Genomic DNA, 53045 nt, shown 5'->3' on the forward strand with positions numbered 1-53045 from the left:
GCCCCTGCCTCTTCAGTCACAAATGACTAATTTGGGATTATTTCTCCTGCTTTCACAAAAAGAATTTGGGAGGACTTTAACCACTGAGAATCAAAAGAACCCAAGTGAGTAGTAGTAATTAGGGTCTGAAAGCGGTCTTGAATGGCATCGAGCAATTGATTTTGGCGAGATAAATCTAGTTCGGCAAGAACATCATCAAGCAATAGCAATGGTGGCTCTTTAACGACTTCTTCAATTAATTGTAATTCTGCTAATTTTAAAGCTAGAACCAGTGTTCGTTGTTGACCTTGAGAACCGTATTGACGAGCGGGTGTCTGGTTAATAGTTAATTCTATTTCGTCTCGATGGGGGCCGACAAGAGTAGTGCCTTGGTGCATTTCGGCGATCGCTCGTTGCTGAATTTTTGCTAAAAAAGCTTGCTGCACTTCTTCTGGATGGTTATCCTCTAAAGGAATATTCGGCACGTACTTGATTTGTAGAGCTTCTGTACTGCCGCTAATACTGGCGTGCCAAGCGGTAGCAATGGGAGCTAATCGTTGTATGGCGCGATCGCGTCGTCTAATTACCCTGGTTCCTGTGGTAGCTAACTGTGCATCCCACAACACCAGTTCTGATTGTAGAGACGTTGCATCCAACGTCTCCAGATGGCGTTTTAAAAAGGCATTGCGCTGGCGTAACACATGGTTATACTGCTGCAAAATGTGAGCATAAACTGGTTCAAGTTGAATTAAGAGTGTATCTAACCAGTTGCGGCGGCCTTCCGGCCCGCCGCGTACTAGTTCTAAATCAAGGCTGGAAAATTGGACTGCATTGAGAACGCCAAGAAAATCCATTTGACGGCGGATAGATTCACCGTTGAGGGCAACGCTACGGCGACCATTGCGGCGGAGGGTTAAAGTAAGGTCACTGATGCCTGTTTGTCGCTCAAGGGTGGCATTAATTTGGGCTATGGCTTCTCCTTCTTGAACCAAATCGCGATCGCGGGTGATTCGGTGCGATCGCAATGTCGCCAGCAACTCCACCGCCTCCAACAAATTCGACTTTCCCTGAGCGTTATTACCTACCAAAATTGTTTTGGCAGCATTAAACTCAACGTTCTGGTCTTGATAATTGCGAAATTGTCGTAGATTTAGAGTTTTCAGATACATAGGGAAAAGTTAGGGGCGAGGAGTTAGGAGTTAGGAGTTAGGAGTTAGGAATTGAAAACTCATATCTTACAACTCATAACTGCTGTAAAGACGCGATTAATCGCGTCTCTACTCATAACTCCTCACTTTTTCAAACGGCCTTCTTGCCCATAATCCGCAAGAATATCTTCTCCGCTTCAATCCAGACAAACATTAAGGCACTGAAGCCAATACAAACCCCCAACTCTTGCATATTCAGGTAGTGAGTACCAAAGAAATCTCGCAGGGGTGGGACGTAAACTAGCATCAACTGCAAAATCGTGGTGACAACAACAGCCGCTAGTACAAATATATTAGAGAAGGGATTCATTTCGATGGTCAGTCGGTTGTTGGAGCGAATGGCGATCGCATGACCCATTTGGGCAATACACAAGGTAGTGAATACCATTGTCTTCCAAGCATCGCGATTTCCCTGATAACCAGGGGCATGGGTATGTTGATAAGCCCACCACATTAACGCGATGGTGATGATTGCAAAAATGATCCCAATGCGAATCATGTAAGAACCTAATCCCCTAGCGAAAATACTTTCGCGGGGACTAAAAGGCGGACGTTGCATCACATCCGGTTCTGGAGGTTCCACAGCTAATGCCAAAGCTGGTAAACCGTCTGTTACCAAGTTCATCCACAAAATTTGTAAGGGAGTAAGGGGAACGCCTCCCAAACCAATTAAAGGTGCAGCTGCAATTGTCAGAACTTCGCCAATGTTACTGCCCAGAATGTATTTAATAAAGCGGCGAATATTGGTGTAAACAACTCTACCTTCCTTGGTGGCGCTGACAATGGTGGCAAAGTTGTCATCAAGTAACACCATGTCACTAGCTTCTTTACTTACATCAGTGCCAGTAATGCCCATCGCAATACCGATGTCAGCTTGTTTGAGGGCTGGGGCATCGTTAACACCATCGCCTGTCATCGCCACAAATCGACCCCGGCGTTGCAATGCTTGGACAATTCGCAGTTTGTGTTCTGGGGAAACCCTAGCATAAATGCTTACCAAGTCAACATTTTGCTCTAGTTCCTCGTCACTCATCCGTTGTAATTCTTGACCAGTGAGGAGGCGTACACCGGAGGGGTTGCCGGAGGCATCGCCTTCTTGGGCAATTCCCAAATCGGTAGCGATCGCTCGTGCTGTTAATTGGTGGTCACCAGTAATCATCACTGGGCGAATGCCTGCATCTCGACACTCTTGCACAGCTGCCCTTACCTCTGGGCGTGGCGCATCTAACATTCCCACCAATCCCAACCATACCAAGCCTTGCTCGGATATTTCGTCTGAACCTTCCGGTGGAATTTCTGCGAGGGGTTTGTAGGCAAAACCTAGCACCCGCAAACCTTTACTCGCCATTTGGTCATTTTCTGCCAAAATTTTCTGGCGTTGTTCTTCAGTTAAGGGGGCTGAGTGATTGCCCAAATGAATCTGAGTGGAACGTGCCAAGATTAACTCTGGAGAACCTTTGGTAAACATTAAGTAAGGTTCAGATTGTACAAAACTAGCGATCGCAGGGTCAACGCCTCTCGAAGATGCGTCACCTGTGGCAACTCCCTCCACCTGAGAAATTACGCTCATCCGCTTCCGTTCTGAGGAGAAGGGGAACTCCGCAACGCGAGGTAATTTACTGTTCCACTGGTCTTTTTCGATTCCAGCTTTTCCCGCCAGTGTTAACAATGCCCCCTCTGTGGGATCTCCCAAAATTGCCCATTCACCTTTTTCTTTTTGCAACACCGAATCATTACAAACAGCACAGGCGACTGATAACGCTGAGATTTCTGGAGACGCCTCTAGGGAAATTTTTTGACCATCTAACTGAAAGTCCCCTGTGGGAGCGTAACCTTCGCCGATGACGCGAAAAGTTTTGTTATTGGTGGAAACCGATTGCACCACCATTTTATTTTGCGTCAGCGTACCGGTTTTATCAGAACAGATGGTAGTTACAGAACCCAATGTTTCCACTGCTGGGAGTTTGCGAATTAAGGCATTCTGGCGCACCATTCGCTGGGTTCCCAGCGCCAAGGTTACGGTAATTACAGCAGGTAAACCTTCTGGCACCACAGCAACCGCCATACTCAAGGAAACTTCTAAGAGTTCTTGGATGTTGCTAAAACCTCTGTCTTTGATGACACCACCGATAACGACGATCGCCACAAGAATCAAGGAACCCGTAACCAGGACGTTGCCTAGTTGAGTCATCCGTTGCTGTAACGGCGTTGGTTCACTTTCCACCGACTGCAACATGGTAGCAATTTTGCCGAGTTCTGTAGTCATTCCGGTGTTAGTCACCAGAACCTTAGCTCGTCCTTGAACTACTTCAGTTCCTTGAAATACGACATTTAGGCGATCGCCTAATGATGTTTCCTCCGGCAATTTTAATGATGCCTGTTTATTCACGGCTTCGGCTTCACCAGTCAATGCCGACTCACGCACTTGTAAATTCGACTGTTCTATCAAGCGTCCATCTGCGGCTATCTGCATCCCAGCTTCTAGCAGCATTACATCCCCTGGGACTAGTTCCTTGGCTGCTATCTCTACCAGTTTAGCGTCGCGGATGACCCGTACTAAGGGAGAGGTCATTTTTTTCAGGGCTGCCAAGGCTTTTTCGGCACGGCTTTCTTGGACGTAGCCGAGTATGCCATTGAGGATGACAATTGCTAAGATAGCGATCGTATCTTTAAATGGCACTTCACCAGGCTTCAAGCGACCCTCCCGCAAAGCCATCAGGTCTAAAAAGCCAGAAATCAGAGCTACGCCAATCAGCATCAACAACATAATGTTCTTGAACTGATCCAGCAGGATTTCCCAAGTACTACGGCCAGCAGTTTCTTCAAGTTCGTTAGGCCCGTACTTTTCCAATCTCTGTTGAATTTCTTGGGGTGTTAAGCCACTGTCTGCATTACTATCGAGCAGGTCTAGCGCTTTATCAACTTCTAAACTATGCCAAACGGCGGCACCTTCAGGCAGAGAATTAGCAGACATCGTGTAGGTCACAGCAAATGGTTACAAAATTTGATCATAATTTAGTGATGGCAGGAATTCCATCTTCTAAAGTTACATTAAGGCGATCGCCCAGTTGCATGAGTCTATCTGTAATTCTTAACATTTGTAAATTTATTTTTTTTAAGATAGTGTTATCTCTCACGAAAGAGTTTTTCGGAACACATTGTACCGATAATTATAAGTAATAGAGCTTTGAAAAAGAGGCAAGGTAGCAGGGAGCAGGGAGCAAGGGGGATGGAAAATAATGGGGATTCGACACTTCGGCTACGCTCAGTGACCACCCTACCAGAAAGAGAACCATACCCACTTTTGTGGAGGACTCAGACCCATGTTCCACTCTGCTCTACAGCAGTTCTTGATAGGGTCATTTCCCCCTGCCCCCAGTAAGAACTGCCTCTTCTTTGAAGCTTAGTTACAGAGCATCTGCGACAATGAATTTTAGACTGTATTGCTTTAATTTATATTTGGTCAATAGCCAGGATGCTTGCTACAAGTGCATTTATTCATTGTTAATTTTGAGAGAAGTTGCCAGTAAGGTTTCCCTACCTAGTAAATTTTTCAAGAATAATTTTGAATCGCTTAAATAGTCATGTTTCCTCCCCTACCTAAAGGTGAGGGTTTTTTATACTTTCGACAAGGTTTTATGAGTTTTGCACTCCCCACTTTGACCGTTAGCCAGATGTTTGGGCAAAAGACAATTCGACCGCTTACTGCTGCTACCCTATGTGGCATTACTTTCATAAAAGACAGACTGATTGCCATTGACAGTATTAAAGGGCATCTACTAGAAATTGATCCCACCTCTGACAACAGCAAAATTCTCAATCCCCATCAAGTTAAAGAATTTACCGATGTCACTGGTCTAGCTGCGTGGGAAGATACCCTGTGGGTGAGCCGAGAAAATAGTGTTTACTTGTGCAAGCTCAATGCTTTCGGTCTGGAACATTTTGTGACATTGCCTTATCCTGCTGACGGCGTTGCTGTTTGGGAAACAACAGTTTATGTCAGCTGCCAAAGGCTAGGCTACATTCTGATTTATGACCGTGAAACGCGAAAAGAGATTACTAGGTTTTATGCCCCAGGCGTTGGGATAGAGAATTTAGCAGTTACCCAGGAAATGCTGTGGATTTGCGATCGCACCGAACAATCAGTTTACGCAATGGATAGGGCCACAGGAGAACTTCAATTCAGTGTCCTGACACCCTTTGAATGTCCCACAGGCATAGCGATACATAAAAATGCCGAAACAGGCAAAGAAAGTATTTACGTCGCCTACGCTTCAGAGGAGCCTTATATCCGGGACAATCCAAATGCTGATCCTAGTCATGAGCTAACGTTCCGCGATCGCACATTTATTCACCCTCTGTATTATCATTACCAGCCAGATAAGCGTTACGCCCTCTCTAATGGCTATCTGATTGAAATGTCTTATGCTGAGGAAATTGCACCCTTAGACGAGGTTTATTTACCTGAGGTAGAATGGCGCATCGCCTTACCATCGGAAACTGAGCGTCAAAAGGTGAAACACATTGAAGCCATTGGTATACCTTTTACTGAAGAAGTGGTACAGGGGCAACGTGTAGCAGTCTTTAAATTTGATTCTCTTGCCCCAGGTGAACGGCATATATTTGGCTGGAAAGCCCTTTTGGAAGTTCGTGGGATTAAGTATCGCATCACACCCAGAGATGTAGAAGATATACCTAAACTGTCTTCAGAATTAGAAACACGTTACCTAGTGGATGACGACGATTTGGCAATGGATACTACCATTGTTCGCCGTGCCGCCAGAGAAGCGATCGGTTCTGAAACCAATGTATTGCGGAAAATGCACAGCATCCGTAATTACGTCTATGATGAGTTATCTTATGGTATTAAACCTTACATTGACACGCCAGATACAGTTTTAGAACGGGGCGTTGGTTCCTGTGGCGAATATGTCGGCGTTTTACTTGCCCTATCCCGTTTAAATGGCATCCCTTGCCGCACCGTAGGTAGGTACAAATGCCCTGCTCATAGTGACTTACAAGGTGTGCCTCTGCAACCCGACTTTAATCATGTTTGGTTGGAGTTCTACGTCCCGAATTTTGGCTGGTTGCCAATGGAATCAAATCCTGATGATGTGGGTGAAGGTGGCCCTTATCCGACGCGCTTTTTTATGGGCTTGTGCTGGTATCACATTGAAATTGGTAAAGGTATCACCTTTGAAACCGTGACAAGTCAAGGTGAACGGCTAACCAAAGAAGATATCCCCATTGGCGATTTGGCGATTAATCATATTCGGTTCACAATTCTTAAAGAATTACCGCCTTTTTAAATTAGAGCATTGAAGAAAGGCGCTAAGAAAGCGAGTAAGGTGTGTTATGCCGTAGGCTAACGCACCTTAATACTCTCTGCTTATTACCAATTTTTTTGAAGAACAAAACTGCCGTAAATTATAGATAGTTCAAAGATGTCTGTGGTAATTACAGTAGCTTTCTTATGGGATTCTGCACCGATAGAAAAGCCGATGAGATCAGCTTCTGATTCATGTACTTCCTCTGAGTCATGCACACTCCACCTTATGTCATGACAGTCCTAAAAAACTAGGACATAAGGCAAGCGATCCTCAGTAGGATCGTACACACATTCAAGTAATACTTCGTTTCCCCATAGAGACACATTTACACTTGTAATTAGCGACGTCAAGCCACCAAGTTTAAGTAAATGATAATCGTCCGGCATATTAATTACCCACCATTTCTCCAATACTGTGTTCCAGGTAAGGGAACATTAATAATTTCCTTCTGATAAGCAAAAGGACAATTAGGATAAGCTAATCGTCATTTAAATTGCACCATTTTCATGGTAATAAAAGCTGCAAACCCTCTCCCTTGCTCCCTGCCCCCTGCCCCCCTGCGATCTCAATGTGCAAATTAAATGCTTAACAGCTTAATTAGGGGCCATGTAATCTTAAACTGGGCATGGGATACGATTGATGCTGCTTAAAATTGGCAAACTCACAGATTGAGTTAAATGGACAAAAGCGGCAGTGAGAGCCAGGATTGGGAGGGAAAATTTTACTGAAATTAGTAGTTTCTTCCTGATATTTTTGCAAATCGTGCTGGTGCTTGTGGGCAATATTAGCTAACTCAAATTTTAAGTATTCTAATTCACTATTATTGATGCTAATTAACTCAGACTTTTTACATATTTCTAAATTATAAAATGATGCAACAGCTTCCCGTCCAGGGTAAAGATAACGAGCAGCTACCAAATAAACTAATGCCTGTCGTCGGTCAAAAGCCGACTTACCAGTTTTGAAATCTAAAATATGTAAAGTACTATCAGATTCAATGAAAACGCAATCCATAGCCGCATATAAGCGAAAGCAATAATCTTCTTGTTCCACTACTATCGGTTTAGGAAAGCCTTCATCACCCGGAGTTAATTGGATAATATCTTTATCCAAAAGCAACGGCGCATCGTGATATTTTTTCAGAATTTGCAGCACGCGTTGCTGGACTTGATCGCTTGAGTTGCCTAATTTAAGTAGCTGTGCAACTCTTTCTACACCATCGGCTTGCTTCAACAGATGCTTGTGATGATGAAACTCATAAATGCCTTTTTGGGCAAGTATGCCAATTCGCTGGGGCGCGGTGGCTTGTCTTAAAAGCGCTTTGACTTGTGGTTCGTGTTGCCGTGCTTTGATAAACCCCCGTCTCATCTGGCAATGCCAGCGTTCTTGCCCAGTCGCTGGGGCAACTAGAGACCAAAGGTGATAACTGGCAAAAGGTCGATCGGGGGTTGACATTGCTCAGAAACAGTGAGAGAAAATACGGTGGGGAGAAGTTTAAACTAAGGCTTGCTTAGTAAAGAACTTCGGAGGATAGTTGCTGCTACACGCGGTTTGCGGGAAGCTTTTATAGTACTGATAATGTACGGGAGCAAGTAGCAAAAATGTCCAGCAAGATAAAATTTGGTACTGATGGATGGCGAGGGATTATTGCTGATGACTTTACTTTCCCCAATGTGCGGAAAGTAACAAGAGCAATCGCCACTTACCTGGATACAGCCTACACAAAAGATAGACCAGTACTTATTGCCTACGATACTCGCTTTTTAGCTGACCAGTTTGCCCAAACATCGGCCCAAGTTTTGGCAGACTTAGGTTGGACTGTGAAAATTACTGATCGGGATTGTCCCACACCAGTAATTGCCTACAACGCCCGTCATCTAAATTCTGCTGGGGCATTAATGTTTACTGCTAGTCATAATCCAGCACCCTACTGTGGAATTAAATATATACCCGATTATGCTGGGCCTGCCACTCCAGAGATTACTGATACTATTGTGGCAAATATAGAAAGTGCATCGGATGAGTTGCCTGGGAGTAACCCATCAGGTTCAATTTCAATTTTCGATCCGAAACCAGATTACCTACAATTTATCTACACTCTACTTGATGTAAAAAAGATTAAAAGCGCAAATTTAAAAGTAAAGTACGATGCTCTGTATTCTACCTCTCGCGGCTATTTAGATGAAGTTTTGCAACATAGTGGCGTTCAGTTAGAAAGTTTCCACGATTGGAGGGATGTGTTATTTGGGGGTGGGATGCCAGAACCCAAAGGAGAACAATTAGTTGAGTTAGTAGAAGCAGTAGTTCGCGATCGCGCTGATTTGGGTTTGGCGACAGATGGAGATAGCGATCGCTTTGGTATCGTCGATGAACAAGGAACCGTCCTGACTCCTAATACTGTGCTGTTGGTTCTAGCACGTCATTTAATCAGAAATAAAGGTAAAACAGGTGCGATAGTCCGCACTGTGGCGACAACCCACCTGTTGGATAATTTCGCTGCTAAAAATGGGCTGCAAATTTACGAAACAGCAGTTGGGTTTAAATACATCGGCGAAAAAATGCGCGAAACTGCCGTGTTAATTGGTGGAGAGGAATCAGGTGGTTTGAGTATTATTGGGCATATTCCCGAAAAAGACGGGGTATTAGCCGATATGCTGGTGGCAGAAGCGATCGCTTATGAAGGTAAACCTCTGAGTCAACTTGTCAAAGAAGCGATCGCCCAAGCCGATGGCCCACTTTACAACAACCGCTTAGACTTGCACCTCACAGAGACGCACAAAATCGCCGTCATCGACTCCTTTACTAGAAATCCACCTACAGAGGTGGCAGGAATTAAAGTCAAGGAAGTGGGGCGTAAAGATGGTATTAAGCTCTATTTAGAAGAAGGTAGCTGGGTTTTATTGCGTCCTTCCGGTACAGAACCACTGGTGCGCGTCTATCTAGAAACTAATACTCCTGAAAAACTCACCCAAATCGCCCAAGAGTTAGAAAGTGTCATTGCTAAACTAGAGGCAGTAGCAGTTTAATCAGTCAGAATTAGGAGTTAGGAGTTATAAGTTAAGAATTATTAACTCCTAATTTTTAACTTTTATCAAACTATGAAAATCGCTCCTTTTTTGACATCTCTAGTTTTAACGGTTTGGGTAATAGCGATCGCAATTATTTCAGTCCAAAATGCCACACCCGTATCGTTAAAATTCTTAACATTCCAATCGATTCAGATACCAATGGGTTTAGTGCTGGCTTTTAGTGCTGGTGTAGGATTAATTGGCATGGCACTGCTGCAACCTCTCTGGGGACTTGCTGGTATTGGACAGGGTAATTCTCGATTGGAAGACGATGCGGAGTTTTTTGTCGATGATGAAGATTTTTGAGGTTTGATAGCTGTGCAGTACCAAAACATTATTACAATCAAACCAGGAAAACGAGGTGATAAGCCTTGTATTCGAGGAATGCGAATTACTGTATACGATGTTTTATCTTATCTGGCCTTTGGCATGACCTACGAGGAAGTGTTTGATGACTTTCCTTATTTGACACAAGAAGATATTTTAGCTTGCCTAAGCTATGGGGCTGATCGAGAACCGCTATGAGCGCAACTTATAAAGCAGATTTTAATTTGTGGATTGAACAGACAGCCCAACTATTGCGATCGCATCGCTGGCATGAAATTGATGTAGAACATCTGATTGAAGAGGTTGAAGGCTTGGGCAAAAGTGAACGGCGGGGTATTGCCAGTCAACTAACTCGCTTACTCTTGCATTTGCTCAAGTGGCAATATCAACCTCAGCGTCGCTCAGATAGTTGGCTCGATTCCATCACCGATTCTCGCACCCAAATTGAGTTAGCCATAGAAGATAGTCCTAGTCTTAAAAGCTATCCTACAGAGCAACTTGAGGAAAGTTATCAAAGGGCACGTCGGCAAGCAGCCAAGCAAACGGGGATACTTGTATCCGTGTTTCTAGAAGAGTGCCCATATTCTGTAGAGTTAGTGTTAGATGAAGATTGGCTACCAGAAGCAAGCAATATTTGATAACCTTATTTATTTGTGACTGCATGGAATGAAGCGCACTGCATAGCCACTTAATATACATTGGTAAGTCTTGCAAAAGTCGCTTTTACTTCTTCATGACTGGCCAAGTCTCCAGCATCCGCTTCAGCAATTCCCTTTTGAATCTCCTCGATTTGCCACTGATACATTTCTAGATAAGCGGCTACCGCCTCATTAAGGATGTAGCTGCGATCGCACTCGGCTTGACGCTAGAATATTAGTCGCAATCTTGTGGAGATGATTGGTAATGAAAATTAAAGCAGTTATCTGGCAAGAAGACGGTGTGTGGTGTGTTTCTGTACCTGCCCTACCAGGATGCCACACTTGGGGAGACAGCTATGAACATTTGTTAGAGATGCTGCAAGATGCAATTCAAGGTTGGTTGGAAGTTGCTAGCGAACGAGAAGAACTTGACCCGGAGAAACAGTTGGTTGAAATATCGCTATAAAAGCGGTTTCAGGTAAAGCACTTTGTAAAATTTTGAAACGGCAGGGTTAGGAATTGAAACGGATTACTCGCAGTCATCATATTTACGTAAAAGAAGGTGTTGATGTAATCCTCTCCGCTCCGGTTTATAGTAATCGAGATTTACCGATTGGAACTTTGAAAAGCATTATGAAAGATGCTGGATTTACCGAACAAGATTTGGACTAAAAGCGATCGCAATTATCCAAAGTTCACATAACAGCACCTAAGTTTAGCAACTTTGGGTTAGTTGTAGCTTAAGATAATCAATAAAGTCCAGAATTACTGTATCAGTGAGTTGTAGACGCGTAGGCGTAGCCCGTCGTAGACATCGCTTGCTATTACAAAATCTGCTGAATCTATAACAAACTTTCTGGATCGACACCAAGCGCATTCAACCTTTCCGCTAACATTTTCACCTGTTGTTCTGCTTCCACCCGTCGCTGTTCTTCAAAAGCTGTGCGTTCTTCCGCTTCCCTGATGCGTTCTTCTGGTGTCAGCAATTTTTGCCCTTCTTCGTCATACCAGTACAGCCACTCCCGCACTATACCTTGATAAATTCCCCGTTCTCGCCCAATTCCTAAACCAATCTCTGGCAGCCAAACGGGATTTCCTGACATTAAGATATATTCCCCATCAACTAGGTGATACACCTCCAAAGGTGTCTTTCTACGCCGAAGCGGACTATATACAACGTAATACAAAATTCCTAATTCTTTGCCATAGAATTCTTTCTTAGTGCTATATTCTTCCCGATATATTTGAGAAACAACTTCTAGTGCTAAAATTGGCTGCTTCTTTTCTTCCCACAGCACATAACTTAGGCGTAAATCCTCATCAATGAAGCGTTTAACTTCTAAGCTGAGAAACCCATCAGGGACAATCGCTGCTTTGTCTGGGTGATAATAAATACCCATGTCAACACCAAAGAACCAATCCCAGCGATCGCACCAAACCAAAGCCAGTGTCGTTTTCAGCAAGCCGGGAATTAAATTTTGAAGTTCATTATCCACAGCAGTATCATCTGAGTCGGGTAGTTCTTCGGAAGATGGCAAACAATGCAGTGGATTGTAGTTTAACATGAGCGGTTTTGCCAAATCTGATTTTAGATAGATTGTACGTAATCTATTGATGTGCGATCGCAGAGCAAGAATAAAGAACCATTTTTAGTGTAAACGTAGCCCGTCCTAAACATCGCCTGTGGATCTTTCTCAGTATTCACAGACTTATGATTGCAAAATTTTACATTAAATTCATGGTTTTTCGATACTGATTACCAGAGTCTCTAACTGACAATAGCAAAAAAGCGCGGAATATTTTTCGTTTGGTATGTCTGCTGCAAAAGCGTACCAAAAAGGACCGGTACAAACACGCCCTCAAAGCAATAAATATTTCAACTAAAATAGCGATCGCTATCTAATTAGCAATTTGGGGTGCATTCAAAAAAAACTTTGGCGCTTCTTTTTTGTTTTGCTAATGTCGGCACAATTTTTAACGCATGATTTATGAATGCTATAGTTGAGCAAAGCGAAACTCAATGTTAATAATTTTCCAAAACTATCATCTGCAATCAATTCATGACTAATGTTAGCGATGTCTACGACGGGCTACGCCTACGCGCTGATTTTGATAGCCCTTGGAAAGAAATTATAAAAGCTTATTTTCTCCAAGCAATGCATTTCTTTTTTACAGAAACTTCTGCATTAATTGGGAACGTCCATACGAATTTCTAGATAAAGAATTTCAACAAATAGCTCGTAAAGCTGAACAGGGTATAGATTTTACTGCTACGGAAGATTTACTTAACTGGTTGCAAATAAATCAGCTTAAAATCTATTTTTATGATAGTTGTAAAAAATACATCTCATTATTTACCAGTACAAAGTTTTTTTTAACTCAGTTCGATGGGTTATTTTTTACTTCACCGAATAGAAAATTTCGAGTGAATAACAAAAAGGGCAGGTACAAAACCCGCCCTCAAAGTAATCAATATTTAAACTAAATTAGCGATCGCAATTTAATTAGCGATTTGGGGCGCACTCAAAGAAACCTTTAGTGCATCGTCTTTTTGCTGTGCTAATGTCGGCACGGAATCACGCAATCTTGCTGTCAATTGTACAGTTGTGGCGTCATACATCTGAGTCAGCAATTTCGGATAGAAACCAATACCAATAATTGGAATTAACAAGCAAGCAATGATAAATACTTCACGGGGTTCAGCATCTATCAAAGCTTGGTGAGAAACTAATTCTTTGTTCTCTTCTCCGTAGAAAATTTCTCGCAACATCGACAGCAGATAAATCGGAGTTAAAATTACTCCCACTGCCATCAAGAATACAACAATGACTTTGAAGGTAGAGCTATAAGCATCGCTAGTAGCAAAACCCACAAATACCATTAATTCTGCCACGAAACCGCTCATCCCTGGCAGTGCCAAAGAAGCCATTGAACAAGTGGTGAACATGGCGAAAATCTTCGGCATTCTCTTCGCAACACCGCCCATTTCATCCAACATCAGGGTGTGTGTGCGATCGTAAGTTGCGCCAACCAGGAAGAACAAACTCGCCCCAATTAACCCGTGGGAAACCATTTGCAACACTGCCCCACTCAATCCCAAATCGGTGAAGGAGGCAATACCAATCATCACAAAGCCCATGTGGGAAATTGAGGAGTAGGCAATTTTTCGCTTCAGGTTGCGCTGGGCAAAGGATGTTAAGGCAGCATAGATGATGTTAACTACCCCCAAAACCACTAACACTGGTGCAAAAAGAGCGTGGGCATCGGGGAGCATTTGGGCATTCATCCGAATTAAGGCGTAACCGCCCATTTTCAAAAGAATACCTGCCAATAACATGTGTACAGGCGCTGTAGCTTCACCGTGGGCATCAGGTAGCCAGGTGTGCAAGGGAATAATCGGCAACTTGACGGCGTAGGCAATCAGGAAGCCAGCATAGACGGCAAGTTGGAAATTGAGGGCAAAGTCTTTTAAGCCGAGCGATCGCATGTCAAACGTCACCGTATCGCCGTAAAATCCCATTGTCAGGGCAGACAGCAAAATAAACAGCGAACCGCCAGCAGTGTATAAAATAAATTTGGTCGCTGCATATTGTCGTCTTTTGCCTCCCCAAATCGACAGCAGAAAGTATATCGGCACTAGTTCCAGTTCCCACACCAGGAAAAATAACAGCATATCCTGGACGGCGAACACGGCAATCTGACCGCCATACATCGCCAAAATCAAGAAATAAAATAGCTTTGGCTTGAAGGTAACAGGCCAAGCTGCTAATATCGCCAGCGTGGTAATGAATCCAGTCAAAATAATTAGAGGCATGGATAAGCCATCTGCCCCTACTGACCAATTCAAATCTAGTTGGGGTACCCAGGGGTAACTCTCGACCAACTGCAAATCTGGATTGGAGAAATCATACCCAGTATAAAAAGCATAAACAATTAGTGCAAAATCTATCAGCCCCACGATGAGGGAGTACCAGCGTACTGTTTTGCCTTCTTTATCCGGGATGATGGGAATCAGTAGTGAAGCGGCTATCGGCAACAGAATAATCGTCGTCAGCCACGGAAAATTAGCTGTATTCATCACAATTCGTCTGCTATCAAAATCATGTTTGGCAAAAAGTCACTAGTTATTAACTAACAGCTTTTTGAGGATTTCGTCTTCCTCGTTAGGTTGATTTAATTAAATTGGCAATCCCCTATTTTTTCTCTTGGGAGTCTTTTTTGACAGTTGGGGGTGCGGAATGTGCGTTGTGATACTCCCAGTCAAGTCAAAAATTCACCCTAAAAAAGCCGCTAAAATTATAGTTTAGGGGTGCGATCGCGTAGCCCAACCTATCGCTAAAAATACACGATGCTGTTTGGTGGTTGTTGAAAAAAGCAATCTGGTGCAAAAATGCATCAAAGGAGAAATAACCATAATGATAATGGCACAAATTAAAAGTCAAATTCGTTATGTCACTAACGTAGATGGAGAAACAACAGATGTACTCGTCCCTATAGAACTTTGGCAACAGCTTATAAGTTCCATAAATTCTAATAACACCAGCGGTTTAGCTTGGATTGATGAACAAGAGCCAAAAGCACAAACATTAGCTGATTTGCAAGAGTCTGTGCGACAAGCAGCAGCAGGACAAACTTTCCCAGTTTCAGAGCTTTGGGACGATATCGAAGCCTAGATTTATGGCAAAAGTTCGGTTTACACTCCTTTCAAAGTCCGTCTCAAAACTTTGACTAAACAATATTTGTCTTATCAGCTTTATGGATGGTAATAAAGAAGCAAATAATAACACTAAGCTGCATATCTAATAATCTCCAATTCTGCTCCATTATTAATAGCTGACTCTGCTTTTTTTAAAACCTGTTCGGTAACTGCATCACTTAAATAATATTCACCACAGCTATCACAAATTTCTGCTGGGACTTTTTTCAAGACAATAATACATTCATCTCTTTCTAATGTCACATTTGCGGAATGTGGGTTTAATTGCTAACTATCAGCCAAAAAAATGTAGAGACACGAAATTTCGCGTCTCTACTTAAGGGCGGACAGCCGCCCACCCCTATAGAAATCAGGTAACACCAAATACAATCACTAAGCCCAAAACCGCCCCAAACACAATCAAGGCATAGAATTGAGCGCGACCGTTTTCTAGGTACTTCAGACCTTCACCGCTAACAAGGGTGAAAAAGCCTGTGAGGTTAACAGCACCATCGACAACGCGGAAGTCAACTTCCATAACTTGTCTGGCTACGCGACGCAAGCCGAGGACAAAAACCCGATGGTAAATGTCATCAAAGTACCATTTATTGAGGGATAACTCGTAAAGTGGTTCGATTTTAGCAGCGATCACAGCCGGGTCAATTTTACGGCGCAAATACATCAGCGAAGCCAGGGTAATCGCAATCAAAGAAATTCCGACTGAGGCACCCGCCATAATGTAGAATTCCGTCGGATTGAACTCGGCAGCCTTTTCTATAACTTCGGAGAGGGTTTCACTAGGAGGAAAGATAAACTCTTCAAAATAATTGGCGTAGGGAGTTCCCACCAAACCAATCAAAATCGAAGGCACAGCCAACAGTGCCAACGGCAGCGTCATTGTCCACGGCGATTCGTGGGGGGAGTCGCTGTGATGCCCGTGGGAGTCATGGGAGTCATGATGCTGACTAGTTGCCGCCAATTCTCCTTTCTTCATCGCCCCAGGCCCAAAATTCGGGACTGGTTCTTCTGACTCTAATTCCAGGACAATTGTCGCCGCAGCTTTCTTAAGTTTTTCCTTGATTTTCTCGTCAGTACCCCGGAATTTGCCTTCAAATGTCGAAAAATACATTCTAAACATATAGAAAGCTGTAATCCCGGCAGTTAGCCAGCCGATAAACCAGAGAAATGGGTTAGCCTCAAAAGCCTTCCCTAAAATTTCATCTTTTGACCAGAAACCAGCAAAGGGTGGAATACCAGAAATTGCCAAGCAACCAATCAAAAAGGTAGTTGCCGTGACAGGCATATACTTTCGCAGTCCACCCATCAAGCGCATATCCTGCGCTAAGGCGGGGTCGTGTCCAACGACACCTTCCATACCATGAATTACTGAACCTGAACCCAAGAACAGCATCGCCTTGAAATAGGCATGGGTCATCAGGTGGAATAGTCCAGCACTATAGGAACCTATTCCCATTGCCATCACCATATAACCAAGTTGGGAAATGGTGGAGTAAGCCAAGCCCTTTTTGATGTCGTTTTGGGTAATGGCAATGGTTGCCCCCAAAAACGCTGTAAACGCCCCAGTAAAGGCAATGACATTCATTGCGGCTGGGACGTCTTCAAATACTGGGTACATCCGGGCAATCAGGAAAACACCCGCCGCCACCATCGTTGCTGCGTGAATCAAGGCAGAAATGGGGGTGGGGCCTTCCATCGCATCTGGTAGCCAGACGTGGAGGGGGAATTGGGCTGATTTCGCCACTGGCCCTAAGAAAACTAAAATCGCCAACAGGACAGCGAGAAAATTGCTGATAGAACCTGATTCTACGAGTTGGGCGAGGCGATCGCCCATGATATTAAAATCAAAGCTTCCTGTTGCCCAGAACAGTCCTAAAATGCCGAGTAACAAACCAAAGTCGCCCACGCGGTTGGTCACAAACGCTTTTTGAGCGGCATCTGCTGCTGACTTGCGATCGTACCAAAAACCGACCAGCAAGTAGGAACACATCCCGACCAGTTCCCAGAATATATAAATCTGTACTAGGTTGGGGCTGACCACCAGACCTAACATTGAAGAGCCAAACAAACTGAGATAGGCGTAAAACCTCACGTAACCGGGATCGTGAGCCATGTAGCCATCGGTGTAAACCATGACTAAGCAGGCTACCGTTGTGACAATCACCAGCATTAGGGCTGTCAGGTGGTCAATAGTGTAGCCCATGCTCAGGTGAAAATTACCTGCTGCCGCCCACTCAAAGGTGCGAATATAAGACGCATGTCCTTGAATTTGACTCCAGAGCAAGGCAAACGACATCCCCATAGCTGCTGCCATCATGGAGATAATCACCACAGCATTAAGCTGGCGGAGGCGGTTTGTCACCTGATTCAACGAGATTAACCCTAGACCGACCAGCATTGCCCCAACAAGAGGGAACACCGGAATCAGCCAGGCATACTGATAGATTACTTCCATGACTGACGCCTACTTTTAGAATTCTTAATTAGCGTGTCGAAACTGTTAATAATTGTGACACACACCCTTTAGGATAAAATAACCCACCCAAGACTGAGTTGGGTGGGGTGTTAAGCATGGTTTTAGATTTGGTCATTAGTCATTAGTCATTGGTCATTGGTCATTAGTCTTTAGCCCCATGCCCCATGCCCAATACCCAATATCCATCAGGCTAACCGACACTCTAAGTCCACTGTTTTTGAACTTTTGTAAATTTTAGAACTGCTGGTGTACCTAGTTTTAATGTCTTCTAAAGCTAGACGTAAATCTTCTCTACCGCGAAAGCATTCCAAGCGATGGCGAATAGTGCCATTTTCTATCAATAGTAAAGTGGGTAGTGATTTGAGCCTATAAGTAGTAGACAGTTTAAAATTTTGATCGGCATTAACCCCAACTAATTTAATTTCTTCCCCACATTGGGCTTGAAATTGCAATAACAGTGGGTGGATAATCCGACACAAGCCACACCAAGGTGCTTCAAAATTAACTAAAACAGGAATAGGTGATTCTAAAACTTCTTGAGTAAATGTCCGCTCACTAACCGACAACACCATGACGCCTCTTGGATTATAAGGTTTTTATATTAAACTACCTATCAGCATTGAAGTGAAAGATTGGCAAGTCAGTAACTGCCGATAGATGCTTTCAGGAACCAAATCTCAGGACACAGAGTAATTAGGCAAAAATTGAGCGTGTTGATGTGTCTCTGACAATAAAAGCCAGCGCTACTCTCACGGTGGCTTTTTTGGATGTTAGGCTCCTGATTGCCGTGGCCATCTGGCGATTTGACTAAATCTGCCATTTTTTCCCAAGGAAAGGCAACTGACCAACAACTACTAATTTAAAATCTTAACTCGACTCAGACCACCCCCATCGATAGATGTTTGAACTTATCGTACATTGATTTAGGGCAATTGATAAGCTGAAATCCTTATCTATTTTGGATTTTATGCTGACACTGGGGATCGCCTAAATTTCCCATCTTATCTTACTAGTTGCTTCCAGCAACAGAGGGTGCGATAACCAAAGCAAAGCTATGAAAATGGCAACTCCCAAATAAGAAGGGCGAAGAAATTCGTGCCATTTGATAGATTGACGGCCGTCGATAATTGCTTTAAAGGGAATAATTGAAGTCCGTTGCTTGGCAATTTCAAAGGCTTCCCCATAGCGATCGCTTAGACGGCGATCGCCATGCCAAACTCCAAACAAGTGATGCAACACCAATCCAATAGAAGTCACGAGTGTAAAGGTAGTACCCAGCCACAGCGTATGGGCAACACACCAAATTATTTGTCCTACCATCTGAGGATGACGGGTAATCCGAATAATTCCTGTTTCATAGAGATGAACTTGGGGCTTTTGAATGGCAGCAATTTCGAGTAGATTGAAGGTAGCAGGATATAAAAATAAAAACGAGATAGCTGACAGCAGCCAAACAAATTCTCGCACTCCTGGTACTCCTTGTACCTGCCAAAGTTGCAAACCATCATATCGATGCCCAAAAAAGTAAATAATTAATATTACAGCCAAAGGTAGGCTGACTAATGCAAAGAGAACGCGATAAAGCCTTGGCCCAATATATTTTTCTGCCCAAGGACGCAAAGCAGCGCCTCCACTGTGAGCGATCGCAAAAACTATTTGTAGCCCTAGCATGACAAAATGACTGGGTGTCAACCAAGAAATCAACAGCATATACACGGGTGAAATAATTTAAAGAAAATGGAACTCAGTACAACCAATACCACAAAGTATTCAAAGGGAGACTTTAGTCAAGATGTTGTGCTACTGTCTTTTTCGAGTCAAGTTTTCAAGTTTAATATGCAACAAATCATACCTGGCTGATTGTTGCCAAACCTGATTTGTTGTGTGCATCCGCTCCTTTCAAAGTTTGTGGTTTGAGCCTTATGTCTGACCTTCCTTTCACTTTAGATCAGTTACGTATTTTAAAAGCGATCGCCCAAGAAGGAAGCTTCAAGCGTGCCGCTGATAGTCTTTACGTTTCCCAACCTGCCGTCAGTTTGCAAGTGCAAAATCTCGAACGGCAGCTAGATGTCCCCCTATTTGATCGGGGAGGACGACGCGCCCAATTAACCGAAGCAGGGCATCTACTCCTAAGTTACGGTGAAAAAATCCTCAGTCTGTGTCAAGAAACCTGCCGCGCGATCGAGGATTTACAAAATCTCCAAGGCGGTACTTTAATTGTCGGTGCTTCTCAAACCACCGGCACTTATCTTTTGCCCAGGATGATCGGTATGTTCCGACAAAAATATCCAGATGTGGCAGTGCAATTACACGTCCACTCTACCCGACGGACTGCTTGGAGTGTCGCTAACGGACAGGTTGATTTGGCAATTATCGGCGGTGAAATTCCTGGTGAACTATCAGAATCCTTGGAAGTTCTTTCTTACGCTGAAGACGAACTAGCGCTAATTCTACCTGTCTTTCATCCCTTTAGCAAACTGGAAAAAATCCAAAAAGAAGACCTATACAAATTACAATTCATTGCCCTAGATTCCCAATCTACTATCCGCAAAGTAATTGACCAAGTGCTAGCACGCTGTGAAATTGATACCAGACGTTTTAAGATTGAAATGGAATTAAATTCCATTGAAGCAATTAAAAATGCTGTGCAATCTGGTTTGGGGGCTGCCTTTGTTTCAACTAGCGCGATCGCTAAAGAGTTACAAATGGGTGTTCTGCACCGTACCCCCATTGAAGGCGTTGTCGTCAAACGGACACTGTGGCTGATTTTTAATCCTAATCGCTATAGATCCAAGGCCGCAGAAGCTTTTAGTCGGGAAATTTTGCCCCAGTTTGCTAATCCTGGATGGAGTCAAGATGTGTTAACATTGGCACAAAAAAGCATAGTGATATCTACATTGGATATAGCGACGTCCACCTCTGCCGCCGAAGACTAAAATCTGGTGATTAGTCCTACCCCTAGAGTGTCTACGTCATTTGTCCGATGTATTTTGTAAATAACCAATGAGCAAATAATTCGTAATTCGTAATTGGCCACGCCCCGCTACGCTCAGGTAATTCGTAATTATTATTTCATAGCTTTTCGTCTAGCGTACCGTAGGCAAGCTAAGAATTTGACATCAGTAAAAAAGTTTCCTGTTCTTAATAAAGAAGTTGAGTTTTTATGTAACCTGAATGAATTCCTTTAGCGTAGCGGTAGCGAGTCCGCGTTCGCTTTTAGCGTCTCGTAGAGAGCGTCATTACGTATTATCAATTAGGAATTATTTTGACCAAAAAGAAAAAGGCACAGAGCAAGTAAATTTATTTATGGAAAATAAAAAATATGTATGTAGTGACACTTGGTGCAATAAATACTAAGTAAAACGGTGTGGAAAAACAAAACTATGTTAAGAAAAATTAAATAGGCTTAAACCCTCTTACCTCCTGCCTCCTGCCTCATCCTAACGATAAATATTCACGCCCACCTACTTACGTCAGTTGACTCAAACAAGCGCATTATGAATGGCTAAAGAAATTGCGAATTGCGAATTGCGAATTGGTTTGACTAATGACTAATCACGAAAATGGAAGTTTATTGTACTCGTCCACGTTGCCCACGCCCACAAAACTATTTTGCCGATTTAGATGATATTACGACGCTGAAAACAACGCAGCAAAAATACTGTACTAGCTGTGGTATGCCACTGCTGTTAGATGGTCGATATGTCACCGTAAAGCTTCTAGGAAGGGGGGGATTTGGAGCAGCCTTTTTGGCACGCGATCGCCGAATTCCAGGAATGCGTCAATGCGTAGTTAAGCAGTTTCAACCTGCGGGAAATTTAAGCTTAAATCAACTGCAACAAGCACAGTTGATGTTTGAGAGAGAGGCAGAAGTTTTATCACAACTGGGTAACGATCACGAGCAAATCCCTGACTTGTTTGCTTTCTTTCCAGTGATAGTTAATGGTTTACAACCAGGACAACAAGACCAGTTTTTTTACTTAGTACAAGAATACATCGATGGGCAAAACTTAGAGGAAGAATTAGTTCAACAAGGCAAATTTTCTGAGCAGGAAGTGTTGGAGGTGCTGCAAGAAATCCTGAAGGTGCTAAAGTTTGTCCATCATAGAGGCATTATTCACAGAGACATTAAACCCTCTAACATCATGCGCCGTCGTGATAATAGACTTTTTTTACTAGATTTCGGCGCAGTTAAGCAAGTAACAAATGTTGCACTTGGTTCTGCTGCTTCTTCCACAGGAATTTATTCTATGGGATTTGCACCGCCTGAGCAGATGGCTGGGGGTCAAGTATTCCCGTCTACGGATTTATACGCTTTGGCTGTAACTATTCTTATTTTATTGACAAATCAAGAAGCAGTTCAACTATTTGATGCCTATAGCAACCAATGGAAATGGCGAACACAAGTTAATGTCAGCCCTCGCCTTGCTGACGTTTTAGACAAGATGCTGCTACCTGCTGCTAATCAGCGTTTCCAGTCAGTTCAAGAGGTTTTAGATGCACTTAACTCACAGGCGGCTCAAGCTTCTACACAATTTAATTCGCCCTCTGTAACACTTCCGCCACAACCACCCAGTTCTAGTCCCGTTGTCCCCCGCCGTTCACCAACTCAATCAGCGTTTTCGACAGTGGAATTATTGGGCGGGGCGGCATTTAGTGGATTTGAAGGGGCATTAATTGCGATCGCTCTCTTCAGTCTAGTAAAATCACCAATAGTTAGTTTCACTGTTGCATGTGTAATTTTAGGCATACTGATATTTGCCCAAACCAGGCGGTGGATTGAAAAGTTCGATTTATTAATTATTCCAACAATCACTTTTGCTATTATTTTTTTTCTCCCTTTTTTACAGGGGGGACTTGGCATTCAGGCAGTAGTAATTTTATCAGTTGCAGCAGCCTTAGTAGCCATTTCTTTAACAGCCGTGTTTCGACTCATTTATAAATTATTATCTCTCTTACTTTAAAAAAGTTTTGGTGCTAACAGCTAACTATGTCTCAGAAAAACGAAACACTTAGCCTTTTCTTAGCTGCTATCATCACCATTGGCTTAATCTTTAGTGGCTTATGGTTTTTTATGGAACGGTGGGCACAACTAAATGGAACTGTTGCTAAACCTTCAAAGAGTAGCAACACAAATAATTCCACAAAGCAGTTTGTCAACAACAAATGTAACGTGCCAAATCTCCCGGAGGGAACATTCAACTATGGTGGTAGCACAACCTGGGCACCCATCCGTAAAGACGTAGACTCTGCACTAGAAAGCCTGTGCCCTCAATTTACTTTACGCTATACTCAACCTCCTTCAGGTCAAGCAGGATCTGGAACTGGTATTCGGATGTTGATAGATAATCAACTAGCTTTTTCTCAATCTTCTCGCTCAGTCAAGGCAGAAGAAAATGCCGAAGCTAAACAAAAAGGATTTAGTTTGAAAGAAATTCCAGTGGCGATTGATGGAATTGCGATCGCAGTTAACCACAATCTGAATATTCCTGGTTTAACTGTCGCCCAACTCAAAGATATCTACACTGGCAAGATTACTAATTGGCAACAGGTGGGTGGACCAAATTTACCAATTACAGTCTACTCTCGAAGTCAAGAAGCTGGCGGCACAGTGGAGTTCTTTGTCGAAAATGTTTTAAATAAAGAAAAATTTGGTGCCAACATTAGTTACATTGGTACGACCACAGAAGCAGTACGAAAAGTAGCTGCAAGTCCTGGTGGAATTTACTATGCTTCTGCCCCAGAGGTTGTACCCCAGTGTACAATTAAATCCCTACCACTAGGGCGGACAAACGGTCAATTTGTGCCACCCTACCAAGAACCCTTTGTACCTCTATCTGAATGTCCCAGTAAGCGTAATCAGTTGAATACTCAAGCCTTTCGTAGTGGAGATTATGCAATTACCCGCAATTTATTTGTAATTGTTAAACAGAATGGTCAAACAGATCAGCAAGCTGGGGAAGCTTATGCAAATTGGCTGCTGACACCTCAGAGTCAAGAACTGATCGAAAAGGCTGGATTTGTCAAAATTAAATGAGCCAAATTTTTAAATTTAACAAAATAATCAAATTAGGGCTTATACAAATTTATTAAATTCTTATTTATCGTAGATATGGAATAGTTCGTTTTTTACCTCCAGACGTAAGTTCTACAAATAATAAACATTTTTATTTTACTTTATTTAAATTTGTTCATGTCACAAAAAAATGAAACTAAAATTTTAGCTTTGACCCTGCTGTTGACCGTTGGAATAGTGGGCGGTAGTGTTTGGTGGTTTACTAACAATGGGGTCAAAATTAGTAATAGTATCACTCAAAATCCAGAAATAGGTAGCAATCCATCCTTACAAGACCGCATTAGTTTTGGGGAAAAATCCTTGACTCCGGGTGATATTTCTCCAGTTAAAAAAGAAGGATTACAGGCGCTCACAGCTAAAAGTTATGATAAAGCGATCGCTAATTTGACAGATGCCCTAAAACTCAACCGTAACGATCCAGAAACGCTAATTTTTCTGAACAATGCCCGCATTGGTTCTTCCAAGAGCTACACCATTATGGCTTCTGTACCATTCGGCACTGACCCCAATGCTGCTTTAGAAATTTTGCGTGGCATAGCCCAAGCCCAAAATGAAATTAATACCTCTGGAGGAGTCAAGGGAGTACCGTTAAGGGTAGGGATAGCTAACGACGATGACAATCCAGAAATAGCCAAGCAAATCGCTTCCAACCTAGTCAGTAATTCAGAAGTATTAGGTGTAGTTGGGCCTAATACTAGCGATTCCACCTTAGCCGCCGGTACTATTTATACTTCAGGACAACTTGTAGCAATTTCCCCTACCAGTACATCTGTAAAAATTTCTAACTTTAGCCGCTACGTTTTTCGCACGGTTCCTAGTGATTTTATGGCTGCTAGAAGTTTAGCCAACTATATGGTGAGAACCTTGCAGAAAAAAAATGCAGTGATTTTCTTTAATTCTCAGAGTAATTATAGCCAGTCTTTAAAGTCGGAGTTTGTTTCATCTGTTTCCCTAGAGGGTGGACAAGTATCCAGCGAATTTGATTTGTCTCAGGTGGGTTTTAGTGCGGCTAAAAGTGTAGAACAAGCAACTAAGCAAGGTACAGAAGTGTTGATGTTAGCTGCTAACACTGAAACTCTCGATAAAGCGCTGCAAGTAGTTCAGATTAACCAGAAAAAGTTAACTTTGCTGGCGGGAGATGATGTTTACACCGCTAAAACTTTAGAAATTGGCAGAGAACAAGCTGTGGGGATGGTATTGGCAGTTCCCTGGCATATTGATGGCGCTCCCAAGTCAAATTTTCCTCAGAAATCCCGACAGTTATGGGGCGGTGATGTGAGTTGGCGAAGTGCCCTTAGCTATGATGCCACTGTAGCTCTGATTGAGGCATTAAAACGCAACCCCATACGTTCTGGAGTCCAACAAGTACTTTTATCTTCTGACTTTTCTGCCACTGGTGCTTCTGGTACAATTCGGTTTTTAGCATCAGGCGATCGCAATGCGCCAGTCCAACTTGTAAAAATTGTTCCTGGTTCTCGCTCACGCACGGGTTATGACTTTGAACCAGTGCGATAATCAGCAATAAAAAATTAAAAATTAACCAATACTTAACCTGGAAAAACCCTCAAAATGAGAAATTGAACTTTATGAGGAAAAATTTTACTATCAATTTATTCTTACCAGCGCTCAAATTTTGAGAAAACAGACGAATAATCCAAGGGAGATTTATTATACCTTGGCATCTATTGTAGTAAAAAGTGAGGATTTGTCAGCATTTGTTAAGAAAACACCTGTCCTCCAAATACAATTTCAAATAGCAAGCACTTATCAAGTTAAGCATTTGTATTGAATGGACGCGTGAGTAATTATATTATGTCCCAAAAAAATGAAACAACTATTCTTGTATTATCCATCCTAATCACAGTCGGGCTAATAGCTGGCGGTTTTTGGTGGTTTACTAAAAAGTCTGGTGTCAACGTAAATACAATTAATTCTGGTAGCATCAAAACGCCCCAAGCTTCATCAGAACAGCCTAGTGGCAATACTTTTACTTCAGTACAGGATGTTCCTACAGGATTATTTAATTACGGAGGCAGTACATCTTGGGCGCCAATTCGGCTGGTAGTTGATCCAGCACTTCAAGCCGCGCGGCCAGAGTTTCGGCTGCGCTACGTAGAACCGAGTAATGCATCTCCTGGTTCTGGTACTGGCATTCAATCTCTGATAGACGGTCAACTAGCCTTTGCCCAGTCCTCCCGACCAGTTTTAGATCAGGAATTAAGCCGTGCCCAGCAGCGTGGGTTCACTTTCAAACAAGTTCCTGTGGCAATTGATGGTTTGGCAGTTGCAGTTAACCCCAACCTTAACATCCAAGGGCTAACGGTAGAGCAGTTAAAGTTAATTTACACAGGTAAAATCAATAATTGGAGCCAGGTGGGCGGCCCCAATATTCTGATTAAGCCTTATTCCCGCCGCATTGCTGATGGCGGTACGGTAGAGCTTTTTGTCCAAGATATCTTGGGTGGTCAACCTTTCAGTCCCAATGTGGAATTTATCTCCACAACCACCCAAGCCTTGCAAAAATTGGCTGGTAGTCCTGGTAGTATCTACTACGCTTCTGCCCCAGAGGTGATTCCTCAATGCTCAATCAAAGCCTTGCCGTTGGGGCGGACGCAAGGGCAATATATTGCTCCATACCAGGAACCATCTGTCCTCCCGTCCGAATGTCCTGGTAAACGAAACAAATTGAACATTGAGGCTTTCCAATCAGGAAAATACCCGATTACCCGCAATCTGTTTGTGGTGGTCAAACAGAATGGTCAGACTGAGCAGCAAGCAGGTGTCGCTTACGCCAACTTACTGCTGACTGAGCAGGGACAGGAACTGATTAGCCAAGCTGGGTTTGTCAAAATTCGCTGACTCTTGCGATCGTCTCCGGCGGGGCGTAGCCCATCGCGCTCAAGACAGAGTGGCGGAAATCGCCGCTCTGAACTGTGCTTTAACCAGCTCTATTAATCGATTCTGCTGGCAAGCAAATGAGATTATCGCCTTGAGTCAGGATTAAGCCACGTTGACGTAGCTTACCCATCAAACGGGTGACAGTAACACGAGTGGAACCAATCGCGCTCCCAATTTGGGCATGGGTGAGGGGGAAGGGCAGACAATAGCCGCGAATCACATCAGGATCAGTGTCGCTCATTGCTGGCTCTCCATATTCCTCAATTAACAATGTGAGAAATCCTAAGAGTCGGTCAATCGTGCGGCGTTGTCCCAAGGCACTCAGCCACAGTAGCTTACGCTGGTGCTGATACCTAAAGGCATCCATAACTTCACGACGGAAGTGAGGCCAGTTGTCTAAGTCATGCCAGTACATCCACAACACCGCAGTTTGGTCAACATGGGCGTAGGACTGGAGTGTGAATGGTGATTGGGCAACAATTTCAAATGGCTGTCCCGCTCCCACAAAACCCAAGAACGCTTCTTCTGGGGTTCTGTTAATTCGTCGAGACGTTAGCTGGCTGGCAGTCGCGCTAACTTGGGCGGTTCCTACCATACGGATCGCACCCCTTTGCACCAAATATAGCAATCCAGGCCGGGCTGGAATGCGCTCATCTTTGCTAAAGGTACGGCAGCGGTAGTGTTCTTGAGCCCAGTCAAGAATGCGTTGCCAAGTTAAAAAAGGCCGTGATGCCTCAGAAAAGGAGGATGGAGATTGCATAGGTAACAAAGAGCGTTCGGCTGAAGACAAAGACGTAAATAAAAGGGTGCAAGGAGTGTCTTTGTGTTGGCAAGGCAGGCATAACGCCTAACAGCGCCAGCCAATCCAAAGAATAGAAAGCAAATTACTCTCTACTCTTTTGTTATACTTCCTACTGTACAATGATGGTAGTAAAGTTTACTTACTATTCATCGATTATTCATCAAATTTTATCCTCTTCTCATTTTTCTTTATCTAAATTAAATTTATACCGCAAGATGGATGACAGAAAAGTAACAAATATATCTTACATAAGGATTTAAATAATATTACGTGCATCATAAAATACAAGTTAGCAAATATACGTCAATCAAACAGTTAGTGTACAGTTGTTTAAGAAAATTACTAAGCATTGATACTTATAAAACAGAAAATAGATGCATAAAAAGTGAAAAAATTACTCTATATAAAGGTAGAGATAATAATAGAATTTTATACACCTCAAGTGTGTCTCTGGGACTATCAAAATCTCAGAATCGAAAAGCGATGGAACTTGCCAGCGCGATCGCCTCAGAGATATCAGGGATTTGTGACGACGTTTTTACCATCCAAATAGTTCCCCCTGGTTTGATACATTTTGAATTAACTCACTCAACGTTAGCGACTTGGTTACAAAGTCTCGTAGTCGGGAGTTTGTGGGGAGTGGGGAATAGGGAAGAAGCAAGGGAGCTCTTAGCTGGGAGCAAGGGAGAAGAATTTTCTCCTCTGCCCCCTGCACCCCGCCCCTCTGCCTCTTGTGTATGCCCAATGCCCAATTTGTTTGCTGTTCAATATGCCCATGCACGCTGCTGTTCGCTAGTGCTTCTGGCGCATCGAGAAGGATTGATTAAACTTAGAGAACCAGTTCCAAATACTAGTCCAGCTTTTTGGAGTGTGATCTCTCCTAACCCTTTACCTTGGCTTAATTGTGACGGAACATTGCGGCTCAATCACCCAGATGAGCGTCGTCTAATTGGTGAGTTAATACAAGTGGTAGACAACATAGAGTGCCCTGATGTTAAGGGTTCTGTGAAATGGGAAAAAGTGGCGCTGAGTTTGAGCCAAGCTTTTGAAAAGTTTTGGTGTAGTTGCCGGATTTGGGGTGAGGTGAAAATTACTTTACCAGAGTTAGCCCAAGCCAGACTCGGATTGCTTATGGCTACTCAGTCAGTATTAAGATTTGTGCTAGAGGAAAACTTGGGTGTTTTTGCGCCCTTAGAGTTATAAATCGGTAATGTCGCTTAGGCCAAAATAAAAACTTTTATATATCTATTGACTCAATGCATCACCTCAGCTACATTAACAGGTGTGTGAGGAGCGAACCAGCTAGGACACCGAGACGAAACACGGCCAGTCGTCGGTGTCCTTTCTGATTTATATGGGTTAGGTTTGAAAAATTGCCCTCATTACAGCAAAAACTTTTCAATTGCTACTGCTGCTCCATCTTCCTCTACGCTAGGAGCTACCCACTGCGCGATCGCTTGCACTCCTGCTGGTGCGTTGCCCATAGCGACACCAAGTCCAACGTACTCCAGCATTTCCACATCATTGAAGTTATCGCCAATCGCCATAACATTGGCTAACTGTAATCCCAACAATTTTTCGGCTAGGTAACGTACAGCAGTTCCCTTATTCACAGAGGCGTTAGTTGCTTCAAAAAAGGTAGCAACAGATGTTGTCAGATAAAGTTCAGCAGGTGTGTATTGGCGGCGCAAATTTCCCAATAGCTTGTCGATCACATCAATGTCATCAGACAAAGCAAGAATTTTTGTTGGTTCATTCGTTAAGGTTTGACGCAAATCACCTACCGGAATCGGGGTAATCTCAGAACGTTCTGCATAAATTTGGGTTTCTCTAGTTAGTTCACGGACGTATAGTTGATCATTGATGTAGAAGTGAACAGATAGGAGCGATCGCAACTCAGGCTGTTCAAAATAGTCGAGTAACTGGTGGGCGATTTCCCTGGAAACAACCCAATGGCGATGAATTTTTTGGGTGAGCGGATCTTGAATCCAGGCTCCTTGATAGGCCATTAATGGTAGGGTAGAGCCGATATCTTGGTGAAAGCGCAAGGCTGAACGATACATCCTACCTGTCGCGATCGCTACTTGAATTCCTCGTGCTTGCGCTGCCACAATAGCTTGCTTTACAGGTTCGCTAATGGTGTTAGAGTGTCCGGCGATCGTGCCATCTATATCCAAAACTAGTAGTTTAATGTCTTTTGTAGCAGCCTGATTATCAGTAGATACTAAATGTGTGGCAGATACTTTCTGCATAATTTCCTAGATTTTAAGTTCCAGTAAGAGGTTAACAGGCTCTAGCTAGCAGTGGGGAGTAGTAGAAAAAATTGGGTTCTCTATTCAACCCTAGTTTCCTAACTTGAAGATGCTAAATCATATCATGTCCGGCTAAAGACTTATCATTTAGAGCGCAGGTCTTGCTGGGGACTCTTAGCTGGGGGAAAGAGGCATTTTCGATTTTTGCACAGATACGGTAATCATAAGTGATTCACCGGACTTGATATCAGACAATTTTAGATTTTAGATTGCTATGGTATTTTTTGAATATTGTTCACAATTCTGACTAATAGTCTCAAGAAAAAAACCCGATTCTCGAAAAAATCGGGGATTTTGATTTAAATTAGATAGCCTGACTAATAGATGGGATGGGAAAAACCTATCTCTTCAATAAAGTCTATGAATTTGCCAGTTAAGTTAGAAGGAGTGTCTCCAGATGTGCCACTATAATCAGTAATGTTGTCATATTTAGCAACTTGGTAACTGGAAGTATATTGTGGATTGAGTCTCAACAAAGACTGATTATTTAGTTGTAAGCTCAGTTGACTGCCAAGATTTACAGTGGCTTGACTTGGGGTTGGACTTATATTTTTAAAACATGTATTTTCGAGTATGTCTCCAGTAAATTCTATTGTTTGTCAGCGACGCTATATCCATCCCAGTTTGTAGATTGGGCAGGGGCTATATCAGGCAAGCTTGGGCAACGAACAGAGAACGGTTTTGTAGCCGAGTCAGGAGGATGACTTCCTAGCTTAGGCATCCACTTGAAATTAATGCCAACTGAGGTTGTGCATTAATAAAACCTCTTTACATATTCGGACACCCTGGCATGTTATCTCCAAGCAGCAACCGTGCCAGACTGGGTAAAGCTTCACCATAGGTAGGATGGATGTGAACCGATCGCTCTAACAACTGCCAGGTTGCTCCTGCTTCCATCAGGGATAAAAATACATGCACCAGTTCAGCAGTTTCGTACCCCACTAGGGTTGCTCCCAGGATTTTGTCTGTGTCGCTGTCGATCACCATGCGATAAAACCCGAGGTCATGCCCCCACTCGATCGCACGCGCAATTTGGCTCATGGGTAACGTGACAGCACACGCGTTGATGCCTTGTTTCTGAGCCTGTTCTAACGTCATACCGACTCGCCCAACCTGGGGTTCTGTGTAGACTGCATAGCCAAGGACGCGATCGCTCCGTGTCCGGTTTTCTCCACACAAAATTGCTTTTAAGCGGCGATAGTCCTCCCAGGACACATGCGTAAAGGCAGGCTGTTTGGCAGCATCCCCGATCGCATAGACTCCAGAACAGGTGGTATGGAACTGGTCATCAATTTTGACAAACCCTCGATCATCTAGCTCAATTCCGCTGGCGGCTGCATTTAATGCACTTGTATTGGGTTTCCGTCCAATCACAACCAGCAATGCTTCTCCCTGGAGTTGTTCGCCACTGCTCAGGGTCAGCCTAAACACATTACTCTCGTAGGCGACGTGATTCACATTGACTCCAAAGTGGAGTCCAATCCCATCCTGCTTTAATGCTTCTGCTAAGACCTTGCTGACATCAGCCTCTTCCTGTCCGAGGACGCGATCGCCTCGCACAATTAACTGGGTCTGACTGCCCAAACGCGCTAGTCCTTGTCCCAATTCCAAGCCAATATAGCCGGCTCCAATCACCAATAAACGGGCTGGTAAGGTGTACAAGTCAAAGAAGTTGCGGTTGGTCAGGTAGGGAGTTCCTGCAAGTCCGGGAATGTCAGGAATCAGCGATGACGTGCCCGTGTTAATGATTACCAGAGGAGCCTGAAGGGTAACATCCCCACCTTTGACAGTCCGTTCACCCACAAAAGAAGCTTCGGCACAAATGACTTTGACACCCGCAGTCTCCAATCGCTTGCGAATCCCCTGATTAAAGCTGCTGCGGATTCCCCGAACTCGCTCCATAACAGCAGGAAAATCCACTTCAACCTCCATATGGATGCCTAACTTCTTAGCCTGGCGCGCCCGCCCTGTTGCATGAGCCGCTGCTAAGAACGCTTTAGACGGAGTGCAGCCATAGTTGATGCAACTGCCACCTAAAGCATCCCGCTCAAACAAGACAACCTTACGTCCCTCATCGGCAAAATCAGCCGCCAGTGGAATGCCTCCTTGACCACTGCCGATCACAATGACATCTGCTGTTTCCATCACCGCTAAACTCCTTGGAGATAGTTTGCTTTCATAACACTCTCACACTCAAAGTTAAAAACTCTCCACCTATTCAGGTAGGGTTTGGATTTAGTTATGACATCTAAAGCTAGCGAAGCCCACCCGATATGTACAGCGTTTCGCCAGTGATCTAGGTTGAATCGGAGGAAGCAAGGAAGACAACGGCAGGGGCGATGTCCTGTGGCTGTCCAATGCGACCTAGTGGTGTTTGCGCTTCAGTCTGTTGACGACAATGCCTGCACCTTCGGCTGCCAGATGTTTGGCGATCGAGGCACCGATGCCTTTATACGCACCTGTGTGGTGATTGTGCTCACGTGGCTCCTATGTAATATTGTGAGGTTTCCCAATCTGTATCTGGTTCGGGTCGTAAAGATAACTGTATCCGCGATCGGTAACTGATCGATCAATTACTAGTTGATCAGTTGATACATAACTGATTTCAGCAGTCTTATTTTGATGACTTAATTCCTCGCGAAGGTGGCTTATCTAACTTTCAATCAGTTGTCTTGATTCTTCAATTTTGGTTCAATTTAGACCACTCAAGTTCTTTAATTTAAAATACCAGTTAACTTAGGACTTACATACTTCGTGACATCAACGGGTAACGATAAAGGCAGCCAGAGCGATCGCTACAACATCCTCAGCAAGTGCAGCAGGAACTGCACCAATCCGTTCAATGGCGGCTATCCGCACCGCCCGACCCCCATACGCACCCACCACACCAAAGAGCGCTCCAACCGGTGCAAAACTGCTGTTTGCTCCAGTGACTAGCCATCACACAATGCCACCACTGAGAATCCGAGCAATCAACGCAGGGGGACTGGTGCCAGAGGGGATTTGCGGCAGCATGTCGCCAATCAACTCAGCCACTGCCAGTACAGCCAGAACGATCCCTATAATGCCGCCCCGTGCCAGAAATAAAGCAACAGGAGCTGTCAACGCTCGCAGTCTTGCAACTAACCCAAGGAAAAATGCAGAAATCAATGTCATGAATATAAATAGCCCTTCTGGTAGATTTAGATGCCATCTTTAGTCATAATCGTGAGTAATAATCGTGCTTATGAGATTATTCTTCCTTACAATGGGTTGATAATAGTCTGATTGGTGATTCGAGGGTTTGCTTGGGTTCCAATTAGGTGTTCTTATTCTTCAACGCTGGTTCCAGTCAAACCACTCAAGTTATTTGAGTTAAAACTCAACTTATCAAGTTGTGCGTAGTATTCGTGATATTCTCTGTGAAAAACTGGAAGAGCGCCCTATCTGTAAGAGCTTGCAATTATAAATGCTTCAACCTGCCATCAAGACATTTTACGGTGCTATTGTCGCCAAAGCCAAAATGAATGAGCATTGAAATTGCTAACTATGTGACAAAGCTTCTGGCTAAAATAGGGCTATGTCTGAAATCACTTCTGTAACTGCAACACGCCCCACGTTCATCCTGGTAGATGGACACTCCCTGGCCTATCGTTCATACTTTGCTTTCGCCAAAGGGCGAGATGGAGGGCTACGTACCAAAACGGGGATTCCTACCAGTATATGTTTTGGTTTTGTGAAGTGCCTGCTGGAGGTAATGGCAACACAACAGCCTCAAGCAATGGCGATCGCTTTTGATTTGGGTGAGGCAACTTTTCGCCACGAAGCTGACGAGACTTATAAAGCCGATCGCAAAGAAACGCCAGAAGACTTTATTCCCGACTTAGCAAACCTGCATGAGTTGCTCAATGGCTTCAATCTACCAATTTTCACTGCCCCTGGTTATGAGGCAGATGATGTTTTGGGAACATTATCACAACGAGTAACTGCTGCTGGGTATAGGGTGAAGATTCTCACTGGCGATCGCGATTTATTTCAACTAATCGACTCTGACAAAGAAATCACCGTTCTGAATTTTAGTCCAGATGCCCTAAAGCGCTCTACAAATAGCATCACGGAATTTGAAGCAGAACAAGTCAAAGAAAAAATGGGGGTTTTACCTTCACAAATTGTTGATTTCAAAGCTCTTTGTGGTGATAAATCAGATAATATTCCTGGTGTGAAGGGAATTGGCGAAAAGACAGCAGTGCAACTGCTAAATACCTATGGTTCACTTGATCGTGTTTATGCTGCGTTAGATGAAATTAAAGGCGCAACTCAGAAAAAACTGGCAACGGGTAAAGAAGATGCCGAGAAGTCTCGTTATTTGGCAACCATAATTTTAGATGTTCCTATAGAATTTGATTTAGAAAATTGCAAGTTAAAAGGTTTTGATACAAACGTCTTATCACCAATTTTAGAAAAGTTAGAATTTAAGTCTTTTTTAAGTAAAATAAACGACCTACAGCAACGTTTTGGTGGCAAATTTGAAGAAAAGCAAGAAGCCAAAATAGATACAATTAACCCCAATACTAACTTAGAATTCAGCGCTGATGAAGATAATGATTTGTGGTTTTTCAGTGCTACTGATACAGCAGCAGTTACACAACAATCTACTTCCCCAATTACACCACGCATCATCAACACTGAAGCAAAATTAACTGAGTTAATAAAACTTTTGCAAAAATTCACTAATCCAGAAACACCCGTTGCTTGGGACACTGAAACCACCGATTTAGAACCGAGAGATGCTGAGTTAGTAGGAATTGGTTGCTGTTGGGGAACGAAACCAGATGAGGTAGCCTATATTCCTTTGGGGCATAAAACTGGGGAAAATTTGCATAAAGATTTGGCGCTAGAAGCATTACGCCCAATTCTCGAAAGTGCTGATTATCCCAAAGCTTTACAGAATGGAAAATTTGACCGCTTAGTTTTAAAGTGTCAAGGAATTAATTTGGCGGGAGTAGTGTTTGATCCTATGCTGGCAAGTTACATCCTAAATCCCGATTCAAGTCATAATTTGATGGATTTGTCACAGCGATATTTGGGATTAATAGCAAAAAGTTATTTGGATTTGGTTCCTAAAGGTAAAACCATTGCTGATATAGATATTCCTGCCGTAGCAGATTACTGTGGTATGGATGCCTATTCTACCTTTAGCTTAGTGTCGAAATTGCGTGAAGAACTAGATAAAATTCCAACTTTGTCTAAGCTATTAGTGGAAGTGGAACAGCCACTAGAAGCGGTTTTAGCCGAAATGGAATACACGGGTGTCCGCATTAATTCAGCTTATTTACAAGAACTTTCACAGCATTTAGAAACTGAGTTAGCCAGGTTAAAAGAGGAAGCAACTAAAATAGCTGGGGAAAATTTTAACTTGGGTTCGCCTAAGCAGTTGAGCCAAATTTTGTTTGAAAAGTTGGGGTTAAGTACTAGACATTCTCGTAAAATTCAAACGGGCTTCTCTACAGATGCAGCAACACTGGAAAAACTTCAAGAAGATGATAAAAGTGGATTTGTTGAGGCGATCATAGAGTATCGTACTCTATCTAAATTAAAGTCTACTTATGTTGATGCATTGCCTGCATTGGTGCGTCCAGATACCCAGCGAGTGCATACTGATTTTAACCAAGCAGCAACATCAACTGGTAGGTTATCTTCTTCTAATCCAAATTTGCAAAATATCCCCATTCGTACAGCTTTTAGTCGCCAAATTCGTAAGGCGTTTTTGCCAGAACTTGGTTGGTTAATGGTGGCTGCTGATTATTCACAAATTGAATTGCGGATTTTGGCTCATTTGAGTCAAGAGCCAATATTAGTGCAAGCATATCAGCAAAATGAAGATGTTCACACTGTTACGGCGCGGTTAGTGTTTGAAAAAGAAAATATAACCTCAGAAGAACGAGGGATAGCAAAAACTATCAATTTTGGCGTGATTTATGGAATGGGTTCTCTAAGGTTTTCGCGCTCAACTGGGATAGATAAAACCATTGCCAACGAGTTCATTAAGCGGTTTAATGAACGGTATCCGAAAGTATTTGCATATTTAGAACGAGTGAAAAAAGAAGCGATCGCTCTTGGTTATGTAGAAACTATTTTCGGTCGCCGTCGTTATTTTGACTTTACTAATAACAGTTTACGCAAATTAAAAGGGAGTAACCCAAAAGATATTGATCTGAGTAAATTGAAAAATTTGGGTGCTTATGATGCAGGTTTACTACGCTCTGCTGCTAATGCACCAATTCAAGGTTCCAATGCTGATATTATCAAAATTGCAATGGTGAGATTGCATGAGGTTTTGAAGAACTATCAGGCGCGTTTGTTGTTGCAAGTTCACGATGAATTAGTGTTTGAAATTCCTCCTGATGAATGGGAAGAATTACAACCGCAAATTAAGTCGGTGATGGAAAATGCAGTCCAGTTGAGTGTGCCGTTGCTAGTGGACGCGCGTGTCGGTGAAAATTGGATGGAGACGAAGTAAGTTGAACTGTGACAAGGCTTTTAGCTATAAAAGTGTCAATCAGTTTATTTGAAAATTTCAAACTCTGATTTATATCAAGTTGATAAAATAATCAAGAGCCAAAAATATTGACTCTTGATGATAGAGTAGGCAATAGTTAAGAATTAACCTCCACGCTTCAGCGCTACTTCTACCTGCTGTAACTCCTTCTCTAAACGATTTTTGAGTTTTTCGGGTACGGCACGATTTGGGTAAGAACTGTAGTGTCCAGCCAGGGAGTTGAGGGCTGTTCGCATGGTTGTAAAAGAGCCAAGACCAGAAACAGAGTTAACTCGCTGATAGCGAGCCGAAAAGTCATTAATTTTTTGACGCGCTTCTGCTTGAACTGCTGCTTTTTCTGGTGAATCTTGTGATATATCCAGAGCTTGTCTCATAACATTGACCACAGCTAAGGTGTCTTGGCGATAATCCCCAGTCAAACTATCTGGACTGCCAGAACAGCCCATTAAGCCGATAGATACAACCAAAACCAGCGCAAGCAAACGCGACCAATAGCGCTTCATATGCATTAAGTAAAAGAATACGTAAATCAACGTCCATCGTATCTTGGATTGGTAACTTGGGGATCAATCAATTTAGTTAGGAATTAGGAGTGATGAGTGAGGAGTTAGAAAACTTCGTTCATTCATCTCGGAACTCAGAACTCCGTTCAGCTAACTTAAATACTTGTCCGCAAGCCTTTGACTTGACTCTCTAACTCTTAATTTTTTGATAAAGAGTATTGCGTTGTTGGTAAGGTCTTCCTAAAGAAGCGATCGCAGCTTGTAAGGTTTCCACTTCCATACACGTACCACCCAAAGCACCTGCCATTGTGGTAATATGCTCCTCCATCAATGTGCCACCGATATCATTACAACCCCAAACTAAGGCTTCCGTTGCACCTGCAAGCCCCAGTTTTACCCAACTTTGCTGATGGTTAGGAATCCAATTACCTAAGTAAATCCGCGCCACAGCGCCTAGCAGCAGTGCATCACTCAAAACTGGTTGATCGCGTCCGACACGGCGACGTAAGGGTTTGGGTGCTTCTTGCCCAACGAAGGGTAATAAAATAAACTCTGTGATGCTTGCTGGATATCCCTGATTAATGGCGGTTTGTTGGAGCGATCGCAATTTTTCTAAATGCCCAATTTGCTGTTCGTGGGTTTCAATATGCCCAGATAACATGGTGCTAGTGGTATGCAAGCCTAATTTGTGAGCGGTGCTAACAATTTCTAGCCAAGTGGCTGTGTCAATCTTCTCTGGACACAGTATCCGCCTAACTTCATCGTTTAACACTTCAGCTGCTGTTCCTGGCATTGAGCCAACACCAGCATCGCGCAAAGCAGCAATTACATCAGCATACCCAAGTCCATCAAGTCTGGCGATAAATTCTACTTCTTGGGGAGAAAAAGCATGTAAATGTATCTGAGGAAATTCCTGTTTAATGGTTTCCACGACCTTGAGATAATAAGGCAAAGATTTACCATTTATCTGCGCTTGTGGATTTAATCCCCCCTGCATACAGATTTCCGTCGCACCCCGTTGCACTGCATCTGTCGCTTTTTCCAAAATTTGCGCCGAATCTAACCAGTATGCACCGGCATCACCATCATCTCGACGGAAAGCACAAAAACTACAGTGCTGCTCACAAATATTAGTAAAGTTGATATTACGATTAATTACATAAGTAACCGTATCGCCTGCTTGAGTGTGGCGGAGTGTGTCGGATGTAGCACGTATCGCTGCGATCGCCTCCTCATCTGTTTGTTGTAACAATACCACTCCCTCTTCGAGAGATAAGTCGTATCCCATCAAGGCACGCTCAAGAATTTTTTCAACAGTAATTTTTGTCAGCATTACTTTCTTAACTTCTGAGTAAATTTTAATTTTAAGCTCTTGTAAATAATAAAATTCTACTTAATAAATACACCAAGTTCTGGAGAATCCCAAGAGCGGACATAAGTTTTGTCTTTAAAATTAATTTCTTGAGATTTTTTTTGTTTACTTTTTTTAGTTTCCATTGAAATAATCCCGCAAGGCTCAAAATCTTGATAGGAATCCTCTTTTTCTAAACTTGCCGAAATATTATTAACATTAATATGTTGAATTTTAAGTAATTTTTGATTACTTTGCTGCAAAAGTACCCATAAAGGGTATTCCCAAGGGTCATTCCCCATTGATAGCCCAATATTCGAGCATTTTTTGGAATTTAAAAACTCAACTGCTCCTGTGTAAGTACCTTTGAGGAATGGTCTATTACTAAAATACTGCTCAATTCTGGGGGTTTGGAATATATTGTTGCTATCAATAATAGGTCTGTACCTATTAAAAAACACCCACGGTAATGATGAGATTAGCAAAAATGTTACTATAAAAATTGCTATTTTTTGGTGTTTCAGCTTAGATAACACCACACCTACAAATGGAGAAATTAGGACAAACAAAGGTAAATGCAGACGACTATTCCAGGCTTGCCATTTTAGTAAGTAGCAAAATATCAAAAATGTAGATATGGTAGCAATGAGATAAGTAAAAATATAACTTTTTTTACGAAGAGATTTTCGACCCATAAAAATAATCATACATATCATTATTAGCGCTAGATGTAATAAATTACCAGCACTGTTTTCATTACCAGTTATCCCAATTGTTGACCAACCTCCTGGTACAAAGAATGTCTGGGAAAAAGTTATCCGAGGATCGTTATAATCTACACCAATGAATATATGTATAAGTTGAATTAATCTGTTCGCTTTTCCATTCCAGAAACCAATCGGTGTTCCTATATGTAAAGCAAGATTTCTCAGGATATTAGAAATGAGTATATTAACACCGAGTATTTCATTACGATAACCACTCGCTTCACCAAGTGGCGAAGCAAATAAATTATAATTGCGTAAATAGTGACTAATATTAAGCAACAAAGAGATACTTCCTACTATCAAAGCAGGCTTCCATGCTTGCCAGCGTAAGCGTTTAACCAGGTAAAAACCAAACCAAATTAAAAAGGGAAATACATAAAAATAAGCAGTTCCCTTGCTCAAAATAGCTAATCCTGTACTACTACCAATATTAAATGAATTCGTCCAAATCTCGCTTTTTCCGGCTTGGATAGTTGATAGTAAGTAGTAAGCAAGACAAACTAACCAAAATGCAGCTACATAATCATTTTGAGTGCTTGAAGCTTGCAAGATTCCCATAGGAATTGTTGCAGTTACAACCGCAGAGAAAATTTGAACTCGTAAATCTGTTCCGAGTTTTTTTGCAATTAATGACACTCCAATAATACAGCCAATCATACTGAACCATTGAACTAAATTAGCGAAGTAGTCACCACCACTGAGAATTTGAAAATGCAAAATCACGAACTCTGACCAAGGGTTTTGATATAGCTGTGGGGTATAACTTGTTGGATAATGAACAACGGTATGATTTTGTATCCAATAAGCAACACGACTCATGTGATAGTCCATAGAATCCCAATTATTGGGTGGTGCTATGATGGCAATTAATCCAACTGTCGCTACAACGAAACCTATGCCACATAACAATAAATTTACGATGGGTTTAATTTTAATATTTGTCTTTATTTGAGAAGAATTTATTTGCTCTGAGTTTGGAATTATTTGGTGATTTAACCGAAAATATATATAAATTAATGTGATACATATTAATCCCCAAGTTCCTAATATCCAGCCAAAAGTAATTAATTTAAAAATACTCAAAAATTCTGTGATTGCAGTGAGTAAAATTCCCCAGTAAGTAATTGCTAGTATCAGCGAATCACGCCAATCGCTACGTTTTTTATTAATTAACAAAAAAATAGTAATTAAGGAAATAAGAGGCAAGAGTATAAACATCAATAATATTATCCACTTTCAATCTAATTTCTGCTGTGGTAATTGTAATATGGGCTGAAGCCGCTTACTACTAGCTAATTTAATTAATTTTACACTGCGTAAGATACTTTGATTTATTCTTGCCCACTTAAGAGACTTCCAGTTTAAAAACATCCTATCTCCGGGGCGCAAAAGCTTGCGTCCCTGGAAATATGGAAATAATTTTGGATAATTGATTTTTTGCCAGTCTAAAAGTTAAGTAGGTAGGCGTAATTAAACATAAGATCAAACCTCACCCTCAATCCCTTTCCTTGGTAAGGAGAGGGATTGAGGGTGAGATTTTGTATTTAATTTGAGCAACTTACTTAATGCACATTGTTATATTGGCTGGAATTCTCACTAAAAGACTGATATTACTAATTTTCCCTTGCTTGTGGTGTGCGTCGATGTTGTATTAGCAATCCAATCGCCATACCGATGCCGACAAAGGCTGTAAAGTAGAATAAACCAATCAATCGGATATAAATTGGTGGTGCGATCGCTTCAACTTCAACTTCTTGTGCTACCTTCACTGGTATAAATTGACGGCTAGATCCTGGTAGAGGAGTTGCTTCCACCTCGATTTTGTGGGGTGAACCATCAAAAAATTGCTCTAGCCATGTTAACTTCCCTTGTTCGTCAGGAATACCTTTGTAGTCAAAGACTGTTAAATTATGTTCTGTAGCGATCGCTTTCACCTGTAACGCTACATCTCTAATAGATTGTCCAGTTGCGCTATCTTTCACCTGTAATGATAAGTTCGCAAGTTTTCCTACAGTTGCGTTTTTATCTCCCTCAAGGTTAATTTCCAATCCCTGAGATTTTTGAGATGATGGTGCGATTGCCTCGGTACTACTTGAGTGGTGTTCGCTGCCATGAGCTTCGGCAACTTCTGCACTAATGTTGATAACTAATAGGGTTACTATAGCTACCACTGTCAATGCACTTAATAAAAGGCGGACTGACTGTGGTGCAATTTCTCCTTGTTGGAGTTCTTCTTGTCCGCCAATAATCCAACCACCCAACAATCCAAGTGATAGTAAAATAGCTGCAATAACAGCAAAGTATTTATATTTAATTGGATTTTCCCGAACATTCAGATTTAAAGTTTGCTGATATGGGGCAAAGGCATTTGCTACCAAAGGTGACACATTTACCAGCAGTTGGTAATTACCACGAATGGGTAACATCTGTTTAATTTCTAGCTTCCCATCAGGTGCAGTAGCATCCATTTGTAGCAATTTTGTTCCCTCAACAATGGGAAAATCTGTTGTTAACCAAGGATTCCGACTAGGCGTCAGAATTTGTAAGCCAATTTTGGCATTTTCTAATGGTTTACCCGCAGCATTAACAGCTTGTAACGTCAGGTTAACGGGAGATTGTGGTCTTTCTGCCTCTGCTTCAAAAGGGAGAATACGTTCTAAAGGCGGGTTAGTGGAGAGTAGCACTCTGGATGTAGGAATTTGGGAATTCCCTACAAAGGAATAAAGAATTGACAAAGTGATGCAAACAGCGCTGATAACTCCAAAAAACCGATATTTTTTCATAAAAACTTACGGGAAGTGTGAAACTAATGTATCTTTTGCAACTGAAACTTAAATAGCAGTAGATGAAAGTTAAAGCAAAAAAATCCAAGTCAAAGAATTAGTCATAAATCAAACACCATTTTAAATCCAGTTAAGGTGATGTAGAGATGGGAAATAAAGCATCTCTACAAAACCTAAAAGTTATATCCAAGCAAAAACACTGGCGCGAAATCTGCGCTGTTTTAGCGTCGTAACTTTGTTAGATGTCAAAGCATTGCTTCATGCACCTAAAAAATCTTGGGATTATGATAATTTAGTGACATGCAACGCCTAAGGTGTGGTGACGCGCTGAGTGTGCTGTGTTATGAACCGCAGGATAGGTGGAGAACAAAACAGTCCAGATAACTAAAGAAGATAGCAGCATATAGAGTGTTACCTGCACAGGCTTGGATAAGGTAATACCTGCGGTCTTCTGCAATACTGAAATATGAGAAAAATTAGTCATTTTTGACCTCCTATAATGAATTCGGGTAACTCATCAATCAAAGGGCATTATGCCCCTTGATTGCAAAAAGATATACGATCAACTTTGTCTTTGACAAGTGTGTATCAAATGTATTGAGTAATTGGGCTTTAGTGAATACTATACTATCCTTTGAAGCTCGACTGATCATGAAGCATAAATCTCCACATAAAGTCCATACAAATAACAAAAGAATGACACATGGATTTGAATGATGACATTTTCAAAGCTGATAACACGAAGGTAACAGATTAAAATTTAAAATTGGTCATATTGCCAAGCATCCAAAATTCCTTGAAATGCAATTGATATTATCTCTAAGCCAATTAAATACGCCACAGATTACCAAGAGGTTTTATATTAAAGGTGTTATTATACTCATTGCTTGTACCTAAAATAATGCTAAAGCAATAAGCATATCAGAAATAGGCATGAAAAGTTAGTTTTATTTCAATCTTATTTATACATAAAAGTATCGTATAAATACTGTAAAGTTTAAAAATAATTGGCTGTACTTTTCAGGGACTGATTCTAGCTTTATCTAGATTTAGCAACTTAACTAGCTATTTTGAAGCGCTATAAAATTATTGACAATAATTATTAATTCCTCTAATATTTAAAAGCAATTGCAAATCTTTTGCAATTCTTTTTTGGCGCTAACCGTAACTAAATGTCATGCCCAACAATTTCGTTCTAGGTAACAGAAAACCCTGGAGCCGCCGTCAATTATTGCAGCTGGGACTAGCAGGCGCTGGAGTGACTGGTGCAGTTGGACTTTGGCAAATGCTAAATCTGCCAAGTAAGTCAATGGTCAAAGTGCCACCATTCGATATTGAAGTACCAGACGACGTTACTAACCCGATGAGGATGTTAAGAGATTTTGATTATGGGACGGTAAAGCAAGAAAATGGGCGGACTATCAGAGAATTTCAGTTAACTGCCGGTACTTCCATAATAAAACTCAATAGTGCTGTCTCTTACAACATCTGGGATTTAAACGGTCGCATACCAGGGCCAACGCTACGGGCAAAACAGGGCGATCGCATCCGGGTACTATTTCTCAACAATGCGGGACATTCTCACTCTTTGCATTTTCATGGCGTTCATCCGGCAGAAATGGATGGTATTCGCCCAATCAGCAATGGTAGTGCCACAATTTATGAATTTGATGCTGAACCTTATGGCGTTCACTTATACCACTGCCATATTGAACCAGTCACCCGCCACATCGCCAAGGGATTGTATGGAATGTTCATCATCGATCCACCTACCCCCCGTCCCCCGGCTGATGAGATGGTACTAGTGATGGGTGGGTATGACGTGAATGATGATAGCCATAATGATTATTACGCCTTCAACGGTCTGCCCCACTATTACATGCATAACCCGATTCGCATTTACAAAGATCAGTTGATTCGGCTGTATGTTCTCAACATCATTGAATACGATCCGGCGGTGACGTTTCATCTCCACGCCAACTTCTTTGATGTCTATCGCTATGGCATGAGTATGACTCCTAGCGAGAAAGCTGATGTAATTACGATGGGTATGGCAGAAAGGCACATTTTGGAATTTGCTTTTCGCTACCCAGGTAAGTATATGTTCCATCCCCATCAAGATGCGATCGCAGAAAACGGTTGCATGGGTCAATTTGAAGTACTTGCTGAGAGTAGCTCTCAAAATCCTATTAAAAAGTCCTGACGATATTATTAGTAATTCGTAATTTATTAAAATTTTAGATAAATAGTTGATAAAAAATCTCATTATATGAGACAGTAAATATCTATGACAATGTGTCAAACAAACTACTTTCTAGTAGTAGTTTGAAATGTTTCAATTAATACCTTTTTTAGTTGTGCGAGGAGCAAAAATGATAAAACTTCGTTATATCTGTTTAACGGCAGCAGCAGCCTTAATAGTTACCTTGAGTTCCTGTAGTGGTACACCAACCGCAGAAAATCCATCAGCACCAGTTGCTAGCCCTCCAGCTACAGAGGCAGTAAGTAGTAACAGTCACAGTGGCCACGGTGGCAAAGAAAAAATTAACATTAACACTGCTATATTGTCAGAATTAGATAAGTTTGAAGCCAAACTAGGCGTTCCGGCTTTATCGAACAAAATCCAGGCAAGTCGTCCTTATGGTAGCCCAGAAGATTTAGTTACTAAAAAAGTAATTACTCAAGAGCAGTTCGACCAAATTAAAGACCAGGTTGGTGTTCAAGAAGTGGCACTCACGGGTGAGGCAAAAGATGTTGACTATATGTCTAAATTAGGCTTAATGAAAGGGCATCTTTTGGTAGCACGAGAACTGCTGGATCAGAATCAGCCCAAACAAGCAGAACCTCATATTGGACATCCAGTTGAAGAGATTTATGTTGACGTAGAAGATCAACTTAATGAGCGCAAAGTCAAAGAATTTAAGACAACATTGGTAAGTTTGCAAGACTTAGTAAAATCTAGTCCGAAGGATAGCAAAGTTAAAACCAATTTTACTTCTTCAGTGCAAGCAGTTGATGGAGCGATCGCAGCTTTGCCAGCAGATGAACGCTCAAAGCCAGGATTTGTGCTAAAGGTAATTAACGAATTGCTAGATTCAGCCAACTCAGAATATGGCGCTGCGATCGCAAATGGTAAAATAACCGCACCAATTGAGTATCAAGACTCCCGTGGTTTTGTATTTTACGCCAATGAATTATACAAAGGGATTTCTAGTCAAGTAGCTCAAGCAGATCCCGAAGCACACAAAGCGATCGATACTAGTTTCGCTGAACTCATAAAAGTTTGGCCTGCTGCCATCCCACCAGCAAAAGCAGTCAAAACTACTAATGATGTTACCAAGCTAGTGAAAACCATTGAGGAAAACTCTCAAAAAGTGGTTGACAAATCCAATACCCAAGCACAGCGATAACACTTTCTTTTAATGGGAAGCAGATGGTAAGGAGTTTAAAATAGTTAGGAGTTAGGAGTTATGAATTATGAGTTATGAGTTATGAGTTATGAATCCCGAACTCCTAACTTACAACTCCTAACTCCTCACTCCTAGCTCCTAACTCATGAAAATTCGTTACTTGAACTAACAACTGATGCAAGAACTTGACCAGAAAAAAACCATTGACCTGCTGAACGCCATCATGGAATTTGAACTAGCAGGAGTAGTGCGTTATACACATTATTCTTTGATGGTGACTGGCCCTAACCGTATTCCAATCGTGGCTTTTTTTAAAGCACAGGCAACTGAATCTTTACTTCATGCCGAACAAGTAGGAGAAATTCTCACCGGTTTAGATGGGCATCCCTCCCTGAAAATTGCCCCAATGGAAGAAACCTACCAGCATAAAGTCAAGGATATCTTGGAAGAAAGCTTATCCCACGAAAAAAAGGCATTGGATCTGTATAAAAATCTGCTCGATACTGTTACCAATGCCAGCATTTATCTTGAAGAATTCGCTCGCGGCATGATTGGGCAAGAAGAGATGCATAATCTCGAACTCAAAAAGATGCTACGCGATTTTAGTTAATAGTTATTAGTCCTTAGTCATTAGTCATTAGTTAAATTCAAATGACAAATGACTAATGACAAAGGACAAAAAACAAAGGATAAAAGATGGATTTTAGTACTGCTCTACCTACTTTTGTAATAACGCTCCGAGAAGGAGTAGAAGCTGCCCTTGTTGTTGGTATAGTGCTAGCTTTACTGAAAAAAGCTGAACAATCTCGGCTTAACTCTTGGGTATATGCTGGTGTCGGCGTTGGTATTGTCGTCAGTGCCTTAATAGGCGTGCTATTCAGTTCGATAATTCAAATACTGGGAGCAGCGAATCCTCAATACACCACCGTAGTTGAGCCAGCGTTGGAGGGTGTGTTTAGTGTGTTAGCGATCGCAATGCTCAGTTGGATGCTAATCTGGATGACTAAACAAGCCAGATTTATGAAAGCTACAGTTGAGGGAGCAGTAACAGAAGCACTGACACAAAATTCAAATGCTGGTTGGGGTGTTTTTACTTTAATTTTAATTGCCGTTGTCCGCGAAGGTTTTGAAACTGTTCTGTTCGTTGCTGCTAATTTTCAACAGGGATTAATGCCAGCATTGGGTGCTGTTGGTGGTTTGGTAGCGGCATCCGCCATTGGGGTGTTGTTATTTAAAGGGGGTGTCAAAATTAACATCCGCCAGTTTTTCCAGGTAATGGGCGTTTTATTAGTATTAATTGTCGCTGGGTTAGTAGTTTCAGCCTTGAAACATTTCGACGAAGCAGTGGCTAACCTTGCCCTTAGCAGTCGCGCCACAGAAGGACTTTGTTTCTATTACGAACGTTTTACAAAAGTCCACTCTTGTATTTTGGGGCCAATGGTTTCAAATACTTCTACAATCTTACCTGACGAACAGTTTCCTGGCATTATTCTCAAATCTTTATTTGGTTATAGAGACAATCTCTATCTTGTGCAAGCAGTAGGATATGTGGCATTTTTACTCACCATTGGAGGACTGTATTTCCGTAGCCTTGGAGGTGCTTTTCCTAAAGCTAAAAAAAATATCCCCTTTGGTCAAAAACCAATTAGTTCTGCAAAAGATTAAAAGCATAGTCAGTTGCCTTGTTCCCAGTCTATCTATGACTGGGAATCACCTTAGCGATCGCTTACCATCCAGCACTGGTTTAAAGATTGACTGTAAGACAAAGTACTATAAGTTGATAGTAATAGCAAATTTATTTAAGCAGGAACCTATTACAAATTATTTTTTCAATCCTAAATATGTTAGAGATTGCTGATTTCTGGGCTTCTAAGCTTTTGTCGTTATATTGCGATCGGCATTTGTCACCAACACGGAGTAACCAAAGCTGCCCTAGAGCGGATTAGGCAATGAGCAAAACTTTTATATTAAATTCCTTACTGTTGCTTTCTCAAATACCCAATCCGGAAGCAAAATTTTTAGATTTAAAAAATAAATTAGAAAAAAAAGGGTTTCAGGTAATCATTGCACTACCACCAAAGCGAGGAGCTTATGGGTTACTAAGAGAAACTGACAAAAAAATTTGGATTAATCCTATAGTGTTTGAGTTACATATTGGGACTCAAACATTAATCCATGAAACTGTTCATGCAGCGCAGGTATGTGCCGGAAAAGGAAAAATCAAAACTTTAGGCTTGGACATTCAACCAAGCAATTATGCTAGACCATTTTTTAAACGTTATACCGATGTCAAACGACAAGATTTAGAAAGAGAAGCCTATGCAGTACAAACTCAACCTAATAGTTTTGAATTAGCTGTATCTCTTCTTCAAAAACACTGTAAATAGCTAGTTTTTAGAGTTTTTGAGAAGGCAAAACCGTCATTATTTAACTGCTTTGCAATAACAAGTGTTGAGTGTTGCCGAATGAGAATCTTGAGTGCAAAGAATGCTTGAAAAAGTGAATTGATTAATGATTTTTTAGGTACAAAAGAACGACAAAGATGTTTTGCGGTAGTTTCAAACTGATTTTAATGTTGAAGTAATCATAGTAATTGTCGGATTCATCTTGTCTTACTATTGGATACAGGCATTTGTAAGACGACCTAAGTGCCCTGCGCTACAAACAAGGCTTGCTTAAGCTGCTGACAAGCCTTTTCAATTGCATCTATACTACCTGGATTCACCAGACCATAATAATCAAACACATAGACTCGGTTATTTTTAGTTGCTTGCAGTTGTTGCCAAAAAGCTTCCTTTTTCAACGAATCTAAAAGCGCTGCTTCCGAATTCCCTTGTGGGGGATTAACCAAAATTATCACCTCTGGATTTGCTTCTAAAACCTTCTCAGCCGAAAGCGTCACATAGCCACCAATAGGACTTTTACCTTGTAAATCTGCTGCTATATTTTTCGCCTGGAATTTCGCCAGCAAATCTCCTGCCCAACTATTTTTATTCGGGGCTAAAATTGGTTGACGACTAACCAGCGCTAGAGTAGAAAAACCCGGAGTTGGCTTCTTTGGCAAGAAAGTTTTGTAACGATTTAACAAAGGCTGAGGATCAGCGTCAATTGATTTAGCAAGTGTTTTAGTTAGTTCTTTTAGAGATTCCCAGTTATTCACCTTAGTGAGAAAGGTCGGAATTCCTAGCTGCTGAAGTTTTTGAATTGGGATGTTAGAAAAACCTTCTGCACCAATAACTAAATCTGGTTTTAGCGCTACCACTTTTTCTAAATTTGGCGGACTTTGCCCTTCACTAACACGGGGAATATCCTTGAATCTTGAGTCATTCTTAAATAGTTTACTACCAGTGATTCCGACAATTTTTGTTTGATTGAGTCGAGAAATAATATCAGCAGAAAGAGAAGAAAGAGCAACAACTCTTTTTGCTGATCCTTTTGGTAATTGCTGATAATTTGTGTTTATCGCCTCCGTAGTGCTTGTGATTTTTGTTTGTGGCTGCTGAGTGTTTACAGTTGTGCAAGCAGCTAAAAATATACTCATCAAAAGTGCTAAAGCAGATAAAAGCCAACGACGATGCATATTAAAATTCCTTTTGGGGTAAGAATGGCATAAGCAGATTTTTACTAACTAAGGTACAGGCAGAATCTACCCAATAACAGACTAAGCTTGGTGTGGATTCAGATGTTTTATACTTCCCTATATGTGTTTATGTCTTTATCAAAAAATTCAGCAACACAAACAAGCCTTTAGTAGTCTTAAAAAAATAGGTTTAAAAACCCCTTCTTATTTGAATGTATAATTGTATACAGTTTGCCCACAATTATCTGAATTGGGGTCGATGATTATTGTGTCCATCTACTGCTAGATATGTCTAACCATCCCTTGAACGTTGCAAGATCAACATTATTTTGGCGGCGTCTATTCGCTATTGTTTTCACTAGTAGTTCGTTACTTCCCAACTTTGGAAGCGAACCGGCAAGGGCACAAGTAACCCAGTATTGTCAATTATCATCAACGGCGGCACAAGAAAAAGACAACTTACGTTTGTCAGCGCTCAAAGGCAAACCAGATGCCCAAACCCGCTACCAAAACATTCTAAAAAAACAGGCACAGGAATTACAGGAGTGCCGCACTAGGACTTGGCCGCAAATCCAAGCCATTTGGTTGCGCTTGTATCCTTGTGACATTCAGCCAGGAATAATTGATCAGATTATGGATCGGATTGTCAACCGTGGCTACAACCAAGTTTATTTAGAAGTATTTTACGACGGGCAGGCATTATTGCCAGCAAAAGCTAACCCGACGGTTTGGCCTTCTGTAATTCGCACCCCAGGAGCAGAAAACGCCGATATACTCGCCACAGCAATTCAAAAAGGTCGGCAACGCGGTTTAAAGGTTTACGCCTGGATGTTTACTACCAATTTCGGCTATACTTACGCCCAGCGCCGAGATAGAGAAGGTGCGATCGCTCGTAATGGCAAAGGTCAAACGAGCCTATATGTAGTAGATAACGGCTCTCAAGTATTTATCGACCCCTACAACTTGCAAGCAAAACGCGACTACTTCCAATTAGTAAAAGAAATTTTACGCCGTCGCCCAGATGGCTTGCTATTAGACTATGTACGCTATCCCCGACAAGCAGGAAGTGATTCCATCGCCACCAAAGTTTCAGATTTATGGCTATTTAGTCCTGCAACCCAAGAAGCTTTATTTAAACGGGCACTGAATTACAAAGGGCTGGACTTGATTCGGCGCTTTTTGAGTAAGGGATTCGTCGGCGCCGGAGATATAGCGGAAGTTGATAAACTTTATCCCCAAGAAGGGGAACCTTTGTGGCAAGGACGCATTCCCCCATTAGCGCAAAAGTCAATCCTGCCTGCAACCGATAGACAACCGCTTTTACAATGGGAGTTGTGGCAGCTTGCCGTTGCCCACGCCATGCAAGGAATTTTAGATTTTGTCACCTTAGCCAGTTATCCAGCAAAGCAGCAAGGTATTCCCACAGGAGTAGTGTTTTTCCCGGATGGCAACCAAACTGTAGGGCAAGGGTATGATTCCCGTTTGCAACCTTGGGATCGGTTCCCCACTTCATTACAGTGGCATCCTATGGCTTATGGGAATTGCGGTAATGTCAGTTGTATTGTGACACAAGTGCAACGAGTTTTGAGTATGGCAAAACCGGGTACGCAGATAATTCCAGCTTTAGCAGGCAAATGGGGAGAATCCGTTAGTAATCGTCCATCCCTAGAAGCGCAAATGCAGGCACTTCGCAAATTTTCCCCTCAACTGAAGGGAGTTAGCCATTTTGCCTATTCTTGGCAATATCCTGAGAGTGATAACGATCGCAAATTTTGTCGTACTCGGTAAACAGCAGATACAGCAGAAAAGTTTCCCTCATCTCCCCAATCACTTAATTGCGTCGTTATCAAATAGATTTATATCCCACATCCGGCTGAATCCCTCACTAATTGATTCTGAGTTCAGTATTCTTCAATTAACTTAACGTGAGTTCGACGGTTAGAAAAAGGCAAAAAGTTTGCTAAATTTTTAAATATTCTGTAAACCTAGAATATACCTATTTTAGCTACTACAAATTATTGAGGATTAACTATGGAACCTGTTTCTATGATTATTGCGGCTTTAGGTGCTGGTGCGATCGCTGCTACTAAGGATACCGCAGGAACAGCCGTTAAAGATGCCTATCAGGGGTTGAAAACCTTGATTAAGAAGAGATTTGAAAGTGAACCAAAAGCACAAATGGTTCTGGAAGAACACGAAACAGACCCTGAAACCTATGAAGCACCACTTAAAAAGAAATTAGCGGAAGCTGGTGCTGATCAAGATGCAGAAATTATTAAGTTAGCGCAGGAGTTGCTGAAACAGTTAAAACCTGAAGAGTCAGCAGCAGGTAAATACAATACAGTGTTTCAAGGAGAAGTGAAAGGGATTCAGGTGGGCGATCGCAACACACAAGAAAATAAATTTGGCTAGAAGCCACTGGAGCATCTAGATGGCTGAAGAGAGTTCCAAATACCACTCAACTTTTCAAAATGAAGTCAAAGGTGCTGTAGTTGGTGAAGGAAACATTATCTACAACTACTTCTACTCTAGGGAAGAGGTAAAACCTGTTGATTCTGCGATCGCTGTTGATGAATATCTCCCTTGTCCTTATCAGGGTTTGTTTCATTTTGGCCCCAATGATGCTGAGTTTTTCTTTGGGCGGGAAATATTTATAGAACAACTTTATAGTGTAACTAAAACCAATAATTTTATACCCGTGCTGGGTGCATCGGGAAGCGGTAAATCTTCGGTGGTATTAGCTGGATTAGTCCCTAAGTTAGAAAAAGAGGGTCATTGGCAGTTTACTCACTTTCGTCCTGGCTCCGATCCTTTCCATGCGATCGCTTTAGCTCTTGTTCCTCTTTATACACCCAACTTAAATGAAACCAAACAAATTATCCAAGCGCGAGAGTTAGCTGATTATTTGCAAAAAGGCTCTGTTCCTCTCTCGGACGTTTTTGCTAAAATTCTGCAAAATCACCCTAATCATCGAGTTCTGTTGATTGCTGACCAATTTGAAGAAATTTACACACTCTGTAACAATCAGGAAATTCGCCGTAAGTTTCTCGATTGCTTATTAGCCAGTTTAGAAACTCCTATTTTTCTGTCTTCATCGGCTACGGTGTTGGTAGCAACGATGCGGGCAGATTTTTTAGGAAATGCTCTCTCTTATCGTCCCTTCGCTGATGTCTTGCAAAATGCTGATGTGAAACTGGGGCCAATGAATCGAGAGGAACTAAAAGAAGTCATTGAAAAACCTGCCCAAAAATTACGGGTAACATTTGAAACAGGAATGGTAGAACGCATTCTCAATGATGTGGAAGACCAACCTGGAAATTTACCTTTGCTAGAGTTTGCATTAACAGAATTGTGGAATAAGCGAACGGGTAAACAATTAACTCACAAAATCTATGAAGAAATTGGTCAAGTAGAAGGTGCGTTAGCTCGCTATGCTGATGAGAAATATGGCAACTTGACAGATGATGAGAAGGAAAAAGTGCGGCGCATTTTTATTCAATTGGTGCGTCCGGGTGAGGGAGCAGAAGATACCAGACGCATAGCAATGAAAGCGGAATTGGGGGAGCAAAGCTGGTCTTTGGTAAAAAAATTAGCTGATGCTCGGTTGGTGGTGACAAGTCGCAATGCTACCAGTCAAGAAACGGTAGAGGTAGTTCATGAAGCTCTAATTCGCAATTGGGGAGAACTACGAGAATGGATGAATGCAAACCGCGTTTTTAGAGCTTGGCAAGAGCGACTGCGGTCAGCAAAGGGACAATGGGAAGCAACGAAGCAAGATTCCGGGTCATTATTGCGTGGTGCGGCTTTGGCGGAAGCAGAAGAAAGACTGAAAGAACGCCCAGAAGACCTAATTTATGAGAAAGAATTTATTGAGCAGAGTATCCAAGAACGCGATCGCATCAAACAAGCTGAAGCAGCCCACAGGAAGCGCGAAATCAGAACTGCTTGGGGAATTGTAGCAGGTTCATTGGTAGCAGTGGTGATTAGTACAGGATTGGGGTTAATCGCTTGGCAAAACACAAAACAAGCGGAACTCAATCTTGCAGATTCTCTCGGTTCTTCTTCCTTGTCTTTACTCGATAGAAGAAAAGAGTTGGATGCTTTTGTCAAAGCAATTAAAGCGGGAAAAATCCTGCAAAACCAGCACGTATACAACTCAGTGGTAATGAATGCCTTGCAAAAAGCTCTAAATGAGAGCAGCGAACGCAATCGCTTGCAAGGGCATGAGAGGGATGTCTGGAGCGTAAATTTTAGCCCCGACGGCAATACTTTGGCTTCTGGCAGT

43 protein-coding genes and 4 pseudogenes are annotated in these 53045 nt (G+C 42.1%); 24 read left to right on the forward strand and 23 right to left on the reverse strand.

What is annotated here, in order from left to right:
* Positions 1 to 26: 26 nt before the first annotated feature.
* The gene (gene recF, locus ACFE90_RS05350) at positions 27 to 1148 is read right to left on the reverse strand and encodes a DNA replication/repair protein RecF (protein WP_375498433.1); all 1122 of its coding nucleotides are present in this window, start codon (positions 1146 to 1148) and stop codon (positions 27 to 29) included.
* Positions 1149 to 1278: 130 nt separating this feature from the next.
* Complete coding sequence (locus ACFE90_RS05355) at positions 1279 to 4161, reverse strand: cation-translocating P-type ATPase (RefSeq protein WP_375498435.1); 2883 nt, start codon at positions 4159 to 4161, stop codon at positions 1279 to 1281.
* A gap of 664 nt (positions 4162 to 4825) precedes the next feature.
* Here ACFE90_RS05355 and ACFE90_RS05360 point away from each other — a divergent pair.
* A complete protein-coding gene (locus ACFE90_RS05360) occupies positions 4826 to 6496 on the forward strand; it encodes a transglutaminase domain-containing protein (protein WP_375498437.1) in 1671 nt (556 codons plus the stop codon).
* Between the two features lie 83 nt (positions 6497 to 6579).
* Here ACFE90_RS05360 and ACFE90_RS05365 read toward each other — a convergent pair whose 3' ends face one another.
* Entirely contained in the window at positions 6580 to 6732 is a 153-nt protein-coding gene (locus tag ACFE90_RS05365; RefSeq protein WP_375498439.1) for a hypothetical protein, read from the reverse strand.
* A gap of 382 nt (positions 6733 to 7114) precedes the next feature.
* Complete coding sequence (locus ACFE90_RS05370) at positions 7115 to 7972, reverse strand: PD-(D/E)XK nuclease family protein (RefSeq protein ID WP_375498441.1); 858 nt, start codon at positions 7970 to 7972, stop codon at positions 7115 to 7117.
* Positions 7973 to 8118: 146 nt separating this feature from the next.
* On the opposite strand from ACFE90_RS05370, the gene ACFE90_RS05375 reads away from it, so the two are divergent.
* The 6 genes from ACFE90_RS05375 (at position 8119) to ACFE90_RS05400 (ending at position 11222) form a co-directional block, all read left to right on the forward strand.
* Positions 8119 to 9543, forward strand: a complete 1425-nt coding sequence (locus ACFE90_RS05375) for a phosphoglucomutase/phosphomannomutase family protein (RefSeq protein WP_375498443.1) — start codon at positions 8119 to 8121, stop codon at positions 9541 to 9543.
* A 72-nt stretch (positions 9544 to 9615) separates the two neighbouring features.
* Entirely contained in the window at positions 9616 to 9891 is a 276-nt protein-coding gene (locus tag ACFE90_RS05380; RefSeq protein ID WP_375498445.1) for a LapA family protein, read from the forward strand.
* Between the two features lie 12 nt (positions 9892 to 9903).
* Positions 9904 to 10110, forward strand: coding sequence for a DUF433 domain-containing protein (locus ACFE90_RS05385; RefSeq protein ID WP_375498447.1), 207 nt, complete (start codon positions 9904 to 9906; stop codon positions 10108 to 10110).
* Positions 10107 to 10550 carry a DUF29 domain-containing protein gene (locus ACFE90_RS05390; RefSeq protein ID WP_375498449.1) on the forward strand — a complete coding sequence of 148 codons (444 nt, stop codon included), beginning with the start codon at positions 10107 to 10109 and terminating at the stop codon, positions 10548 to 10550. The genes ACFE90_RS05385 and ACFE90_RS05390 overlap by 4 nt, the downstream gene beginning before the upstream one ends.
* A gap of 265 nt (positions 10551 to 10815) precedes the next feature.
* A complete protein-coding gene (locus ACFE90_RS05395; protein WP_375498451.1) occupies positions 10816 to 11016 on the forward strand; it encodes a type II toxin-antitoxin system HicB family antitoxin in 201 nt (66 codons plus the stop codon).
* A gap of 53 nt (positions 11017 to 11069) precedes the next feature.
* Positions 11070 to 11222, forward strand: a complete 153-nt coding sequence (locus ACFE90_RS05400) for a type II toxin-antitoxin system HicA family toxin (protein ID WP_375498453.1) — start codon at positions 11070 to 11072, stop codon at positions 11220 to 11222.
* Between the two features lie 170 nt (positions 11223 to 11392).
* Here ACFE90_RS05400 and ACFE90_RS05405 read toward each other — a convergent pair whose 3' ends face one another.
* Positions 11393 to 12115: a Uma2 family endonuclease gene (locus ACFE90_RS05405; protein ID WP_375498455.1), complete on the reverse strand. Its 723-nt coding sequence runs from the start codon at positions 12113 to 12115 to the stop codon at positions 11393 to 11395.
* A 495-nt stretch (positions 12116 to 12610) separates the two neighbouring features.
* On the opposite strand from ACFE90_RS05405, the pseudogene ACFE90_RS05410 reads away from it, so the two are divergent.
* A pseudogene (locus ACFE90_RS05410) lies at positions 12611 to 12807 on the forward strand (hypothetical protein); the annotation flags it as partial.
* A gap of 243 nt (positions 12808 to 13050) precedes the next feature.
* Here ACFE90_RS05410 and ACFE90_RS05415 read toward each other — a convergent pair.
* Positions 13051 to 14628, reverse strand: a complete 1578-nt coding sequence (locus tag ACFE90_RS05415; RefSeq protein ID WP_375498457.1) for an NAD(P)H-quinone oxidoreductase subunit 4 — start codon at positions 14626 to 14628, stop codon at positions 13051 to 13053.
* A 343-nt stretch (positions 14629 to 14971) separates the two neighbouring features.
* Between ACFE90_RS05415 and ACFE90_RS05420 the strand changes: the two genes are divergently transcribed.
* On the forward strand, positions 14972 to 15223 hold the full coding sequence (locus ACFE90_RS05420) for a hypothetical protein (protein WP_375498459.1): 252 nt from the start codon (positions 14972 to 14974) through the stop codon (positions 15221 to 15223).
* Positions 15224 to 15336: 113 nt separating this feature from the next.
* Here the strand turns inward: ACFE90_RS05420 and ACFE90_RS05425 are convergent.
* The 4 genes and pseudogenes from ACFE90_RS05425 to ACFE90_RS05440 form a co-directional block, all read right to left on the reverse strand.
* A pseudogene (locus ACFE90_RS05425) lies at positions 15337 to 15513 on the reverse strand (type II toxin-antitoxin system MqsA family antitoxin); the annotation flags it as partial.
* A 103-nt stretch (positions 15514 to 15616) separates the two neighbouring features.
* A complete protein-coding gene (locus ACFE90_RS05430) occupies positions 15617 to 17719 on the reverse strand; it encodes an NAD(P)H-quinone oxidoreductase subunit 5 (RefSeq protein ID WP_375498461.1) in 2103 nt (700 codons plus the stop codon).
* Positions 17720 to 17925: 206 nt separating this feature from the next.
* Complete coding sequence (locus ACFE90_RS05435; RefSeq protein ID WP_375498463.1) at positions 17926 to 18312, reverse strand: thioredoxin family protein; 387 nt, start codon at positions 18310 to 18312, stop codon at positions 17926 to 17928.
* A gap of 415 nt (positions 18313 to 18727) precedes the next feature.
* On the reverse strand, positions 18728 to 19450 hold the full coding sequence (locus tag ACFE90_RS05440) for an NnrU family protein (protein WP_375498465.1): 723 nt from the start codon (positions 19448 to 19450) through the stop codon (positions 18728 to 18730).
* Positions 19451 to 19662: 212 nt separating this feature from the next.
* Between ACFE90_RS05440 and ACFE90_RS05445 the strand changes: the two genes are divergently transcribed.
* The 5 genes from ACFE90_RS05445 (at position 19663) to ACFE90_RS05465 (ending at position 26675) form a co-directional block, all read left to right on the forward strand.
* Positions 19663 to 20676 carry a LysR family transcriptional regulator gene (locus ACFE90_RS05445; RefSeq protein WP_375498467.1) on the forward strand — a complete coding sequence of 338 codons (1014 nt, stop codon included), beginning with the start codon at positions 19663 to 19665 and terminating at the stop codon, positions 20674 to 20676.
* Positions 20677 to 21303: 627 nt separating this feature from the next.
* Positions 21304 to 22704, forward strand: a complete 1401-nt coding sequence (locus ACFE90_RS05450; RefSeq protein WP_375498469.1) for a protein kinase — start codon at positions 21304 to 21306, stop codon at positions 22702 to 22704.
* 26 nt (positions 22705 to 22730) lie between these two features.
* Positions 22731 to 23777 carry a PstS family phosphate ABC transporter substrate-binding protein gene (locus ACFE90_RS05455; protein ID WP_375498471.1) on the forward strand — a complete coding sequence of 349 codons (1047 nt, stop codon included), beginning with the start codon at positions 22731 to 22733 and terminating at the stop codon, positions 23775 to 23777.
* A 156-nt stretch (positions 23778 to 23933) separates the two neighbouring features.
* On the forward strand, positions 23934 to 25331 hold the full coding sequence (locus ACFE90_RS05460) for an ABC transporter substrate-binding protein (protein WP_375498473.1): 1398 nt from the start codon (positions 23934 to 23936) through the stop codon (positions 25329 to 25331).
* A 297-nt stretch (positions 25332 to 25628) separates the two neighbouring features.
* Positions 25629 to 26675, forward strand: a complete 1047-nt coding sequence (locus tag ACFE90_RS05465; RefSeq protein ID WP_375498475.1) for a PstS family phosphate ABC transporter substrate-binding protein — start codon at positions 25629 to 25631, stop codon at positions 26673 to 26675.
* A 79-nt stretch (positions 26676 to 26754) separates the two neighbouring features.
* Here ACFE90_RS05465 and ACFE90_RS05470 read toward each other — a convergent pair whose 3' ends face one another.
* On the reverse strand, positions 26755 to 27474 hold the full coding sequence (locus ACFE90_RS05470; protein ID WP_100901811.1) for a Crp/Fnr family transcriptional regulator: 720 nt from the start codon (positions 27472 to 27474) through the stop codon (positions 26755 to 26757).
* Positions 27475 to 27999: 525 nt separating this feature from the next.
* On the opposite strand from ACFE90_RS05470, the gene ACFE90_RS05475 reads away from it, so the two are divergent.
* Complete coding sequence (locus ACFE90_RS05475) at positions 28000 to 28719, forward strand: DALR anticodon-binding domain-containing protein (protein WP_375498477.1); 720 nt, start codon at positions 28000 to 28002, stop codon at positions 28717 to 28719.
* 179 nt (positions 28720 to 28898) lie between these two features.
* On the opposite strand, the gene ACFE90_RS05480 is transcribed toward ACFE90_RS05475, so the two are convergent.
* The 6 genes and pseudogenes from ACFE90_RS05480 to ACFE90_RS05505 form a co-directional block, all read right to left on the reverse strand.
* A complete protein-coding gene (locus ACFE90_RS05480) occupies positions 28899 to 29768 on the reverse strand; it encodes a Cof-type HAD-IIB family hydrolase (RefSeq protein ID WP_375498479.1) in 870 nt (289 codons plus the stop codon).
* 377 nt (positions 29769 to 30145) lie between these two features.
* Positions 30146 to 30421, reverse strand: coding sequence for a choice-of-anchor E domain-containing protein (locus ACFE90_RS05485; protein ID WP_375498514.1), 276 nt, complete (start codon positions 30419 to 30421; stop codon positions 30146 to 30148).
* Positions 30422 to 30596: 175 nt separating this feature from the next.
* A complete protein-coding gene (locus ACFE90_RS05490) occupies positions 30597 to 31973 on the reverse strand; it encodes a dihydrolipoyl dehydrogenase family protein (protein WP_375498481.1) in 1377 nt (458 codons plus the stop codon).
* A 151-nt stretch (positions 31974 to 32124) separates the two neighbouring features.
* A pseudogene (locus ACFE90_RS05495) lies at positions 32125 to 32238 on the reverse strand (hypothetical protein); the annotation flags it as partial.
* A gap of 350 nt (positions 32239 to 32588) precedes the next feature.
* Positions 32589 to 32711 (reverse strand): hypothetical protein, encoded by a 123-nt coding sequence (locus ACFE90_RS05500; protein WP_375498483.1) that lies wholly within the window; start codon positions 32709 to 32711, stop codon positions 32589 to 32591.
* Positions 32712 to 32768: 57 nt separating this feature from the next.
* The gene (locus ACFE90_RS05505) at positions 32769 to 32984 is read right to left on the reverse strand and encodes a hypothetical protein (protein WP_375498485.1); all 216 of its coding nucleotides are present in this window, start codon (positions 32982 to 32984) and stop codon (positions 32769 to 32771) included.
* 403 nt (positions 32985 to 33387) lie between these two features.
* Between ACFE90_RS05505 and polA the strand changes: the two genes are divergently transcribed.
* Positions 33388 to 36327, forward strand: coding sequence for a DNA polymerase I (gene polA, locus ACFE90_RS05510; RefSeq protein WP_375498487.1), 2940 nt, complete (start codon positions 33388 to 33390; stop codon positions 36325 to 36327).
* 143 nt (positions 36328 to 36470) lie between these two features.
* Here polA and psb27 read toward each other — a convergent pair whose 3' ends face one another.
* The 5 genes from psb27 to ACFE90_RS05535 all read right to left on the reverse strand — a co-directional run bounded on the left by psb27 (position 36471) and on the right by ACFE90_RS05535 (position 42254).
* A complete protein-coding gene (gene psb27, locus ACFE90_RS05515; RefSeq protein WP_229487247.1) occupies positions 36471 to 36875 on the reverse strand; it encodes a photosystem II protein Psb27 in 405 nt (134 codons plus the stop codon).
* Between the two features lie 184 nt (positions 36876 to 37059).
* The gene (gene cofH / locus ACFE90_RS05520; RefSeq protein WP_375498490.1) at positions 37060 to 38202 is read right to left on the reverse strand and encodes a 7,8-didemethyl-8-hydroxy-5-deazariboflavin synthase subunit CofH; all 1143 of its coding nucleotides are present in this window, start codon (positions 38200 to 38202) and stop codon (positions 37060 to 37062) included.
* A 56-nt stretch (positions 38203 to 38258) separates the two neighbouring features.
* Positions 38259 to 40205 (reverse strand): ArnT family glycosyltransferase, encoded by a 1947-nt coding sequence (locus ACFE90_RS05525; protein WP_375498492.1) that lies wholly within the window; start codon positions 40203 to 40205, stop codon positions 38259 to 38261.
* A 395-nt stretch (positions 40206 to 40600) separates the two neighbouring features.
* A complete protein-coding gene (locus ACFE90_RS05530) occupies positions 40601 to 41770 on the reverse strand; it encodes a hypothetical protein (protein WP_375498494.1) in 1170 nt (389 codons plus the stop codon).
* Between the two features lie 292 nt (positions 41771 to 42062).
* Positions 42063 to 42254, reverse strand: a complete 192-nt coding sequence (locus ACFE90_RS05535) for a CbtB domain-containing protein (protein ID WP_375498496.1) — start codon at positions 42252 to 42254, stop codon at positions 42063 to 42065.
* A 693-nt stretch (positions 42255 to 42947) separates the two neighbouring features.
* Here ACFE90_RS05535 and ACFE90_RS05540 point away from each other — a divergent pair.
* From ACFE90_RS05540 to ACFE90_RS05560, 5 genes are all read left to right on the forward strand, one after another.
* The gene (locus ACFE90_RS05540) at positions 42948 to 43973 is read left to right on the forward strand and encodes a multicopper oxidase domain-containing protein (RefSeq protein WP_375498498.1); all 1026 of its coding nucleotides are present in this window, start codon (positions 42948 to 42950) and stop codon (positions 43971 to 43973) included.
* 169 nt (positions 43974 to 44142) lie between these two features.
* Complete coding sequence (locus tag ACFE90_RS05545) at positions 44143 to 45180, forward strand: helix-hairpin-helix domain-containing protein (RefSeq protein WP_375498500.1); 1038 nt, start codon at positions 44143 to 44145, stop codon at positions 45178 to 45180.
* A 175-nt stretch (positions 45181 to 45355) separates the two neighbouring features.
* On the forward strand, positions 45356 to 45790 hold the full coding sequence (locus ACFE90_RS05550; RefSeq protein ID WP_375498502.1) for a bacterioferritin: 435 nt from the start codon (positions 45356 to 45358) through the stop codon (positions 45788 to 45790).
* Positions 45791 to 45876: 86 nt separating this feature from the next.
* Positions 45877 to 46845, forward strand: coding sequence for an FTR1 family protein (locus tag ACFE90_RS05555; RefSeq protein WP_375498504.1), 969 nt, complete (start codon positions 45877 to 45879; stop codon positions 46843 to 46845).
* A gap of 284 nt (positions 46846 to 47129) precedes the next feature.
* A complete protein-coding gene (locus ACFE90_RS05560) occupies positions 47130 to 47567 on the forward strand; it encodes a hypothetical protein (protein WP_375498506.1) in 438 nt (145 codons plus the stop codon).
* A 257-nt stretch (positions 47568 to 47824) separates the two neighbouring features.
* On the opposite strand, the gene ACFE90_RS05565 is transcribed toward ACFE90_RS05560, so the two are convergent.
* A complete protein-coding gene (locus ACFE90_RS05565; protein ID WP_375498508.1) occupies positions 47825 to 48760 on the reverse strand; it encodes an ABC transporter substrate-binding protein in 936 nt (311 codons plus the stop codon).
* 288 nt (positions 48761 to 49048) lie between these two features.
* On the opposite strand from ACFE90_RS05565, the gene ACFE90_RS05570 reads away from it, so the two are divergent.
* The 3 genes and pseudogenes from ACFE90_RS05570 to ACFE90_RS05580 all read left to right on the forward strand — a co-directional run.
* Positions 49049 to 50548 (forward strand): family 10 glycosylhydrolase, encoded by a 1500-nt coding sequence (locus ACFE90_RS05570; protein ID WP_375498510.1) that lies wholly within the window; start codon positions 49049 to 49051, stop codon positions 50546 to 50548.
* A gap of 243 nt (positions 50549 to 50791) precedes the next feature.
* On the forward strand, positions 50792 to 51172 hold the full coding sequence (locus tag ACFE90_RS05575; RefSeq protein ID WP_375498512.1) for a hypothetical protein: 381 nt from the start codon (positions 50792 to 50794) through the stop codon (positions 51170 to 51172).
* A gap of 19 nt (positions 51173 to 51191) precedes the next feature.
* Positions 51192 to 53045, forward strand: a pseudogene (locus ACFE90_RS05580) (WD40 repeat domain-containing protein); the annotation flags it as partial.

It is taken from the genome of uncultured Nostoc sp. (assembly GCF_964245445.1).
GTDB lineage: Bacteria > Cyanobacteriota > Cyanobacteriia > Cyanobacteriales > Nostocaceae > Nostoc.

Coding starts and splice junctions, on each gene's coding strand:
- ACFE90_RS05570 (WP_375498510.1), top strand. CDS start 49,049: ATGTCTAACCATCCCTTGAACGTTGCAAGATCAACATTATTTTGGCGG.
- ACFE90_RS05445 (WP_375498467.1), top strand. CDS start 19,663: ATGTCTGACCTTCCTTTCACTTTAGATCAGTTACGTATTTTAAAAGCG.
- ACFE90_RS05535 (WP_375498496.1), bottom strand. CDS start 42,254: ATGACTAATTTTTCTCATATTTCAGTATTGCAGAAGACCGCAGGTATT.
- ACFE90_RS05525 (WP_375498492.1), bottom strand. CDS start 40,205: ATGTTTATACTCTTGCCTCTTATTTCCTTAATTACTATTTTTTTGTTA.
- polA (WP_375498487.1), top strand. CDS start 33,388: ATGTCTGAAATCACTTCTGTAACTGCAACACGCCCCACGTTCATCCTG.
- ACFE90_RS05390 (WP_375498449.1), top strand. CDS start 10,107: ATGAGCGCAACTTATAAAGCAGATTTTAATTTGTGGATTGAACAGACA.
- ACFE90_RS05565 (WP_375498508.1), bottom strand. CDS start 48,760: ATGCATCGTCGTTGGCTTTTATCTGCTTTAGCACTTTTGATGAGTATA.
- ACFE90_RS05405 (WP_375498455.1), bottom strand. CDS start 12,115: ATGTTAAACTACAATCCACTGCATTGTTTGCCATCTTCCGAAGAACTA.
- ACFE90_RS05430 (WP_375498461.1), bottom strand. CDS start 17,719: ATGGAAGTAATCTATCAGTATGCCTGGCTGATTCCGGTGTTCCCTCTT.
- recF (WP_375498433.1), bottom strand. CDS start 1,148: ATGTATCTGAAAACTCTAAATCTACGACAATTTCGCAATTATCAAGAC.
- ACFE90_RS05415 (WP_375498457.1), bottom strand. CDS start 14,628: ATGAATACAGCTAATTTTCCGTGGCTGACGACGATTATTCTGTTGCCG.
- ACFE90_RS05470 (WP_100901811.1), bottom strand. CDS start 27,474: ATGCAATCTCCATCCTCCTTTTCTGAGGCATCACGGCCTTTTTTAACT.
- ACFE90_RS05465 (WP_375498475.1), top strand. CDS start 25,629: ATGTCCCAAAAAAATGAAACAACTATTCTTGTATTATCCATCCTAATC.
- ACFE90_RS05530 (WP_375498494.1), bottom strand. CDS start 41,770: ATGAAAAAATATCGGTTTTTTGGAGTTATCAGCGCTGTTTGCATCACT.
- ACFE90_RS05550 (WP_375498502.1), top strand. CDS start 45,356: ATGCAAGAACTTGACCAGAAAAAAACCATTGACCTGCTGAACGCCATC.
- ACFE90_RS05475 (WP_375498477.1), top strand. CDS start 28,000: ATGGAACTTGCCAGCGCGATCGCCTCAGAGATATCAGGGATTTGTGAC.
- cofH (WP_375498490.1), bottom strand. CDS start 38,202: ATGCTGACAAAAATTACTGTTGAAAAAATTCTTGAGCGTGCCTTGATG.
- ACFE90_RS05480 (WP_375498479.1), bottom strand. CDS start 29,768: ATGCAGAAAGTATCTGCCACACATTTAGTATCTACTGATAATCAGGCT.
- ACFE90_RS05355 (WP_375498435.1), bottom strand. CDS start 4,161: ATGTCTGCTAATTCTCTGCCTGAAGGTGCCGCCGTTTGGCATAGTTTA.
- ACFE90_RS05455 (WP_375498471.1), top strand. CDS start 22,731: ATGTCTCAGAAAAACGAAACACTTAGCCTTTTCTTAGCTGCTATCATC.
- ACFE90_RS05505 (WP_375498485.1), bottom strand. CDS start 32,984: ATGACATTGATTTCTGCATTTTTCCTTGGGTTAGTTGCAAGACTGCGA.
- ACFE90_RS05435 (WP_375498463.1), bottom strand. CDS start 18,312: ATGGTGTTGTCGGTTAGTGAGCGGACATTTACTCAAGAAGTTTTAGAA.
- ACFE90_RS05555 (WP_375498504.1), top strand. CDS start 45,877: ATGGATTTTAGTACTGCTCTACCTACTTTTGTAATAACGCTCCGAGAA.
- ACFE90_RS05420 (WP_375498459.1), top strand. CDS start 14,972: ATGGCACAAATTAAAAGTCAAATTCGTTATGTCACTAACGTAGATGGA.
- ACFE90_RS05360 (WP_375498437.1), top strand. CDS start 4,826: ATGAGTTTTGCACTCCCCACTTTGACCGTTAGCCAGATGTTTGGGCAA.
- ACFE90_RS05370 (WP_375498441.1), bottom strand. CDS start 7,972: ATGTCAACCCCCGATCGACCTTTTGCCAGTTATCACCTTTGGTCTCTA.
- ACFE90_RS05440 (WP_375498465.1), bottom strand. CDS start 19,450: ATGCTGTTGATTTCTTGGTTGACACCCAGTCATTTTGTCATGCTAGGG.
- ACFE90_RS05460 (WP_375498473.1), top strand. CDS start 23,934: ATGTCACAAAAAAATGAAACTAAAATTTTAGCTTTGACCCTGCTGTTG.
- ACFE90_RS05450 (WP_375498469.1), top strand. CDS start 21,304: ATGGAAGTTTATTGTACTCGTCCACGTTGCCCACGCCCACAAAACTAT.
- psb27 (WP_229487247.1), bottom strand. CDS start 36,875: ATGCATATGAAGCGCTATTGGTCGCGTTTGCTTGCGCTGGTTTTGGTT.
- ACFE90_RS05380 (WP_375498445.1), top strand. CDS start 9,616: ATGAAAATCGCTCCTTTTTTGACATCTCTAGTTTTAACGGTTTGGGTA.
- ACFE90_RS05540 (WP_375498498.1), top strand. CDS start 42,948: ATGCCCAACAATTTCGTTCTAGGTAACAGAAAACCCTGGAGCCGCCGT.
- ACFE90_RS05560 (WP_375498506.1), top strand. CDS start 47,130: ATGAGCAAAACTTTTATATTAAATTCCTTACTGTTGCTTTCTCAAATA.
- ACFE90_RS05395 (WP_375498451.1), top strand. CDS start 10,816: ATGAAAATTAAAGCAGTTATCTGGCAAGAAGACGGTGTGTGGTGTGTT.
- ACFE90_RS05545 (WP_375498500.1), top strand. CDS start 44,143: ATGATAAAACTTCGTTATATCTGTTTAACGGCAGCAGCAGCCTTAATA.
- ACFE90_RS05375 (WP_375498443.1), top strand. CDS start 8,119: ATGTCCAGCAAGATAAAATTTGGTACTGATGGATGGCGAGGGATTATT.
- ACFE90_RS05575 (WP_375498512.1), top strand. CDS start 50,792: ATGGAACCTGTTTCTATGATTATTGCGGCTTTAGGTGCTGGTGCGATC.
- ACFE90_RS05490 (WP_375498481.1), bottom strand. CDS start 31,973: ATGGAAACAGCAGATGTCATTGTGATCGGCAGTGGTCAAGGAGGCATT.